Source organism: Actinophytocola xanthii, assembly GCF_001921205.1.
GTDB lineage: Bacteria > Actinomycetota > Actinomycetes > Mycobacteriales > Pseudonocardiaceae > Actinophytocola > Actinophytocola xanthii.
The window spans coordinates 113,450-169,715 of record NZ_MSIE01000011.1 but is presented as its reverse complement, the minus strand read 5'-3'; the positions used below and the strand labels follow the sequence as shown (position 1 = coordinate 169,715).

The 56,266-nt window shown below is 72.4% G+C and carries 55 protein-coding genes (1 of these 55 only partly in view); 31 read left to right on the top strand and 24 right to left on the bottom strand.

Annotated elements, in window-relative coordinates:
* Nucleotides 1-79 precede the first annotated feature (79 nt).
* Nucleotides 80-568 (top strand): hypothetical protein, encoded by a 489-nt coding sequence (locus BU204_RS08460; RefSeq protein WP_075125006.1) that lies wholly within the window; start codon nt 80-82, stop codon nt 566-568.
* On the top strand, nt 561-1,589 hold the full coding sequence (locus tag BU204_RS08455) for a hypothetical protein (RefSeq protein ID WP_143229366.1): 1,029 nt from the start codon (nt 561-563) through the stop codon (nt 1,587-1,589). Before BU204_RS08460 ends, BU204_RS08455 begins: the two co-directional genes overlap by 8 nt.
* A gap of 6 nt (nt 1,590-1,595) precedes the next feature.
* Here the strand turns inward: BU204_RS08455 and BU204_RS08450 are convergent, their stop codons facing one another.
* Together BU204_RS08450 and BU204_RS08445 are read right to left on the bottom strand one after the other, a co-directional pair.
* Complete coding sequence (locus BU204_RS08450) at nt 1,596-2,186, bottom strand: DinB family protein (protein ID WP_075125004.1); 591 nt, start codon at nt 2,184-2,186, stop codon at nt 1,596-1,598.
* 18 nt (nt 2,187-2,204) lie between these two features.
* Entirely contained in the window at nt 2,205-3,107 is a 903-nt protein-coding gene (locus BU204_RS08445; protein ID WP_075125003.1) for a pseudouridine synthase, read from the bottom strand.
* Nucleotides 3,108-3,229: 122 nt separating this feature from the next.
* Between BU204_RS08445 and BU204_RS38130 the strand changes: the two genes are divergently transcribed.
* A complete protein-coding gene (locus BU204_RS38130; RefSeq protein WP_083661117.1) occupies nt 3,230-4,690 on the top strand; it encodes a collagen-binding domain-containing protein in 1,461 nt (486 codons plus the stop codon).
* Here the strand turns inward: BU204_RS38130 and BU204_RS08430 are convergent.
* Complete coding sequence (locus BU204_RS08430) at nt 4,671-4,853, bottom strand: hypothetical protein (RefSeq protein ID WP_075125002.1); 183 nt, start codon at nt 4,851-4,853, stop codon at nt 4,671-4,673. The two genes, BU204_RS38130 and BU204_RS08430, sit on opposite strands and share 20 nt — an antisense overlap.
* 189 nt (nt 4,854-5,042) lie before the next feature.
* On the opposite strand from BU204_RS08430, the gene BU204_RS39940 reads away from it, so the two are divergent.
* Together BU204_RS39940 and BU204_RS39935 are read left to right on the top strand one after the other, a co-directional pair.
* The gene (locus tag BU204_RS39940) at nt 5,043-5,207 is read left to right on the top strand and encodes a hypothetical protein (protein ID WP_158073417.1); all 165 of its coding nucleotides are present in this window, start codon (nt 5,043-5,045) and stop codon (nt 5,205-5,207) included.
* Nucleotides 5,208-5,257: 50 nt separating this feature from the next.
* The gene (locus BU204_RS39935; RefSeq protein WP_158073416.1) at nt 5,258-5,425 is read left to right on the top strand and encodes a hypothetical protein; all 168 of its coding nucleotides are present in this window, start codon (nt 5,258-5,260) and stop codon (nt 5,423-5,425) included.
* A gap of 21 nt (nt 5,426-5,446) precedes the next feature.
* On the opposite strand, the gene BU204_RS08425 is transcribed toward BU204_RS39935, so the two are convergent.
* From BU204_RS08425 to BU204_RS08405, 5 genes are all read right to left on the bottom strand, one after another.
* Nucleotides 5,447-6,712 carry an NAD(P)/FAD-dependent oxidoreductase gene (locus tag BU204_RS08425; RefSeq protein WP_075125001.1) on the bottom strand — a complete coding sequence of 422 codons (1,266 nt, stop codon included), beginning with the start codon at nt 6,710-6,712 and terminating at the stop codon, nt 5,447-5,449.
* A 54-nt stretch (nt 6,713-6,766) separates the two neighbouring features.
* Entirely contained in the window at nt 6,767-7,693 is a 927-nt protein-coding gene (locus tag BU204_RS08420) for a carbohydrate ABC transporter permease (protein WP_198942806.1), read from the bottom strand.
* An 82-nt stretch (nt 7,694-7,775) separates the two neighbouring features.
* Nucleotides 7,776-8,771, bottom strand: coding sequence for a carbohydrate ABC transporter permease (locus BU204_RS08415; RefSeq protein ID WP_083661116.1), 996 nt, complete (start codon nt 8,769-8,771; stop codon nt 7,776-7,778).
* Nucleotides 8,772-8,801: 30 nt separating this feature from the next.
* Nucleotides 8,802-10,190: an ABC transporter substrate-binding protein gene (locus BU204_RS08410; protein ID WP_075124998.1), complete on the bottom strand. Its 1,389-nt coding sequence runs from the start codon at nt 10,188-10,190 to the stop codon at nt 8,802-8,804.
* Between the two features lie 382 nt (nt 10,191-10,572).
* Nucleotides 10,573-10,992, bottom strand: a complete 420-nt coding sequence (locus tag BU204_RS08405) for a CBS domain-containing protein (protein WP_075124997.1) — start codon at nt 10,990-10,992, stop codon at nt 10,573-10,575.
* A gap of 191 nt (nt 10,993-11,183) precedes the next feature.
* Here BU204_RS08405 and BU204_RS08400 point away from each other — a divergent pair, with 191 nt between their 5' ends.
* Nucleotides 11,184-11,672 (top strand): ATP-binding protein, encoded by a 489-nt coding sequence (locus BU204_RS08400; RefSeq protein ID WP_083661115.1) that lies wholly within the window; start codon nt 11,184-11,186, stop codon nt 11,670-11,672.
* 14 nt (nt 11,673-11,686) lie between these two features.
* Here BU204_RS08400 and BU204_RS08395 read toward each other — a convergent pair whose 3' ends face one another.
* From BU204_RS08395 to BU204_RS08385, 3 genes are read right to left on the bottom strand one after another with little or no spacing between them, the layout of a single operon-like run.
* On the bottom strand, nt 11,687-12,715 hold the full coding sequence (locus BU204_RS08395) for an SPFH domain-containing protein (RefSeq protein ID WP_075124995.1): 1,029 nt from the start codon (nt 12,713-12,715) through the stop codon (nt 11,687-11,689).
* 2 nt (nt 12,716-12,717) lie between these two features.
* Nucleotides 12,718-13,269, bottom strand: a complete 552-nt coding sequence (locus BU204_RS08390; RefSeq protein WP_233159776.1) for an NfeD family protein — start codon at nt 13,267-13,269, stop codon at nt 12,718-12,720.
* A gap of 33 nt (nt 13,270-13,302) precedes the next feature.
* The gene (locus tag BU204_RS08385) at nt 13,303-14,763 is read right to left on the bottom strand and encodes a peptide MFS transporter (RefSeq protein WP_075124993.1); all 1,461 of its coding nucleotides are present in this window, start codon (nt 14,761-14,763) and stop codon (nt 13,303-13,305) included.
* A 356-nt stretch (nt 14,764-15,119) separates the two neighbouring features.
* Between BU204_RS08385 and BU204_RS08380 the strand changes: the two genes are divergently transcribed.
* Nucleotides 15,120-17,072, top strand: coding sequence for a tachylectin-related carbohydrate-binding protein (locus BU204_RS08380; RefSeq protein ID WP_075124992.1), 1,953 nt, complete (start codon nt 15,120-15,122; stop codon nt 17,070-17,072).
* A gap of 136 nt (nt 17,073-17,208) precedes the next feature.
* Nucleotides 17,209-18,369, top strand: a complete 1,161-nt coding sequence (locus BU204_RS08375; RefSeq protein WP_075125035.1) for a lycopene cyclase family protein — start codon at nt 17,209-17,211, stop codon at nt 18,367-18,369.
* A gap of 9 nt (nt 18,370-18,378) precedes the next feature.
* Here BU204_RS08375 and BU204_RS08370 read toward each other — a convergent pair whose 3' ends face one another.
* On the bottom strand, nt 18,379-19,953 hold the full coding sequence (locus BU204_RS08370; protein ID WP_075124991.1) for a hydroxysqualene dehydroxylase: 1,575 nt from the start codon (nt 19,951-19,953) through the stop codon (nt 18,379-18,381).
* A 65-nt stretch (nt 19,954-20,018) separates the two neighbouring features.
* Here BU204_RS08370 and BU204_RS41140 point away from each other — a divergent pair, with 65 nt between their 5' ends.
* From BU204_RS41140 to BU204_RS08355, 3 genes are read left to right on the top strand one after another with little or no spacing between them, the layout of a single operon-like run.
* Nucleotides 20,019-20,864: a carotenoid biosynthesis protein gene (locus BU204_RS41140; protein WP_075124990.1), complete on the top strand. Its 846-nt coding sequence runs from the start codon at nt 20,019-20,021 to the stop codon at nt 20,862-20,864.
* Nucleotides 20,861-21,970: a glycosyltransferase gene (locus BU204_RS08360; protein WP_075125033.1), complete on the top strand. Its 1,110-nt coding sequence runs from the start codon at nt 20,861-20,863 to the stop codon at nt 21,968-21,970. The genes BU204_RS41140 and BU204_RS08360 overlap by 4 nt, the downstream gene beginning before the upstream one ends.
* The gene (locus BU204_RS08355) at nt 21,971-23,443 is read left to right on the top strand and encodes a phytoene desaturase family protein (RefSeq protein ID WP_075124989.1); all 1,473 of its coding nucleotides are present in this window, start codon (nt 21,971-21,973) and stop codon (nt 23,441-23,443) included.
* Here the strand turns inward: BU204_RS08355 and BU204_RS08350 are convergent.
* Nucleotides 23,405-24,145 carry a CDP-alcohol phosphatidyltransferase family protein gene (locus tag BU204_RS08350; RefSeq protein ID WP_233159775.1) on the bottom strand — a complete coding sequence of 247 codons (741 nt, stop codon included), beginning with the start codon at nt 24,143-24,145 and terminating at the stop codon, nt 23,405-23,407. The genes BU204_RS08355 and BU204_RS08350 overlap by 39 nt on opposite strands.
* Before the next feature lie 55 nt (nt 24,146-24,200).
* Here BU204_RS08350 and BU204_RS41135 point away from each other — a divergent pair, with 55 nt between their 5' ends.
* Both BU204_RS41135 and BU204_RS08340 read left to right on the top strand, forming a co-directional pair.
* On the top strand, nt 24,201-25,238 hold the full coding sequence (locus tag BU204_RS41135; RefSeq protein ID WP_143229363.1) for a YhjD/YihY/BrkB family envelope integrity protein: 1,038 nt from the start codon (nt 24,201-24,203) through the stop codon (nt 25,236-25,238).
* Nucleotides 25,153-26,070: a DUF5914 domain-containing protein gene (locus tag BU204_RS08340; protein WP_233159767.1), complete on the top strand. Its 918-nt coding sequence runs from the start codon at nt 25,153-25,155 to the stop codon at nt 26,068-26,070. The genes BU204_RS41135 and BU204_RS08340 overlap by 86 nt, the downstream gene beginning before the upstream one ends.
* On the opposite strand, the gene BU204_RS08335 is transcribed toward BU204_RS08340, so the two are convergent.
* The 4 genes from BU204_RS08335 to BU204_RS08320 form a co-directional block, all read right to left on the bottom strand.
* On the bottom strand, nt 26,031-26,783 hold the full coding sequence (locus tag BU204_RS08335; protein WP_075124986.1) for a class I SAM-dependent methyltransferase: 753 nt from the start codon (nt 26,781-26,783) through the stop codon (nt 26,031-26,033). The two genes, BU204_RS08340 and BU204_RS08335, sit on opposite strands and share 40 nt — an antisense overlap.
* A 142-nt stretch (nt 26,784-26,925) precedes the next feature.
* Complete coding sequence (locus BU204_RS08330) at nt 26,926-27,888, bottom strand: phytoene/squalene synthase family protein (protein ID WP_075124985.1); 963 nt, start codon at nt 27,886-27,888, stop codon at nt 26,926-26,928.
* Complete coding sequence (gene crtI / locus BU204_RS08325) at nt 27,885-29,405, bottom strand: phytoene desaturase family protein (RefSeq protein ID WP_075125032.1); 1,521 nt, start codon at nt 29,403-29,405, stop codon at nt 27,885-27,887. Before crtI ends, BU204_RS08330 begins: the two co-directional genes overlap by 4 nt.
* 20 nt (nt 29,406-29,425) lie before the next feature.
* Nucleotides 29,426-30,544 (bottom strand): polyprenyl synthetase family protein, encoded by a 1,119-nt coding sequence (locus BU204_RS08320; RefSeq protein WP_083661111.1) that lies wholly within the window; start codon nt 30,542-30,544, stop codon nt 29,426-29,428.
* Between the two features lie 173 nt (nt 30,545-30,717).
* On the opposite strand from BU204_RS08320, the gene BU204_RS08315 reads away from it, so the two are divergent.
* Entirely contained in the window at nt 30,718-31,551 is an 834-nt protein-coding gene (locus BU204_RS08315) for a MerR family transcriptional regulator (RefSeq protein WP_158073415.1), read from the top strand.
* A gap of 13 nt (nt 31,552-31,564) precedes the next feature.
* On the opposite strand, the gene BU204_RS08310 is transcribed toward BU204_RS08315, so the two are convergent.
* A complete protein-coding gene (locus BU204_RS08310; RefSeq protein WP_075124983.1) occupies nt 31,565-32,173 on the bottom strand; it encodes an SGNH/GDSL hydrolase family protein in 609 nt (202 codons plus the stop codon).
* Nucleotides 32,174-32,454: 281 nt separating this feature from the next.
* Between BU204_RS08310 and BU204_RS39930 the strand changes: the two genes are divergently transcribed.
* From BU204_RS39930 to BU204_RS08280, 7 genes are all read left to right on the top strand, one after another.
* Nucleotides 32,455-32,628: a hypothetical protein gene (locus tag BU204_RS39930; protein ID WP_158073414.1), complete on the top strand. Its 174-nt coding sequence runs from the start codon at nt 32,455-32,457 to the stop codon at nt 32,626-32,628.
* A 489-nt stretch (nt 32,629-33,117) separates the two neighbouring features.
* Nucleotides 33,118-33,924 carry a family 16 glycosylhydrolase gene (locus tag BU204_RS08305; protein WP_075124982.1) on the top strand — a complete coding sequence of 269 codons (807 nt, stop codon included), beginning with the start codon at nt 33,118-33,120 and terminating at the stop codon, nt 33,922-33,924.
* Nucleotides 33,925-33,941: 17 nt separating this feature from the next.
* On the top strand, nt 33,942-35,096 hold the full coding sequence (locus BU204_RS08300; RefSeq protein WP_143229361.1) for a hypothetical protein: 1,155 nt from the start codon (nt 33,942-33,944) through the stop codon (nt 35,094-35,096).
* Nucleotides 35,097-35,185: 89 nt separating this feature from the next.
* Nucleotides 35,186-36,013: an MEDS domain-containing protein gene (locus BU204_RS08295; protein ID WP_075124981.1), complete on the top strand. Its 828-nt coding sequence runs from the start codon at nt 35,186-35,188 to the stop codon at nt 36,011-36,013.
* Nucleotides 36,010-37,026 (top strand): sensor histidine kinase, encoded by a 1,017-nt coding sequence (locus BU204_RS08290; RefSeq protein ID WP_075124980.1) that lies wholly within the window; start codon nt 36,010-36,012, stop codon nt 37,024-37,026. Before BU204_RS08295 ends, BU204_RS08290 begins: the two co-directional genes overlap by 4 nt.
* 6 nt (nt 37,027-37,032) lie before the next feature.
* On the top strand, nt 37,033-37,416 hold the full coding sequence (locus BU204_RS08285) for a VOC family protein (protein WP_075124979.1): 384 nt from the start codon (nt 37,033-37,035) through the stop codon (nt 37,414-37,416).
* Between the two features lie 92 nt (nt 37,417-37,508).
* Nucleotides 37,509-38,744 (top strand): acetyl-CoA hydrolase/transferase family protein, encoded by a 1,236-nt coding sequence (locus tag BU204_RS08280; RefSeq protein ID WP_075124978.1) that lies wholly within the window; start codon nt 37,509-37,511, stop codon nt 38,742-38,744.
* A 7-nt stretch (nt 38,745-38,751) separates the two neighbouring features.
* Here BU204_RS08280 and BU204_RS08275 read toward each other — a convergent pair whose 3' ends face one another.
* On the bottom strand, nt 38,752-39,339 hold the full coding sequence (locus tag BU204_RS08275; RefSeq protein WP_233159765.1) for a TetR/AcrR family transcriptional regulator: 588 nt from the start codon (nt 39,337-39,339) through the stop codon (nt 38,752-38,754).
* A gap of 93 nt (nt 39,340-39,432) precedes the next feature.
* Here BU204_RS08275 and BU204_RS08270 point away from each other — a divergent pair, with 93 nt between their 5' ends.
* Nucleotides 39,433-40,284, top strand: coding sequence for an SDR family oxidoreductase (locus tag BU204_RS08270; RefSeq protein ID WP_075124976.1), 852 nt, complete (start codon nt 39,433-39,435; stop codon nt 40,282-40,284).
* Between the two features lie 52 nt (nt 40,285-40,336).
* On the opposite strand, the gene BU204_RS08265 is transcribed toward BU204_RS08270, so the two are convergent.
* Entirely contained in the window at nt 40,337-41,818 is a 1,482-nt protein-coding gene (locus tag BU204_RS08265) for a response regulator (RefSeq protein WP_075124975.1), read from the bottom strand.
* A 123-nt stretch (nt 41,819-41,941) separates the two neighbouring features.
* Between BU204_RS08265 and ppk2 the strand changes: the two genes are divergently transcribed.
* A complete protein-coding gene (gene ppk2, locus BU204_RS08260; protein ID WP_408607994.1) occupies nt 41,942-42,907 on the top strand; it encodes a polyphosphate kinase 2 in 966 nt (321 codons plus the stop codon).
* A gap of 9 nt (nt 42,908-42,916) precedes the next feature.
* On the opposite strand, the gene BU204_RS08255 is transcribed toward ppk2, so the two are convergent.
* The 3 genes from BU204_RS08255 to BU204_RS08250 form a co-directional block, all read right to left on the bottom strand.
* Nucleotides 42,917-43,726: a hypothetical protein gene (locus BU204_RS08255; protein WP_083661108.1), complete on the bottom strand. Its 810-nt coding sequence runs from the start codon at nt 43,724-43,726 to the stop codon at nt 42,917-42,919.
* Between the two features lie 20 nt (nt 43,727-43,746).
* Entirely contained in the window at nt 43,747-43,878 is a 132-nt protein-coding gene (locus BU204_RS41870) for a hypothetical protein (protein ID WP_269844633.1), read from the bottom strand.
* 124 nt (nt 43,879-44,002) lie between these two features.
* The gene (locus BU204_RS08250; RefSeq protein WP_075124974.1) at nt 44,003-45,037 is read right to left on the bottom strand and encodes a LacI family DNA-binding transcriptional regulator; all 1,035 of its coding nucleotides are present in this window, start codon (nt 45,035-45,037) and stop codon (nt 44,003-44,005) included.
* Between the two features lie 164 nt (nt 45,038-45,201).
* Between BU204_RS08250 and BU204_RS08245 the strand changes: the two genes are divergently transcribed.
* Nucleotides 45,202-46,146: a glycoside hydrolase family 6 protein gene (locus BU204_RS08245; RefSeq protein WP_083661107.1), complete on the top strand. Its 945-nt coding sequence runs from the start codon at nt 45,202-45,204 to the stop codon at nt 46,144-46,146.
* A gap of 330 nt (nt 46,147-46,476) precedes the next feature.
* Nucleotides 46,477-47,133, top strand: a complete 657-nt coding sequence (locus BU204_RS08240; protein ID WP_075124973.1) for a lytic polysaccharide monooxygenase auxiliary activity family 9 protein — start codon at nt 46,477-46,479, stop codon at nt 47,131-47,133.
* A gap of 67 nt (nt 47,134-47,200) precedes the next feature.
* Here the strand turns inward: BU204_RS08240 and BU204_RS08235 are convergent, their stop codons facing one another.
* Complete coding sequence (locus BU204_RS08235) at nt 47,201-47,878, bottom strand: lytic polysaccharide monooxygenase auxiliary activity family 9 protein (RefSeq protein ID WP_233159763.1); 678 nt, start codon at nt 47,876-47,878, stop codon at nt 47,201-47,203.
* A gap of 296 nt (nt 47,879-48,174) precedes the next feature.
* On the opposite strand from BU204_RS08235, the gene BU204_RS08230 reads away from it, so the two are divergent.
* The 6 genes from BU204_RS08230 to BU204_RS08205 all read left to right on the top strand — a co-directional run.
* Nucleotides 48,175-50,205 carry a glycoside hydrolase family 48 protein gene (locus BU204_RS08230; protein ID WP_083661105.1) on the top strand — a complete coding sequence of 677 codons (2,031 nt, stop codon included), beginning with the start codon at nt 48,175-48,177 and terminating at the stop codon, nt 50,203-50,205.
* Nucleotides 50,206-50,288: 83 nt separating this feature from the next.
* Nucleotides 50,289-52,205, top strand: coding sequence for a glycoside hydrolase family 9 protein (locus tag BU204_RS08225; protein ID WP_083661104.1), 1,917 nt, complete (start codon nt 50,289-50,291; stop codon nt 52,203-52,205).
* Nucleotides 52,206-52,474: 269 nt separating this feature from the next.
* Nucleotides 52,475-53,539, top strand: coding sequence for an endo-1,4-beta-xylanase (locus BU204_RS08220; RefSeq protein WP_075124971.1), 1,065 nt, complete (start codon nt 52,475-52,477; stop codon nt 53,537-53,539).
* Between the two features lie 32 nt (nt 53,540-53,571).
* Nucleotides 53,572-54,945 (top strand): glycoside hydrolase family 6 protein, encoded by a 1,374-nt coding sequence (locus tag BU204_RS08215; RefSeq protein ID WP_083661103.1) that lies wholly within the window; start codon nt 53,572-53,574, stop codon nt 54,943-54,945.
* A 168-nt stretch (nt 54,946-55,113) separates the two neighbouring features.
* The gene (locus tag BU204_RS08210) at nt 55,114-55,749 is read left to right on the top strand and encodes a M23 family metallopeptidase (protein ID WP_075124969.1); all 636 of its coding nucleotides are present in this window, start codon (nt 55,114-55,116) and stop codon (nt 55,747-55,749) included.
* Nucleotides 55,750-55,772: 23 nt separating this feature from the next.
* Nucleotides 55,773-56,266, top strand: partial view of a HipA family kinase gene (locus BU204_RS08205; RefSeq protein ID WP_198942804.1) — the 5' portion only. 298 nt of this gene lie beyond the right edge of the window; only the first 494 of its 792 coding nucleotides appear in the window; the start codon lies at nt 55,773-55,775; its stop codon lies off the right edge, out of view.

Here is a 56,266-nt window from a genome sequence, read left to right as displayed (position 1 = left end):
CGGATCCGTGCTATCTATCGACACGAGGGGTGCAACACCGCACGTGTCGAAACGGGCGCAATCAGAGAGGCTGACTGCCATGAACCTGACCATGGCAATCGTGTACGGCGCCATCGGCGGATCACTACGGGGACTGCTCGCGATGTACGGCCACATCGAGCGGTGGCTCGAGGTCCGCCGGGAACAGCACGGGCGCCGGCGCCGGCGGACGCCGGCGCGGTTCAGCAGGTCCGCGGACTGGCCGGCGGAGATCGTGGGCACTGCGGTACAGGTGCTCATGGCCGTGGTCACCGCGGTGATCCTGTACGGCACCGGCACGGTCACGACCGTCGTCGGGCTCATTCTCGGCGGCGCCGCCGCGCCCGCGATTCTCGCCCAGCTCGGTCAGCTGCGCGTGGTCAGCCAGGCGGTAATCGGTCCGGTCGTGACGACACAAATCCCGGTCGACGGCGATAATAGGGGCAGAGGCTCCGCGGCGGAGCCGTCGCGGAGCCTGGCTTCGGTTTCGGGGGGAATTCCCGAGGCGCGGAGCGGTGGCGAGTTCGACCAGGAGATGGGCGATGTCTGACAGTTCGGCACTGCGTCGCGCGGCGGTCGTGGTGACCGGTGCCCCGGATCGCCTCGCGGAGTCGGCGATCCACCGCAGCACCGCCGTCGCCAAGCGGTACGGGCTGGGCCGGCGGGTTCTCGCGTTGGTGCTCGGCGTGCGGCTTCCGCTGCCGCACGGTGCGGCGTCCTCGCCCCCCGCGCCCGCCCGACCGACGGCTTCCGACCCGGCAGGGGTGGGGAAGGACAAGCGGAAGGACACGCGTCCCGGCCGGGACGAGGAGGCAGCCCGGGCGTTCCAGCGCCTGCTCGACGTGCTGCGCGGGTACGTCCTGGCGGACCCGGCGGAGCGGCTGCGCCAGCGTCCCCAGGCGCTGGAGTACCTCAAGGACCTCAACGGGTTGGTGCGGATCACCAAGCTCGAGTCGAGGCTCGGCCATCGCCCCGAGCTCGTCGTCCGCTACCACGACCGGGTCGAGGGCGCGTGCCCCGCGGGGTCGCTGTCCTCGTTGCAGAAGTACCAGCCGTTCATGCTCGACATGCACCGGGACGCGCTGAACCACCTGTGCAACTCGCGCGGGAACCACCTGCGCCGCCGGGCGCACGGCCCGCGGCAGCTGCTGCGCAGGGTCCGCTCGAGCACCGGCGACCCGGCGGAGGTGCTCTACCGCCTCGGCACCCACACCGACGACCCGGACCAGCTGTTCTACGAGTGGCGCCGCCACCTGCCGGTCGAGCCCGAGCACCTCGACCCGTCCGACCGGGACGACCCGGCGGAGATCCTCGAGCGGGCGGGGGGCGACGACCGCGCCCCCGACCTGCCCAAGCTCGAGGACGTGCGCGACGCGCTCGCGCTGGCCAGCCATGACTTCACCGACGAGGACCTCAGCGGCGCCGACCTGACCGACGTACCCCTTCGCGGGGTGTACTGGAGCACCACGACGCAGTGGCCGGAGAGCTGGCAGGCGCAGATCGCCAAGGCTTCGGAGCGGGTGGACGCGACGACCCTGCGGGTGAGCGAGAACGCCGTTCGGGAGGACTGAACGGGGTCAGCGCCCGTCGACCTCGCGTGCCACCCGCTCGATCCCCTCCCGGTACTCCGCCCACCAGGCACGGTCGCCCTGCGCCATGTTGTCGTTGTCCGCCCGGTACCCGACGGCTCCGTCGATCAGCTCGCGAACGATGTCGGCGTGGCCGGCGTGCCGGTTGGTCTCGGCGGTCATCCGAACGAGGATGTGGTGGAGGGTGACCTCCCGGCGGTCCGCCGGCCAGTGCGGGACCAGGCCGGTGGCGTCCAGTGCCAGGGTGTCGACCGTGGTGTCGGAGTGCGCCCACACCCGGCGGTACAGGCCGACGATGTGCTCACGGGACTCCTCGGCGGTCGCCCACATGTCGGCGTTGTGCTCCGCCCCGGCGCAGAACCCGTCCGGCGCCTGGAGGAACGGGCGACCGAAGGTGTCCCCGAAGTACCCGATCTCGCAGGCGGTGAGGTGCTTGACGAGCCCGAGCAGGTTGGTCCCGGTCGGCGTCAGCGGACGGCGGACGTCGTACTCGGCGAGCCCGTCCAGCTTCCACAGCATCGCCTCCCGGGCGTCCTGCAGGTACCTCCGGAGGTCTGCCTTCGGCTCCGAGATGGGCATGGCGTGCGGTCTCCTCACTCAGAGGTCCAGCCGCAGGCGGCTGGTGAAGCGGCGGTGCTCCCCGGTCACCGGGTCGGTGAACTCGAGCACCCTGGCCAGCAGCTGGAGCGGGTCGGTGAAGTCGTCGAGGGGCTTCTCGGTGGCCACGGGGTAGAAGTCGTCGTTGCGGATGGGGATGCCCAGCGAGGCCAGGTGGAGGCGGAGTTGGTGGGTGCGGCCGGTCGCGGGGTGCAGGCGGTAGCGGGCCCAGCCGCCGCGGTGCTCGACCAGCTCGACCCGGGTCTCGGCGTTCACCGGGCCGGGGACCTCCTGCGCGGTCACCACGCCCTTGATCTTGACGATCCGGCTGCGCACCACCGTCGGCAGGTCGAGCGCCGGGGCGTGCCGGGCTATCGCCTCGTACTCCTTGCGCACCAGGCGGTCCCGGAACAGGGTCTGGTACCTCCCGCGCAGAGCGGGGTCGACGACGAACATCACCAGCCCGGCGGTGACCCGGTCCAGGCGGTGTGCGGGGCTCAGCGCGGGCAGGTCGAGGTCCCGGCGCAGGCGCACCAGCGCCGTCTCCAGGACGTGCCGGCCGCGGGGGATCGTGGCCAGGAAGTGCGGCTTGTCGACGACGAGGATCGCCTCGTCCCGGTGCACGACGCCGATCTCGAACGGCACCGGCACCTCGTCCGGCAGGTCTCGGTGGAACCAGACGAACCCGCCGGACACCGACAGCGCGTCCGGCGCCACCCGTCCGTCGAGGTCGTGGATCAGCCCCTCGGCGAGCATCGCGTCGATCCGCTCGGGCGGCACCCGGGGCAGGCGCTCGACGAGGTGGTCGCGCACGGACGCCGGGCGCCCCTCGGCGGGAACCCGCAGCCGGGCGGGGTCGAGGCCGTGGCGCTGGGGCAGCGGCGGCCGGAGCTTGCGCCTCATCGCCGCGGATCCTACGCGCCGCGCTCACCCGTGTAGGCGAACTTCCTCCCGTCGCCGGGCCCCACCGGCGCAATCACGCCAATAATCCGCTGAACCGGTTGGCCGACCACCACGGAACAGCGATGCGACCCACGTCCGCCCACCGCGGCGCGACGGCCTTGCTGGCCGCGGCCGCGCTGGTCGCCGTCTCCGCCGAGCCGCTGCCAGCCACCGGCCAGCCGACCGTGGTCAACCCCGTCCGCCCGGTCGCCCCGGACGACGTCATGGCCGACCCCAGCCACGGCTTCATCGTCCTGGTCGAACGGGGCGCCGGGCTTTTCGGCAACGAGACCGAGGGGCCGGTCGCGGTCGGCGGCGACCTCGCCTTCGGGGCCTACCAGGTCGGCTCGAACAACCCAGGTTCCTACGTGCTGCCCGGCGACACCCGGCCGACCGTGCTGGTGGTCGGCGGAGCGGTCGACTTCGTCGCGAGCCACGCCGGGGCCGAGCTCGCGGTGCTCGGGCCCGGCTACGCCAAGATCGGCGACCTGAGCGGGGCGAGCGTGCTGGCCGAGCCCGGCACGACCAGGATCATTCCGCTCGGCGGCGACCCCACCGCCCGCCCGGCGGTGTCCATCCAGAGCCCGCAGCCCGCCGCGTCGGTCGCGGGACCGAGCGGGTTCGACCTCGCCGCGCTGTTCACGACCTATCGCGCGCTGTCGACCGGGATCGCCGCCTGCGCCTCGACGGTGGGCCTGCGCAGTGCCAACGGGGACGCCCCGTGGAACGGCACCGACCCGGTCGCCACCCTCGGCCTCGAGCCCGGGCAGAACGTGCTGACGCTCAGCGCCGCCCAGCTGGACACCCTGGACGTGATCAACCCGCTCGCCGGCGGGCTACAGCCCGGCGCCGACGCCTGGTTGCTGGTGAACGTGGTCGCCGCGGGAGACCTCGTCTGGTCGCCGCCCCAGGTCAGCTGGCAGGGCAACGAGCCGTCCCGCCACGTCCTGTGGAACCTCACCACCGACGGAACGGTCACCCTGCCCCCCGCGGCGCCCACGGTCTGGGGCACGGTCTACGCCCCGCGCGCCCGGCTGGTCGACGTGAGCTCCGGCAACGTCGAGGGAGACCTCGTGGTGGCCGAACTGGACCACGGCGGACCAACCGGCAACGGCGGCGAGAACCACTACGCGCCGTTCGCCGACGAGGTCAGCACCTGCTCCTCCGAGCAACCGACGACCACGACCACGACCACAACGACGACCACCACAACGACCACCACCACCGGCGTCGAGACGACGACGACCACCACCTCGACCGGCGTCGAGACAACGACCACCACGACGACCGCCACCACGACGACCGCCACCACGACGACCGCCACCACGACGACCGCCACCACGACTACCGCAGCGGTCACGACGGGGACCACCCCGCCGACAACGCCGGGGGGCGGTGCCGGGGCACCCGGCAGCCCGCGGCAGCTCGCCACGACCAACGGCGTCCACCCCGGTCCCGCGGGTGCGGCCGTGCTCCTCCTCGTCGGGGGCGCGCTGCTGCTCGCCGCCGCGCACCGGCGCCGCGCTAGGCGAACACCTCGGTAAGGCCGCTGAAAACCTCGCGCAGGAAGGTGAGGATCGCCTCCAGGCCGTCGAGGATCCAGCCGAACAGGGCCTGCACCCCATCGGCGAGGGCACTGGGATGGACGAGCAGCGTATAGACCAGTACGGCTACGCCGACCAGCAGAAGGACCTTCTTGACGTCCATGTTCCCGTTCCGTCGGCGACTGGGTGACTGACCGCCATCGTCCCAGGGCCCGGGAGATGTCGACAAGCTCCCGGCACGAAGGCGAACCGACTGGCGCAACCGCGTCGCCCGGTCGGGGTTTGTCGGTCGCGCCCCGTGGTAGCCCGGCGAGAAGCGGAAGGCGTTGATCTTCGTAGCGAGGAGGGCCCCATGTCGCGGGACCGCGAGCTGGACGAGGTGGACCGGAAGATCGAGGAGGCCAAGGCGGCGGCGAGGGACGAGGAGCAGTCGGCGCCCGTCCCCGAGGAGGGCGACGAGCCGTTGCCGTCGGACCCGGTCTACCGCCACACCGACGAGGGCTTCTCCCCGACCTGAGCCTGGGTGAGGCCGGGGTTGGCGCCCGGATGCCCGGGTAGTACCCGGACATGGACATCGACGAGCGCAGCGGTTCCGACCGAGACGACCGAGACGACCGCGACCTGAGCACCGAGGACGCCGGCGGCGAGGCGAAGCCGGCCACCGAGCAGGAGGAGGGCCTCGGCCAGGAGGGCACCGACACCGACCAGGACTACGCCGGGGGCACGCCCCGCTGACGGCGGCGGACCAGCCCCGGCTCAGCGCGGGGGAGTGTCGCGGACGCCGAGGTCGCGCAGGACGGCGGTCGCGGCCCGGCGCCCGGAGACCAGCGCGCCCTGCGTCGAGCACGTGTCGCGGTGGTCGCCGCAGACGTAGCGGCCAGGCCCCACGCGTACGGGCAGGCGCAGGGGCCGTCCGGGGGAGATGACCGGGAGGGCGCGCGGGATCGCGTACCGTGCGAGCGTCGTCCAGTCGCTTGTCGAGCGGTCGTAGAGCTCCGCCAGTCGCACTCGCAGCCGTTGCTCGACGTCGCTGTCGGCCAGCCGGTCCGGCACCGAGGCGGCGACCAGCGCCGTGCCGGCCGGGGCGTACCCCGAGGCGACCTCGCTGAGCACGGCCGTGTTGGTGAGCAGCTCGTCGGCCCCGTCGAGCAGCAGGATGGGTTGGCTGACCGGCGCGGCCGGCGCGGCGAAGTACCAGGTCGTGACGCTGTGCCAGCCTGGCCCGGCGACCTCCGGCAGCAGTCGGGACGCGACCTCGCCGTCGGTGGCCACCACGACCGCCCTCGCCCGCAGGCTCTCGCCGCCGGCCAGGCGCACCCCGCTCGCGGTGACCTCGACGACCTCGGTGCCGGTGCGCACCGTCCCGGCCGGCAGAGCCGCGGCCAGCTGTTCGGGCAGGGCGCGCATCCCCGCGTCCGGCAGGGCCCCGCCGCCACGCAGGAAGCTCCGCCAGATCAGGTGGAACAGCGGGGCCGCGGTGGCCAGCCGCCGGTCGAGGAACACCCCCGCGAGGAACGGCCGCAGCACGGTGTCGACAGTGCGGGCGGACACCCCCCACCGGGCGAGATCGTCCTCGATCGAGGTGTCGGTCAGCCGTCGGTGCAGGAGCCCGTCGGGCAGTCCCACGTCCCGGGCCGACATGGCGGCCAGTACGGCGGTGTCCCTGGGCCGGCCGCCGGCGAACCGCGCCGCGCCGAGCACCGCCGAGAGACCGCGCCACGGGGGCGCCAGGTCGTAGCGGCCGTCCGGGGTGACCGCGACCGCGCCGCGGACGAACCGGCCCAGCCGCAGCGCGTCGAGGTCCACCACCCGCCGCAGCTCCGGGTAGGCCGGCAGCAGGACCTGGAAGCCCCGGTCGAGCTGGAACCCGTCGACGTCGTCGGTGCGTACCCGCCCGCCGACCGCGTCGCCGGCCTCGCACACCCGCACGCCCACGCCCGCCCGGTGCAGCCGCCCGGCCGCCGCGAGCCCGGCCAGACCGGCCCCGACAACGACCACGTCCACGTCAGCAGCCACGTTCATGCGCCCGGTTACCCCGTCCGGCGCCGATCATCCGCGGTAATGGCGCCGGACGGCTCAGCCCTTGTCGGCGCCGCTGGTGAGGCCCTCGGACAGCAGGCGTTCGGTGAAGAAGAAGAGCAGCACGATCGGCACGGTGATGACCACCGAGCCGGCCATCAGCACGGTCGTCGGCACCTCGATGCTGCCCGACAGCTGGGCCAGGCCGAGCGAGACCGTCCACCGGTCGCGCCGCTCGACCAGGAAGAGCAGGGCGAACAGAAACTCGTTCCAGGCCACCATGAACACGAACACCGCGGTCGCCATGATCGAGGGGACCGCGAGCGGGAGGCTGATCCGGCGGATCACCCCGAGCCGGTTCAGGCCGTCGACCAGGGCGGCCTCCTCGACGGCGACCGGGATGGTCTCGAAGTAGTTCCTGAGCATGTAGACGGCGACCGGCACGGTCTGGGCGATGTAGACCAGGACCAGGCCGATCAGCGAGCCGCGCAGCTGCATCTGGGTCAGCAGGACGAACAGCGGGATCGCGAGGACGATGCTCGGGAACAGGTAGACGAGCAGGAACAGCACGCTGACCTGACGCCGGCCGAAGAAGGACAGCCGGCTCACCGCGTACGCGCCGGGAATCGCGACCGCGAGGGCGATCACCACCGACAGCGACGCGACGACGGCGCTGTTGCCCAGGAACGTGAGGAACCCCTGGCCGGCGTCGGTCACCGGGCGCAGCGCCTCGGCGTAGGTGGAGAACGTCAGCTCGCTGAAGTCGACCAGCAGCGAGTCCGGCCGCAGCAGCAGGTCCTCGATCGGCCGGACCGAGAGCAACACCATGTAGTAGAACGGCAGCAGCGTCGCGAGCAGGAAGAACGCGATCGCCACCCAGCGCAGAACGCCGAAGATCAGCCGCTCCACCCGGTCCCTGGACCAGGGCCGCCTGGCGACAGCCGCGGGCGGCCGCCCGGCCGCCGGGGAGTCCACAGTGCTCACAGCTCCGCCTCCCCGGAATTTCTGCCGTCGGTCGCCTTGGGCAGCGGTCGTTCGGTCTGAGCGGGTGCGTGCGGAAGGCGTCTCACTGCGTTTCCTCCCCGCGGCGGCGCAGGAGCCACAGGTAGGCGCCGAGCAGGATGATCAGCACGGCTGCCATCAGCACCGACTGGGCGGCCGCCGCACCGACGTTGCGCTGCACCTGCAGCAGCTCGTACACCCGGATGCTCACCACCTCGGTGCCGGCGACCCCGCCGGTGAGCAGGAAGATGTCGTCGAACTCGTTGAACGTCCAGATCGTCCGCAGCACGACGAGCACCGCGATGATCGGCATCAGCTGCGGCAGCAGGATGTGCCGGAAGCGTTGCGAGGGCGTCGCGCCGTCGATGACGGCCGCCTCCTCCAGGGTGGCGGGCACCGCCTGCAGCCGGGCGAGGATGAACAGGAAGGCAAACGGGAAGTACCGCCAACCCTCGAAGGCGATCACGGTCAGCAGCGCCGTGGGGACCGGGATGTCCAGCCCGAACAGGGAGATCTCACCGCTCGCCTGGGTGAGGAAGGCCACCGGGTCGTCCCAGCCGAACAGTTGCCTGCCCCAGCTGTTGACGATGCCGAACTCGGGGTTCAGCAGGATCTTCCAGACGAACGTCACGGCGACGACCGGCGCGACGTAGGGGATGAGCATGGCCGCCCGGACGAAGGACCGGCCGAAGAAGGGCCGGCGCAGCGCGAGCGCGGCGACCAGTCCGAGGAAGATCGCCAGGAGCGTCGAGCCGGCCGTGTAGACCAGGGTCGTCAGCAGGCTGTCCCACAACGCGTCCGAGCCGAGCACGGTGGCGAAGTTCGCCAGCGTGAGGTTCTCGAACAGGCCCGTGCGGGCGACGTTGATCAGCCGGATCCGCTGGAAGGCGATCAGCACCGACCAGGCGAGCGGCACCAGCACGATCGCCAGGATGATGACGACGGTGGGGCTGATGAGCATCAGCCCGGTGCGGGCTTCCCGCTGCGCCATCGTGGGCTGGCGCCGGCCGGACGTCGTCGCGCCGGAGCGTCGCGTCGTCCCGGTGTCCGAGGTAGGCATGGTGTCTGTGATCCGTGGGGGTGCCGGCCGTCAGGAACCGAGCTCCTCGGCGATCGTGACGGCTTCCTCGTTGGCCGAGCTCGCCGCGTCCTCGGCGCTACCCGAGCCGTTCACCAGGTCGGCCAACGCCTTGGGGACGACGAGCTGACCGGTCACGGCGCCGGCGAGCTCGCCCTTGCCCTCGGCGAAGCCCCAGCGGTGGAAGGTCTGCGGGCTCTCCTCGACCACCTTCAGCGTCTCCGTGTCGTAGAACTGGGACAGCGGCGCCTTGGTGTCCACACCCGCCTCGAGCTCACGCCAGGCCGTGGCGAACTGCTCGGGGTCCTGCTCGGTGCCCGAGCGGACCGGGACCTTGCCCTCGGGGGCGAGCGCCAACCAGTCGGTGTAGCCGTCACCCATCAGCCATTCGACGAGCTGCTTGGCCTGGTCGGTGTCGGCCTCGTTCAGGATCGCGAACGACACGACCTCGCCGAACGACGTGGGCTCCGAACCGTCCGGCCCGGTGAGCCCGGCCACGACGCCGGTGTTCTTCGCGAGGAAGGCGGGGTCGGCCTTGCACTGCTGGCACGTCGGCAGGGCGTCGTTGCGCAGCCCGGCGAGCTCGTCGAGGAGGAACGAGGACCAGATCAGCATCGCGGACTTGCCGGAGAAGTACGTCGCCCGGGTCGTGTCGACGTCCTGGATGCCGGCGACCGAGTGGTCGCGGATCAGGTCGCCGTAGAACTTGAACGTCTCCACGCACTGCGGGCTGTCCAGCGCCGGCGCGTCGTCCTCGATCAGCTGGCAGCCGTTGGCCAGGGCGAGGTGTTCGAAGGTCTGGTGGGTGAACGGGTCGGCGGGCGTCGTGCTCGCGGCGATGCCGGTCACGTCACCCTGGTCCAGCTTGGTCGCCGCCGCCTGGATCGCGTCGAAGGTGGTCGGCGGTTCCAGCCCGGCCTTCTGGAACAGGTCCTTGCGGTAGAAGAGCAGCTGCGCCCACCCGTCGCTGGGCACGGTCAGCTGGGTGTCGCCGTCGCTGGTGAGCGTGAGCGCCTGCTCGGTGAAGGTGTCGGCGCCCAGCGCCTCGACGACCTGCGCGGCGGCCTCGGTGTCGAGGAGCTCGTCGGTGCGAAGCTGGTTCACGATCGGCAGCGGCAGCGCGCCGATGACGTCGGGGAGCTCCCCGGAGGACGAGGCCGAGGTGAGGACCGTGGTCACCTGGCTCTCCGCCACGGCGACCAGCTCGGTCTTGATCCCGGTCTCCTCGGTGAACCTGGCCAGGAGGTCCCGCTGTGCCTGCACCCGGTCCTCGACGTCCTCGATGGTCCAGAAGAGCAGGGTGCCGTCGCCGCCGCCGGAGCCGCCGTCGTCCCCACAGGCCGACAACGCCAACGCGGCCGACGCCACGACGGCGAGTACTCGAACGCCCCGACGGACCATCGGCGATTCTCCCTTGAACAACCACGTACCCGGTGGTCCATGGTGCTGATTCCCGGCGGACACTGAAACATCTCCGGGACCCGGTGGCAAGTCCCGATCACCGCCGTTCGACGGGGTCACGAGCGACGGTCACCGACAGCGGTCACAAGATCACTCGGCGAGGTGGGCGCCCGCCCTTCACCCCTCGCGGGAACCGCGACGCGCGGTGCTCCGACGGTTCATCACCGACGACGAAGACCCAGCCGTACCGATGCGCCGATACTTGCTCCGCGACTCCCAGCCCGGCGGCCGGCGCTGCCCGGTCTGACCGGGGTCGGCCGGGACGCACATCCTGGGTGCGTCCCGGCCGAGGGGTCGTCGCCGACGGTGGGCGTGCCAGCGGTCAGGTGTTCGCCCGGGCCGCGCTGACGTCCGCCAGCGCGGAGGTCGAGTCCATCTCGATCGCGGCGTTGCCGAGGGAGAACACGCCCACGGGGCGCCCGTTCTCCACGACGGGGATCCGGCGGACGGCCTTCTCCCGCATCCGGCTGATCGCGGCGTCGGCGTCCTCGTCCGGGCTCGCCGTCACCAGCTGGTCGCTGCACACGTCACGCAGGTAGCAGGCGGACAGGTCGTCCCGGTCGGCGAGACCCCGCACGACGATGTCGCGGTCGGTGACGATGCCGCGTACCTGGTCTCCCTCGACGACCAGCACGTCGCCGACGTCCTTCTCCCGCATCGCCCGTGCCGCCTCGCGGACGGGGGTGTCCGGTGCCAGGGCCACGGGGTTGGTCGTCATGAGATCGCGCACCTGCTGGGGCATGGGGTCTTCTCCCTCTCACTCGTGAGCTCCTGTCGTCCTTCGCGACGGGGTTACCCAGGCGTAGGCGGGACATTCCGGCTCGAGTCGCGCTGGAAACCACGTGTTCGCGGGGTGTGGGCGGTCCCTAGACTGGGTAGCCGCGTGCACCATCGGCTTCAGCAGCGAGGCCGGGAGATCGCGGGGGATGCGGTATGGGTGAAGATGCCGCCGGGAGCAAACCGGCAGCGATGTGGGAACTGGACCTGGTGAACAGCTCGCCGGGAGCGCTGGTCGAGGTCCGGCGCTGGGCGGCGGCCGAGCTGGCCGACCTCGGTGACGCGCACCTCAACGACGTCATGATGGTGGCGGTGGAACTGGTCACCAACGCCTACGACCACGGCGACGGCCCCCGGGTGATCCGCATGGTCCACCACCGCACACCGTGTTGGATCGAGATCGAGGTGGACGACTTCAACGTCCAGGCGCCGGCACTGGGCCGGTCCCGGTTCGGGCCGGAGGCCCACCGGGGCCGCGGCCTGGTCCTGGTCGACCGCCTCTCGTCGGCCTGGGGAACACGCGAGCACGGCGACGGCAACGGCAAGACGGTCTGGGCCCGCATCTCCTGTCAGGAGAGCCCGTGCGACTGCGACCCGGACGGGTCCGCGCGGACGCGGGACGCGGCCCTCGATCCGGTGGGCTGAGCGCGCCCGGCGCCTCACCCGCCTCGGCGCCTGGAGCCCGGTACGGGCGCGTCCGCGGCCTCGGCGACGGCCTCCGCCGCCGCCTCGGCGGCCTGCGCCGCGTCGTCCACGGCCGGCGTGCTCAGCTCGTCGGCCGGCGGCCGCTCACGCGTGGCCGGCGACTTGGGCAGGTGGTCGGTGAAGGCCCGGGAGACGCTGCCCAGCGCGGCGGTCAGCTCGCTGGGCACGACGAAGAACGTGTTGTTCGGGCCCTGGGCCAGCTGCGGAAGGGTCTGCAGGTACTGGTAGGCGAGCAGCTTCGGGTCCGGGTCGTTGCGGTGCACGGCCTGGAACACCTGGTCGATGGCCTTTGCCTCACCCTCGGCACGCAGCATCTGCGCGCTCCGGTCACCCTCCGCGCGGAGCACCGCCGCCTGCTTGTCGCCCTCGGCGGTGAGGATCTGGGACTGGCGCTGTCCTTCGGCGGCGAGGATCGCCGCGCGCTTGTCCCGCTCGGCGCGCATCTGCTTCTCCATCGCGTCCTTGATGGTCTTCGGCGGGTCGATCGCCTTGATCTCGACGCGGTTGACCCGGATGCCCCACTTGCCGGTCGCCTCGTCCAGCACGCCCCGCAGCTGGCTGTTGATCGTGTCCCGCGAGGTGAGCGTGCGCTCGAGGTCCATCGAACCCACGACGTTGCGCAACGTCGTCACGGTGAGCTGCTCCACCGCCTGGAGGTAGCTGGCGATCTCGTAGGCGGCCGCCCGCGGGTCGGTGACCTGGAAGTACAGCACCGTGTCGATCTCCACGACCAGGTTGTCCTCGGTGATGACCGGCTGGGGCCGGAACGACACCACCTGCTCGCGCAGGTCGAGCGCCGGGTACACCCGGTCGATGAACGGGATCACGAAGTTGAGGCCGGGCGTCAGTGTCCGGCTGTAGCGCCCGAGCCGCTCCACGTTGCGGGCACGTGCCTGCGGCACGATCCGGACCGTGCGCACGACCGTGAGGACGACGAGCAGCACCACCAGGATGCTCACGACGAGCAGTGGCGAGATCTCCATTTTCACTCCCGGGGGTAGACGAAGGCGGTGGTGCCGCTGATGCGCATGACGTCGACCGTCGAGCCGACCGGGATGACCGCCGACTCGTCGTAGGAGCGGGCCGTCCAGTCCTCGCCGTCGATGCGCACCAGGCCGTCCCGGTCGCTCACCTCACGCAGGACGTAGGCCCGCTTGCCGACCAGCGCGTCGACCCCGAACCGCTCGAGCTGGGGGCGGTTCATGTGGCGCAGGGCCACCGGTCGCACCAGGACCACCCCGGCGGTGGCCGCGGCGGCGAACACCACGAGCTGGGCCGGCAGCGGCGCACCGAGGGCGGCGAGCAGTGCTGGTGCCAGGGCGGAGAGACCGAGCACGCCGAGGGCCGCGGTGAGGGTGACGGTCTCCACGACACCGCACACCACCGCGATCACCAGCCACACCAGCCACATCTCCATGGTCAGGCCGACCGCGGGGTGGGCGAGGGGTGGTGGCTGCGGCGTAGCTGGCGCACGGTCGTCTCCCTCGGCAGGCTGAACTCTGTTGCCGACCAGGCTTCCCGGCGCACCGATCTCCACGGTAGCACCGCGTTCCGCCGCCGTCCGGCCTTTTCACGCAACCCCGCTCATCAACCTCCGGATGGCGGGTCCGGCGGCGAGCAGCGCCAGCCCGAGGACCACGGCCGCGCCGCCGACCAGGGCGAAGTACGGCGCCTCACGGTCGACGTCGTAGTACTTCGCGAGTGAGCCCGCGGTGGCGGTGCCCAGTGCCACCGAGAGGAAGTTGAGCGCGACCATCTGCGTTCGGAACGCCTCCGGCGCGAGCTTGGTGGACAGCGAGAGGCCGACCGGGGAGAGCATCAGCTCGGCGATCGTGAACAACAGCAGGATCCCGGCGAGCGCGAGCAGCGGGGTGGTGTTGCCCGCGCCGCCGGCCCAGGGCAGGAACGCCAGGAAGGCGAGGCCCATGACCACCGTGCCCAGGCCGAACTTGGTCGGGCTGCCCGGCTGCCGCCGCCCCAGCGAGGTCCACATGGCGGCGAACGCGCCGGCCAGCAGGATGATGAAGACCGGGTTGATCGAGTTGACCCACGACACCGGCATCTCCCAGCCGCCGAGGGTGCGGTCCAGCCGCTGGTCGGAGTAGATCGTCACCACCGTGAACTGCTGTTGGAACAACGCGAAGAACACGAAACTGGCGAGGAACATGGGGATGAAGCCGAGCACCCTCCTGCGTTCCACGGCCGAGATCCGACGGCTGGACAGGATCACCGCGAAGTAGCCGGCGGACGCGGCGACGATGACCGCGACCGTGACTGTCGCGAGGTTCGCCGCGTCGACGAGCCCGGTGAGCACCACGACGAGGACGACGGCGACCGCGCCGAGTGCCGCGAGGGCGGCGAACTTCCGCCCGCGGGCGGGCAGCGGGTTGGGCACCTCGTTGGCGTCGGGGCTGAGGTTGCGGCGGCCCAGGGCGTACTGGACCAGTCCCGCGGCCATCCCGACCGCGGCGAGGCCGAAGCCGTAGTGGAAGCCCAGCCGCTGCTGGGCGAGACCGGTGAGCAGCGGGCCCACGAAGGCCCCGAGGTTGATGCCCAGGTAGAAGATAGAGAAACCGGCGTCCCGGCGCTCGTCGCCTTCGGCGTAGAGCCGGCCGACCAGCGAGGTGGCGTTGGCCTTGAGCCCGCCGCTGCCGAGTGCGACCAGGCCGAGGCCCACCCCGACGCCGAGGAACCCGGGTAACACGGCGAGCGACACGTGCCCGGCCATGATCATGACGGCACTGCCGAACAGGACCCGTTCGGACCCCACCACCCGGTCGGCCAACCAGGCTCCGAGGACCGTCGACAGGTAGACCAGGCCGCCGTAGGCGCCGACGATGCTGGTCGCCGTCGCCTCCGAAAGGCCGAGGCCACCGCTCGCCGCGGAGTAGTACAGGTAGATCGTGAGAATGCCCTGCATCCCGTAGAAGGAAAACCGCTCCCACATCTCGAGGCCGAACAGGTTGCCCAGGGCGCGGGGGTGGCCGAAGAACCCTTTGCGTTCCACCGTGGGCGCGGCAGCGTCAGTCACGTTGACCCTCCTTGGTCCGTGGTCCGTCGCGGGGGCCCGCACCCGTCCGGGTTCCCGTTCTCACCGGCCTCGCAACATGGTGCGGCGTGGCGGGTTCCGCGGCCCGTCCTCGCCGAAATGGGGGTCACGCGGTGGGATGAGCGCTTCGGATCGGTGGAAATATGCACGACTGGGGGGCGAGTGCATGCTTGACACGCAACGAACGCGCAGGTGGAACCGCAAATGCAATTTATGTCGGTCACTCGGTTGTGTAATCTCGGCGTTCCCAAATTGACGCCCCAGAACCGTCAAACAAGACTGGCCCGCGGTGAACTGGCGAGTTTGCCCCTCACCCACACATTGGAGGAATTTCGGGAATGATGCCGAACAACCGCGGCTGGGGCCGCCGCTGGATCGCGGCCGCCTGCTGCACGGTGCTGTGGTCTTCCCTGGTAGCGACGACAACCGCCACCGCCGTCGCCCAGGCGCCACCGGAACTGGACTGCGAGGAGAGCGCGGCAGTCCTCCGGGTGCCCACGAACGGCGACATGCTGCTCTACCAACACCTCGAACCGGAGACCGGAGCGGCCGTCTGGCAGCCGAGACCCCCGGTCATCGGCCGCGGCTGGCAGAACAGCCGCCCGGTCGCGGCACCCGGTGGGGTGGTCTACGCCGCCCAGCAGAACGGGGCGCTGCGCCGGTACCGCTGGACCGGCTCCGCCTGGCAGACCTTCGCCGGCGGCGCCCAGCACGAGGTGATCTCCGGCGCCGGCTGGGAGCGGTACGTCACCGCCGCGTACCGCAACCGGCTGACCGTCGACTCCGAGGGCCACATCTACACGGTGGAGCCGGACGGCTGGCTCCACTGGCGGGCCTACGACACGAGGACGAGGACCTGGACCCACCGCCAGATCACCCCGGGCTGGGAAGGGTTCACGATGATCGTCGCCGCCGGGCCGGGTGTGATCTACGCCCGCAGGGGGGACGGCGCGCTGTTCCGCGTCCAGTACCACGCCGAGTCGCAGCGCTGGCTCGGCCCGGGCGAGCAGGTCGACGACGGCTGGCAGAACTACGACCGGGTGATCTCCCCGGGCGCCGACATCCTCTACGGCATCCGGCCCAACGGCGAGATGTACTGGCACCGGTTCGACCCGATGGAGGGCGAGTGGACCGCGGAGGCCGGCAGGCTGATCGGCCGGGCCTGGATCGACCACGCCACCACGGCAGCGCCGAGCTCCTGCACGCTGGACGGCGGGTACCCGATCCCGACGCGTCCGGTCGTCCCGGCCCAGCCCATGGCGCCCGCCGCCCTGCTCTACACCGAGGCCGGGCAGGTCGTCTACAGCTACGTCGACCGTGAGGGGCGGGCCGTGCAGGCCTCGCTGCCCGAGGTGAGCGGCGCGGCGCGGCTGGCGTTCTCCGCGGTTCCGCGGTTCTCCCCGGTGACCGGGACACCCAGCCTGGTCGAGCAGGACAACGGAACCGTGCACCTGGTGGCGCTCGGGACCGACGCCGACGTCCGGGGCAGCGCCCAGGCCACGCCGAACGGCGCCTGGAGCACGGCCGCGCGGCTCGGCGGTTTCCTGCCGCACTCGCCGGTGACCGCGCGCCTGGCCGGCGGTCGGGTGTTCATCGCCGGGCTCGACGAGAGCAACCGGCTCTGGGTCCGTACCCAGGCCGGGCCGCTCCAGCCGTTCGTCCCCTGGACCGAGGTCGACCACACGCCGCTCGCCGGCGGGCGGCTCACGGTCGTCCCGACCGAGGCCGGTGGCGCACGCCTGCTCGGCATGGGTCCCGGCGGCACGTTCCACGTCGCGACCTTCGAGGACGACGAGCTGGGCCCGTGGACCAGCCTCGGCGGCACCGGGTTCGCCGGCCGGGTCTCCGCTGTCGCGATGCCGGACGGCACGCTGCAGGTGTTCGCCAACCTCAACGGCGTGGTGCACACCCAGCGCGAGACGGCCAACGGCTTCACCGGTACGTGGACGCCGATGGACATGGACACGGCCGACCCGGACGTGTCGGTCGCGGTGGCCGGCACGCCCTCGGCGGTCGAGGCGCCCAGCGGCGCCATCATGGTCGTCGTCCGCGGCGCCGACGGGTTCCTCTACTACTCGGGCCAGGTGACCCCGGGAGCCGAGGAGTTCACGCCGTGGCGTGACCTGACCGCGGGCGAGGAGCGGACGGGCACCGACCCGACGGCGCTGGCCGTGCCGGACGAGAACACCTGGGTCGTCGCGTACCGCACCGAGCGTGACCTGCCGAGGCTGCGCCGGCACGCCCCGGTCGGCGCGTTCCCCTCGATCCCGCTCGCGCTGCCGCGCCGGTAGGGACGACCGCTCCGGACCTGACGGACGCGGAGCGGAGGTGAGCAACACCCATCGCGGAGAGGCCGAACGGCCTCTCCGCGATGGCGTGTCCGGACCCGTCGGGCCTCGTGGCGCCGCGGTGCACCAGACTCGGGTGGTGCCCGCGACGCTCTCGGCCGAGGTGGTCGTCCTCGGCGCCGGACCGGCCGGCTGGGCGGCCGCCGCCGCGTGTGCCGAGCGCGGGCTCGACACGCTGCTGGTCGCGCCGCGGCCGGACGCGGTCTGGCGCTCGACCTACGGACTGTGGACCGACCAGCGCGAGGCGTTGCCGCCCGGGACCGACGCCGTGACCGCGACCGGCGTCTGGGCGGGCGAGCGGCGACTCGCCCGGGGGTACGCCGTGCTGGACAACGCCTCGGTCCTCGGCGCGTACCGGTCCACCGAGGTCCGCGCGCTGCCGGGAACCGCCGTCGCGGCGGATCGGGACGCGCGGGGCATGGTCGTCGCGCTGCGCTCCGGGCAGCGGGTGGACGGCCGGGTGGTGGTGGACGCGACGGGGCAGCGGCGGGTGCTCTCCGGCGGCCCGCCGGTGGGGGAGCGCGCCGAGCAGACCGCCTACGGCGTGGTCGTGCCGGCGGCGGTCGCCGAGCCGCTGGTCCCGGCGGGCGACGCCGTGTTCATGCGGTGGGCCCCGAGCACCGGTGGCTGGCCGACGTTCCTGTACGCGGTGCCACTGCCGGGCGGGCGCACCCTGCTCGAGGAGACCTCGCTGGCCCGGCGGCCGGGACTGCCGATTCCCGAGCTGGCCGACCGGCTCGCCCGCCGGCTCGCCGCGGCCGGGGTGTCCCCCGGCGGTGCGGCGCAGACCGAGCGGGTGCGCTTCGCCGTCGACCTGCCGGTGCCGAGGCGTCGACCGGGCGTGGTGGCCTTCGGCGTCGCCGGGGGCATGATGCACCCGGCCACCGGCTACAGCGTCGGCGACGCGGTGACGACCGCCGCGGCCGTCGCGGAGGCCATCGCCGCGGAGCTGCCGGCCGGTGGGGTCGCCGCCGCCCGGGCAGCCCACGCGGTGCTGTGGCCGCCGGCCGCGCGCGGCGTGCGCGGGCTGCGGGACTGGGGGCTACGCACGCTGCTCGCCCTCCCGCCGCGGTACGTGCCCCAGTTCTTCGACGTGTTCTTCACGCTGCCACCCGAGCTACAGCGCGCCTACCTGAGCGGCCGGGCCGACCTGACCGGCACCGCCGCCGCCATGACCGGCGTGTTCCGCGGCGCGCCCTGGCGGTTGCGCGGGGTGCTCGCCACGGGCTGGGCCCGCTGAGCCAGCGGGTCAGGAAGCGGTCCGGCCGCGCCGGGCGGCCAGGCGCAGCACCGCCGAGCGGCCCTGGTTGCTCACCGACCACACGTCGTGCCCCCGCACGCCCCAGTGGGCGAGCAGGGCGTTCGCCGCGCAGAAGCCGGTCGTGGCCGCCCGTTCCATCAGCGCGACCGGCAGGTCGACCCGCACCACGTCGCCCGCCAGGACCAGGGTGGGGTCGGCGGTGCCCACCGACGGGCGGGAGGCGAAGCCGCCCGGCGCGAACAGCGGGCAGTCCGCCGCCAGGACGTGCTCCTCGTGCCGCACCCGCGCCGCCGCCAGCTCCGGGTACACCTGCCGCAGCTCGTCGACGAGCTCGGCCACGACGCGGTCCTGGTCGACGTCCTCGGGCAGGGCATAGGCATGCAGCTCGACGACCGATCCGCCGGTCCGGGAGCGCCACCGCGCCGCCTCGTCCTCGAACAGGTCGAGCACGCTCACGTTGTCGAGCAGGGGGAACCCGCTCGTGCCGAGGAACGGCGCGCGGTCCGGGGCGGCCGGTCGGTCCAGCCACAGCCGGCTGACCAGGAACGGCGGGGCGGTCCGCAGCGCCGCCACGCGCGCCCGCCACTCGGGCGTGCCCAGCTCCGGCGACGCCGCGACCAGGCCGCGCAGTCCCGGCACATCCAGCGCGAGCACCACGGCGTCGGACTCGACGACCCGGCCCCCGGCGGCGTGGACGCGGTAGATCCCGTCGACCCGCTCGACGCGGGCCGCCGCGGTGCCGGTCCGGACCTCGGCGCCCAACCCCGCCAGGTAGCGGCGCAGCGGCCGCCACAGGGTCTTCGGGAACGAGTCGCGCGGGACGTCGAACAGCAGGCCCTCGCTCGAGCCGAGGAAGTAGATGTGGAACATCGTCACCAGCTCCGCCGCCGACAGGCTGCGCGGGTCGGCGAAGAAGCTGCGTGAGAACACCTCGAAGGCGAGGTGCCGCGCCGCCGCGGGGAAGCCGATGTCGGTCAGGAAGCTCGCCGCGTCGACCGAGTCCAGGTCGGCGTAGGTGCGGGGGACCGAGACGTCGAACAGCGGCGTGGCCGCCGCCGTGTTCATCCGGCGCAGGTCGCGCAGCGTGAAGCTCTTGCTGCGCAGGACGAAGCCGGCCACGTTCCACGGCGGGGTGCGGGGGATGCCGGCGAAGCTCTCGGTCGTGCCGCGCCGGTGCAGCAGCGGGTAGTCGGCCACCGGGCGGAGCAGGCGCAGGTCGGGATCGACCCGGCGCAGCAGGGCCCGCAGGTTGTAGTACTGACGGAAGAACGCGTGGAAGCCCCGGGTCATCGTGCCGGCCGTGTCGCCGGCGCCGGTCGGCCAGCCGCGCAACCGGCCACCCAGGTCGTCCTCCCGCTCGAGCAGCGTCACGGTCGCGCCGCGCTCGGCGAGGCCGACCGAGGCCGCCACGCCGGCGATTCCACCGCCGAGGACGGCCACCCGGGGACGTCGCTCGAGGTCGTCGACGGAGGGGTGGCCGGGAGGAGCGGGGTGGACCACGGCGTTGCGGTCCCGTCCGGGTCGGGTCGGACGGGCGGGAGCCGCCTGGCGGATCGGGAACATGGCACTGATGCTCGCAGGCGTGCGGCGGCCGTGCCGGATGGATGAGCAACGGATAGTGTGCGGCCATGGCACCGACGTACCTGGCCGGGGACCGTGCCGTCACCGGCGGGGCACGCGTGGTGACCGCGGTGGCCTGGCTGTGCGGGCTGGTCGTGGTACTCGCCCAGATCCTGTACTCGGTCACCGAGCCGCAGGCCCGGCTGCCCATGACGCTCGGGGCGGTGCTGGCCTTCGCCGTCGCGTCGGTGTGCGACGCCGCGTCCCGCTTCGGTGCCGCGGCGGCGGGGCGGCTGGTGCTCGTGGCCGGCGGCGGCGGGCTGGCCGCCGAGACCGCGGGCGTGCACACGGGGTTTCCGTTCGGCACCTACCGCTACACCGGCACGCTCGGTCCGGAGCTGCTCGGCGTACCCGTCGTGGTGCCGCTGGCCTGGGTCATGATGTGCTGGCCGGCGCTGCTCGTCGGGCGGGCCCTGGCCGCGCGGGTCCGGGCGGACCGGCCGGCGTGGCTGGTCGTCCTGCTCGGTGCCTGGGCGCTGGCCAGCTGGGACGTGTTCCTCGACCCGCAGATGGTCGACGCCGGGCACTGGGTCTGGGCCGACCCGACACCGGCCCTTCCGGGGGTCGCCGGCATCCCGCTGACGAACTTCGCCGGATGGCTCCTGGTCGCCGCGCTGATGATCGCCGTGATGCACCGTGGCGACCACCGGCGAGACACCAGCGGGGCACGCCCCGACCGACAGCTCGACCTGCGCTGGGGGCCGGCCCCCGTGCTGTACCTGTGGACCTACCTGTCCTCGGTCTGGGCGCATGCGGCGTTCTTCGGGCGTCCGTGGGTCTCGCTCGTGGGCGGGGTGCTCATGGGCGTGGTGGCGCTGCCGTTCGCGGCGCGGCTGTGGCAGGCCCACCGGTGAGGCGGCTGGCGGTGCGGGGAGCGGCGGCCGTCTCGGTCGTCTCCGCCCTGCACGCCCTGCTCAACGCCCGGCTGGTGCGCAGGCCCCCGCCCGACCCGCCGGAGTGCCGGGAGCGGGTGTCGGTCCTGCTGCCGGCCCGCGACGAGGCGCACCGCATCGCCCCGACCGTGCGGTCGCTGCTCGACCAGCAACGCGTGCCGGACCTGGAGGTCGTGGTACTGGACGACGGCTCGACCGACGGCACGGCCGACGTGGTCCGCGCGGTGGCCGGTGGTGACCCCCGCCTGCGGGTGGTGACCGGTGCCCCGCCGCCGCCGGGGCTGCCCGGCAAGCCGCACGCCTGTGCCCGGCTCGCCCGGGAGGCCCGCGGCGAGGTGTTGGTGTTCGTCGACGCGGATGTCGTCCTCGCCCCGCACGCGGTGGCCGCCGCGGTCGCCCTGCTGCGCGAGCACGGTCTGGACGCGGTGTCCCCGTTTCCCCGCCAGCTCGCCGACGACCTCCCCACCCGGCTGGTCCAGCCGCTGCTGCAGTGGTCGTGGCTGGTGTTCCTGCCGCTGCGGCTGGCCGAGCGCTCGCCCCGGCCGTCGCTGACCGCCGCCAACGGGCAGTTTCTCGTGGTGACCGCGACCGCGCTGGCCAGGGCCGGCGGGTTCGCCGCGGTCGCCTCGGCGGTGCTCGACGACATCGCCCTGATGCGGGCGGTCAAACGCTCCGGTGGCCGCGGCGTCGTCGCGGACGGCAGCGCGGTGGCCGCGTGCCGCATGTACCAGGGGTGGGGGGAGGTCCGGCGCGGCTACGAAAAGTCGCTGTGGTCGGCCACCGGCAGCCCGGCGGCGGCGGTGGCGCTCTCGGCCGGCCTGGCCTGGCTGTTCCTGCTGCCGCCGCTGGCCGCGTTGGCCGGCTCCCGGGCGGGAGCGGTCGGCTACGCCGCCGGGGTGGTCGGCCGGGCCGTCGCGGCACGCCACACCGGCGGGCGGGTCTGGCCCGACTCGCTGGCCCACCCGGTCTCGGTCGTGTTCCTGCTCTCGTTGGTCGCCAGGTCCTGGCGCGCGCGCCGGGCGGGGCGGCTGGAGTGGAAGGGCCGGACGCTGGCGGGGAGTGCCTGAGTGGCCAGGGTGGCGGTGATCGGCGCCGGCATGGGCGGGCTGGCGGCTGCGGCGCGCCTGGCCGCGACCGGGCACCGGGTGACCGTGTTCGAGCAGGCGTCCACCCACGGCGGGAAGCTGGGCACCCTGCACCGCGAGGGCTTCACGTTCGACACCGGTCCGTCGCTGCTGACCCTGCCCCAGGTCTACCGCGAGCTGTTCGCCGCCACCGGCACCCCGCTCGAGGAGCACGTCGAGCTCGTGCCGGTCGACCCCACCTGCCACTACCGCTTCCCGGACGGCTCGGAGCTGGACCTGCCGCACGCCGAGCGCGAGGTCGACGCCGCACTCGCGGCGGCCTTCGGGGACCGGGCCGCCGCGCAGTGGCGCGGGCTGATGTCGGGGGCCGAGCGGCTCTGGGACCTGGTCGGCGAGCCGGTGCTGCAGAACCCGCTGAGCGGGGTTCGCGACCTGGTCCGCCGCTCGACGAGCGTGCGCGACCTGCTGGCCGTGGCACCCTGGCGGACCCTCCGGTCCCTGGGCACGCGCCGGCTCACCGACCCGCGGCTGCGCATGCTGTTGGACCGCTACGCCACCTACAGCGGCTCCGACCCCCGTCGCACCCCGGCGCTGATGAGCGTCGTCCCGTTCGTCGAGCAGCGGTACGGCGGCTGGTACGTGCGGGGCGGGCTGCGCCGGCTCGGCGACGCCCTGGCCGGGCGGTGCGCGGAGCTGGGCGTTCGGTTCCGCTTCGACAGCCGGGTCGACGCGGTGTACAGCGACGCGCGGGGGGTGACCGGGGTCGGCCTCGCCGCTGGCGAGCGCGTCCCGGCCGACGTGGTGGTCTCCGACGCCGACGCCGAGCACCTGTACCGCGAGCTGGTGCCGGACCGGCGCGCGGACCGGACCCGGCGGGCGCTGGACCGGGCGCAGCCCTCGCTGTCGGGGTTCGTCGTGCTGCTCGCGCTGCGCGGGCGTACCCCGGACCCCCGCCACCACCGGGTGCTGTTCCCCGCGGACTACGACGCCGAGTTCGACGCGCTGTTCGGCCGCCGTCCGGCGCCGGTCGCCGACCCGACCGTCTACGTCTGCTCACCCGCCGACCCCGCGGTCGCACCCGAGGGCGAGGAGGCCTGGTTCGTCCTGGTGAACGCGCCGCGGCAGGGACCGGTGGACTGGACGGTGCCCGGGCTCGCCGAGGACTACGCCGACCGCGTGCTGGCGGTGCTCGCCGAGCGGGGCCTGGACGTGCGTGAGCGGGTGCGCTGGCGGGAGGTCCGCACCCCCGCCGACTGGGAACGGGACACCGGCGCCGTCGGCGGCTCGATCTACGGCACCTCGTCCAACGGGCCCCGGGCGGCGCTGCTGCGGCCGGCCAACCGCGGACCCGTGCCCGGGCTGTTCCTCGTCGGCGGCTCGGCCCACCCCGGCGGCGGGCTGCCGCTCGTGGCGATGTCAGCCGCGATCGTCGCCCGCCTGGTCGGCCCGGCCTGAGCCGCCCGTGTCCGCCCACGGCCGGCCGGCGAGCTCACGACGGATCCCGATCGCGAGCTGCGCGAGCCCGACGACCGCGCAGCCCGCCCAGACCAGCCCGGACACCTCCGCCCAGTTCCAGGCGGTGCCCGGCGTGCCCCCCGGTGCCACACCCGCCCCCGCGCAGGCGATCGCCACCACGACCAGCCTGGTCGGCCGCTCCGCGACGGTGACCCCGCCCGCGGAGGTCATGCCGACGCCCTGGGCGCGCGCTCGGGCGTACTCGTGCAGCAGCAGCGCGGCGCCGAGCCCGGCACACAGCCACCCCGGTGCGCCGAGCACCAACAGGACCAGCACCAGGCACAGGTCAGCCAGCCGGTCGGCGACCGCGTCCACCACCGCGCCGAGCGGCCGGGCCCGGCCGGTGCGCAGCGCGACGGCCCCGTCCAGCCCGTCCAGGACGCCGTTGCCGACCACGAGCGGCACGGCCAGCAGCGCCCACGGCCCGCCCGCCGCCGCGGCCGCGACAGCTCCCGCGGCCACCGCGACCCCGACGACCGAGAGCACGTCGGGGTGCACCCGGTCGACCCGGCGGGCCAGCGCGTGCACCAGGCCCAGCCAGCCGACGACGAGCCGGTTGCCGGAGACGTCCTCCCCGTGTAGGCGCGACCAGCCGGCGACCGGGTCCTCCGGCTCCGGCCGGTTCCGCTGCCCGTCGGTCACGCGGGTCACGGTAGGGGTGCGGGTGAGACCGGTCCGGTTCGGGTACCTCCTGGTCATGACGTCCGCCTGGGCACGTGCCCGCTCCGTCCTGGCCGAGGTCCTCGCCGACGTCCGGCGTGCGCTGCGCGGGCGCGACCTCGTGCTGTGGGCGGCGGGGCTGACGTTCTTCGGCGTGCTCGCCGTCGTACCGATGTGCCTGCTCGCGCTGCGTGGCGCGGGCCTGCTGTTCGGCGCGGACCTGGTGGTGGACGGGGCGCGCCGGGTGGGGGAGTCGCTGCCCGCCGCGCACGACACCACCCCAGCGCTGACCGGCCTGGCCCGGGCGGCGGTGGAGGCGTCCTGGCTCGTCCTGGTCACGGCCGTGCTCCCGGCGAGCCTCTACGGCGAAGGGCTGCGCCGCGGGCTCAAGGCGGTCCTGGGTTCTCCGGTGACCGGGCTGACCGGCTGGGTCGGCCGGCTGGGCTTCCTGCCGGTCCTGGTCGCGGCGCCGTTGCTGATGGCGCTGCCGCTGGCGTTCGCGCCGGTGGTGGGGCCGCTGTACCGGGACGGCGGCTGGTCGACCGTACTGGGCGTCGTGCTGTCCTTCCACGTCGACCTGGTGCCGGTGTGCGTGGCGGTCTGGCTCGTGCTCGCGGTGACCGGCCCCTCGGTCCTGCCGCCGCGGGCGGCCGCGCTGGCCGCGTTCGTACTGGGCGCCGTGCTCACCGGCTTCCTGCACGGGTTCGTGCTGTTCCTGGCGATCCCGATCGACTGGAGCGTCCCGTTCGGCGGCCTGCCCACAGTGGGCGCCGTCGTGGCGCTCGCGCTGTGGCTGTTCGGCCTGCACCTCGTGCTGCTGCTCGGATACCGGGTCGCGCTCAGCGCGCACACCGTCCATGAGAGAGGAACGAGCGATGTCGCTGTTCGACCGGATCCTGGAGCGCTGGCCGGCGGACGTGCCGGTGCGCCCGATGGACCCGCCGGGGTGGACCGTCCAGGAGCCGACGTTCGCCGCGGCGAAGCCGGCGGTGATCGAGGCAGCGGCGAAGCGGGCGGCGGCCCGCCCCTCGGGGAACTGGTTCGTCCTGGCCGCGAGCCGGGAGATCCGGTCTGACCGTCCCTTCGGGACCGCGGTTGGCCCGCGGGAGCTCGTCGCCTGGCGCGACGCCTCCGGCGCGCTCGTGGTGGGCTCGGGGATCTGCCCGCACCTCGGGGCGCCGCTGGCCGCGGGCCGGGTGGACTGCGGCACCCTGCGCTGCCGTTGGCACGGGCTGGCGCTGGACGCGAACGGCGGCCCCGGCTGGCGTCCGCTGCCCGCACACGACGACGGTGTGCTGGCCTGGGTCCGGCTCGACGACCTCGGTGGCGAGCCGCCGCTGCCCGCGCCGGTGCTCGCGCGCCGCCCCGCCCCGGACGCCAGCGTGGACGCGGTGGCCACGCTGACCGGTGTCTGCGAGCCGGACGACGTCGTCGCCAACCGGCTCGATCCCTGGCACGGGGCCTGGTTCCATCCGTACTCGTTCACCCGGCTGACGGTCGTGTCGGCTCCGGAGGCGAGCACCGACCTGCCCGACGAGCAGGACCGCTTCGTCGTCGACGTGACCTTCCGGGTCGGACCCCGGCTCGGCGTGCCGGTGCGGGCGGAGTTCTTCTGCCCCGAGCCGCGCACGGTCGTCATGCGGATCACCGACGGCGAGGGACGGGAGAGCGTCGTGGAGACCCACGCCACGCCGCGCGCCCCCGGCGTCGACGGGCGGGCGCGGACGGCGGTGGTCGAGGCGACCATCGCCACCTCCGACCGCCCCGGCTTCGCCAGCGCCCGGCGCCTCGCCCCGCTGCTGCGGCCGATGATGCGGCGGACCGCAGCGCGGCTGTGGCGCGACGACCTCGCCTACGCCGAACGGCGCTACGCGCTGCGTGCCTCCGGCTGGCCGTCCTCGGGCTGACCCGCCTCGGACCGGGTGGCGAGGAACGTGTACTCGATCCCGCGCTGCCAGCCGGGCATCGTCTCCGAGCGGATGTCGGCGAACCCCGCGTCGCGCAGCCGCCGCTCGAACCGCGGCGCGTCGTCGAACTCGGCGACGCTGCGCCAGAGGTGGCGGTAGAGCCCGGCCCCGCCCCGGTGGCGCAGGGCCAGCGGGATGACGATGCCCCAGCAGACGACGTGCCAGGTGATCCGCCCTCGCCGGTCCTGGCCGGCGACGTAGTCGTGCACGGCGAGGGTGCCGCCGGGTCGGAGCAGGCCTCGCAGGGCACGCAGCTGGCCGTCCGGGTCGGTGAGGTTGCGCACCAGGTACGCGGCGAAGATCGCGTCGAACGGTCCGTGCACGCCGGCCTCGGCGAGGTCCTCGACCCGGCTGTGGGCGAACCGCACGGTGTCCGGCCACGACTTGGCCCTCGCCCGCTCCAGCATCTCCCCGGCCGCGTCGACGGCGACGATCTCCGCCCGCGGCGCGACCGACAGCAGCGCCGCCGTCGACGCGCCCGTGCCGCACCCGGCGTCCAGCAACCGCAGCCCGGCGCCGTCGCCGGGCAGGCCCAGCCGGCGCGCGGAGAGCCGCAGGTGGGTGTGGTAGCCGGGGTTGCGGTCGACGAGCGTGTCGTAGACCGGCGCCCCCGCGTCGAACGCCGCCGCCAACTCCTCGTCCCGAAGCCTCACAGGCCCGCCTCCCCGGAATCAACCCTGTTGGTCGTGTTGGGCAGTGAGTGTTCGGGTCGGCCACGTACTTGTGGTCGGGTTGCGTCACGTTCCCCTGAGGTGACGGTTGCGGAGGTGGCCAGGTCCGCCGTCAAGAGATCGGTCATCGCTGGTGTCCTTCCTCGACTGGGTGGTGGGTCCGGTGGCGGGCCCACACGGCGCGTACCAGGGCCGGGGCGGCGACCCGCGCCTTACGCGCGGTGCCGACCCTCGCACGGCCGGCGAACACGTCGTGGTCCATCGCCTCGATCCGGTCCAGGATGCCCGAGTAGAGCGCGAGCGCGGTGCTGATGCACGGCCGCGCCTCCGGCCGGAGCATCGCCACCCCCGGCACGGCCTGCCGGTAGATCGCCCGGGTGGTCGCGACCTGGTCGGCGACCGCCCGCCGCACCGCCGTGTCGGCGCGGCCGCGCTCGCGGCACCAGAACAGCCGGTCGCGGTCGACGCCGAACGCGACCAGCTCGTCCACCGGCAGGTAGACCCGGTCGCGGTCGAGGTCCTCGGCGACGTCGCGCAGGAAGTTCGTTAGCTGGAACGCCTCGCCCAGCGCCGCCGCCGGGGGAGCGGCCTCCGTGCGGTCCACCACCGTGCCGAGCACGGGCAGCATCTGCAGCCCGATCACCCGCGCCGAGCCGTAGGTGTACTGCTCCAGGTCGGCCCGGGTCGGGTACTCCCGCACGTCGAGGTCCATCCGCATCGACCGGAGGAACGCGGAGAACAGTGCCGGGTCGATCTCGTACCGGTCGACCGTGTGCACCAGCGCCGCCACCACCGGGTAGTCGCTGCGGCCGGTGGTCATGCCCTCGGCGAGCTGTCGCTCGGCCTCGTCGATGCGTCCGCCGACGGCCTCGGCGGTGGCCTCCGGCCCCGGCTCGTCCACCAGGTCGTCGACGTAGCGGGCGAACCCGTACAGGGCGTGCACGGCCGGACGTCGGGCGCGGGCGAGCAGGCGCGTGGCGAGGAAGTAGGTCCGCCCGTGCCGAGCGTTGAGCTCACGGCAGGTGGTGTAGGCCCGGCAGAGCGCGGGATCGGTGATCCCCGCGGCCTGGAGCTCGCGGCGGCTCACCCGGCCCTCCCCGAGCGAGTTCCGGAGGTCGCCCCCGCGGGAACCGCGGCGCCGGTGACCCGTTCGGCCGCGAGCCGCCCGGAGATCAGGGCCGTCGGCACGCCGACGCCGGGCACGGTGCCCGACCCGGCCAGCACCGCGTTGTCGGCCAGCCGCGGGAAGTTCCCCGGGCGGAACGGGCCGGTCTGGGCCAGCGAGTGGGCGTAGCTGAACGGCGTGCCTGCGGTCAGCCCGGCCCGCGCCCAGTCGGCCGGCGTGATCGTGTGCAGGACCTCGGCCGAGTTGGTGAGGCCGGGCAGCAACCGGTCCTCGACCACCTCGAGAACGGTCCTGGCGTAGTCCTCGCCGCGGCGGTCCCAGTCGATCGGTCCGCGGTCGAGGTTCGGCACCGGCGCGAGGACCGACAGCAGGTCACGGCCGGCCGGTGCGAGTGCGGGGTCGCTCGCCGTCGGTCGGGTGACCAGCAGGGAGGGGTCGGTCATGGTCCGGCCGTGGTCGATGAGCTCGGCGAAGGTCTCCCGCCATGCGGCGCCAAAACTGATCACGTGGTGGCCGGTGTCCCACTCCGCCGGCGTGCCCAGGTGCACGACGAGCGCCGAGGGCGCCGCCCGCAGCGCCACCGGCCGCCGCGGTGCCCCGCCGAGCAGCCGGTAGGACAGGGCGGGCTCGGTGGTCAGCACGACCGCGTCGCAGGGGAAGCGGTCGCCGCCCGCGGTGAGCACCGCGCTCACCCGGGACCCGCGCCGCTCCAGCGCGGTCACGGTCGCGCCGTACTCGAACCGGACCCCGGCGTCGGCGGCGGCCGAGGCGAGCGCGTCGGGCAGGGCGCGCACCCCACCACGCGGGAAGAACACGCCGGCGACCGTGTCCATGTAGGAGATGACCCCGTACACGGCCAGCGCGCGCTGTGGTGCGACGCCCGCGTAGAGGGACTGGAAGCTGAACACCCGCCGCAGGCGCTCGTCCCGCAGGTAGCGCCCGACCCGCCGGTCGAGCGTGCCGAAGGCGCCGAGCGCCACCAGCCGCGCGAGCTGCGGCGTGAGCAGCCCCAGCGGCGAGTCGACGTTGGCGGCGATGAAGCTGTCGTACTCGGCGCGGTAGAGCCGGCCGAGCCAGTCCCGCAGCCGCAGGTACCCCCGCGCCTCCTCGGGGCCGGCGAACGCGCGGACCTCCTCGGCCATCGCCTCGGCGTCGCTGTGCACGGCCAGCCGCGACCCGTCGGCGAAGTGCGCCTGGTAGACCGGCGACAGGCGGACGAGGTCGAGCCGCTCGGCGACCGAGGACCCCACGGCGGCCAGCGTCTCCTCGACAATGTCGCGCATCGTCAGCACGGTGGGCCCGGTGTCCAGCCGGTACCCGCCCACGTCCAGCCGCCCCGCCCGACCGCCCGGAACGGCCTCCCGTTCGAGCACGACGACCTCCCGGCCCCGCCCGGCGAGGTGTGCCGCCGCGGCGAGCCCGGACAGGCCGGCACCGACGACGACGATCCGGTCGGTCCGTCCACCTACGGTGCGCACCATGGGCACCCGTCCTCTCACTACTGGTTCCGGTCGCAACAGAGCCGGGCTAGGTGGGCGAGCCGGGCGCGCGCTCGCGCGGGCAGGTTGGCCTCGTCGAGCGCGGCCAGGCCCTCGCCGAGCCGCTGGTCGATGAGCCGCTCGGCCCGTTCCCGGGCCCCCGAGCCGTCGACGATCGCGAGGTAGCGCTCCACGTCGGACGGCTCGAGCCGCTCCAGGACATCCATCCTGGCCAGCTCGCGCCGCGAGCGCACGCCGGCCAGCTCCCTGGCCAGGACCATCACGCTGGTCGCCTTGCGCGCCAGGAGGTCCTCGCCGACCGGCTTGCCGGTCACCTCCGGCTTCCCGAACAACCCGAGCAGGTCGTCACGCAGCTGGAAGGCCTCGCCGATGGCATCCCCGTAGCGCCCGAGGGTGGCCAGCAGCGCCGGCGGGGCCCCGGCCAGCTCGGCGCCGAGCTCCACCGGCCCGCGCACCGTGTAGTCCCCGGTCTTGGCCCTGGCGACCTCCCGCACGTCGTCGAGGGACGGCTGGCGGCGCGCGTCGTTCACCAGGTCCCGGAACTGACCGACGGCCAGCTCGCTGCGCATGCGGTCGTAGCGGGGCAGGACGCGGGCGAGCGCCGCGGCGTCCACGCCGCTCTCCCGGAGCATCTGCTCGGCCCACACCAGGCACAGGTCACCGGCCAGGACGGCGGCCGACTCGCCGAACCGCTCGGCCGACCCGGACAGGGCGCGCCGCCGGTGCCACCGGGCGAACAGGACGTGCGCTGTCGGTCGCCCCCGGCGCAGGTCCGAGCCGTCCATCACGTCGTCCTGGAGCAACGCGAAGCAGTGCAGCAGCTCGACGCTGCCCGCCGCGCGGACCGCGGCCGGGGTGCTCTCCGCGACGCACCCCCACCCGGCCAGCAGGAACGCCGACCGGACGTACTTGCCGCCGGCGACGAAGTCGGTCAGGACCTGGCCGAGCACGTCGACGTCCGGTCCCCGGCCGAGATGCTCGCGTCGCCGCCGTTCGACGAACTCCGCGACGGCCGCCTCGACCTCGTCGCGGACCTGTTCACGCCATCGTGTGAGGGGGTCGGCGACCGCGGCGAGCGCGCCGCCGTCCGCCGTGTCCACCCGTGTTGCCGCACACACCGTCGATCCTCCGCTGGTCGTCGGGATCAGGAGCGCCGCGGCCCCCGGCAGTCATCCTGACATCCTTCACCCGAACGTGCATCGTTTGTGCATCGCTTTTCGGACGTACCCCTCCCTCGGGTGAAAGCTGGCGGTGTTGGATGTGGCGGCGTGGGCTGGAAGGGCGGTGGCGGGTGACCGGTGTACGGACCCGGACGGCGGGCCAGGTGGCGCGGCTGCTCGGGGTCGCGGAGTCCACCCTGCGGTCCTGGCACCGCCGGTACGGGATCGGCCCCAGGGCCGCGCGGCCCGGCGGCTACCGGCGCTACACCGAGGACGACGTCGAGCTGTTGCGACGCATGCACGAGCTCGTCCGGAACGGGATGCTGCCCTCCGACGCGGCCCGGGCGGTGGGTGCCACCTCGCCCAGCCCGCCGGACCAGCTGCTCCCGGAGCTGCTGGCGGCCACGCACGACCTGGACAGCGGCCGCTGCCTCGGGCTGCTCGAGCGCGGGCTGGCCGAGCGGGGAGTCGTGGAGTTCTGGGAGCGGGTGTGCCGTCCCGCGCTGGCCGAGATCGACGCCACGCAGCGCTCCGAGCGACCGGGCGAGGACGAGCGCGTCGACCGCGAGCACGTGCTGTCCTGGGCGATCGCCGCGGCACTGCACCGGTTTCCTCCCGGTGGCGGGCGAACCAGGCCGTCGGTGCTGCTGGCCTGTGTGGACGGCGAACACCACACGCTCCCGCTGGAGGCGCTGGCCGCGGCGCTGGGCGAGCGCGGGGTGGCCGTCCGGATGCTGGGTGCCGCGGTGCCCGTGGACAGCCTCGCGCACGCGGTCCGCGTCGCGGGTCCGGACGCCGTGCTCCTGTGGGCCCATCGCGCCCAGACCGCCCAACCGCCGGCGCTGGCGGTGCTGCGCCGGCTCGGCACGCGGCCGGTGGCGGCGGGACCGGGTTGGTCGGGGCGCGACCTCGACGGCGTGGAGCACGTGGGCTCGCTGTCCGACGCCCTCGCCGTGCTCGGCTGAGCCGCCGGCCTCCTCAGCCGGCCCGCTCGGTCACCTCCGCCCGCAGGGCCGGCGCGACGGCCTCGGCGATGAGCGCGTAGCCGGCGGGGGAGGGGTGGAACCGGTCGGCCGAGAACAGGTCGAGGTCGGCGGCGAACCGCTGGAGGAGCCCGGGGTCGATCTCCGCCACGGTGCCGCCGGCCCGGCGCACGGCGTCGGTCTGGGCCAGGGCGTAGGCGTGGCTGGCCTGCGAGACGAACTGGCGGAAGGCGGGCGGCACGTGCGACACCAGTCCGAGGTCGGGGGCGGGGATCACGAACACGCGGCCGCCGGCCGCACGCAGGTCGGTGACGGCCTCGCCGAGCAGCCTCGCGCCGACGGCCGGCGGGGTGAACGAGGTGAGGTCGTTGGCGCCGATGACGACCAGCGCCAGGTCGACGCCGGCGCGGAGGGCCGCGCGGACCTGGGGGGCGAGGTCGGTCGAGCGGGCGCCGGGGACGGCGTGGACACTCAGCTGGACCTGGTGCCCGGCGGCGCGGAGGGTTTCGGTCAGCAGGTAGCCCAGGCTCTGCTCCGCGCGAACGCAGCCGACACCCGCGGCGAGCGAGTCGCCGAGCACTCGGAACCGGAGGAAGTTGCTCATCAGGAGTTTCAACGCCCGGCGCCCGGCGGCTGCTCCTGACGGCGGACGTGGTGACCGTCACGTCGGCTCGGGAACACGACCGGGGCGGACGCCGTTGAACCGAGCGGTCGGTGCGGTCCGTGTCCCCCGGGCCTCACCCAACGCCGTCACGGAATACCGTTTGGCTGGAGCCGTGTTCGTGCCACTCGCCGAGAGGCGACCGCCGCGCCGACCCTTGATCTCGCGGCCTACCGCAGGCCGTGTCGGGTTTGGACGCCTGCCGGGTGGGGAATGGCGAGACCATGACCACCACTCCGTTCGAACCCAACTCCCAGTCCGGTGACGAGGGTGTGCCGGCCGCTGACCCGGGCCAGGGCGCGCCGAACCCGGCTCCCGGCTTCGGCGTCGAGGGCGAGGAGCCGGCCCAGCCCGAGTTCCCGCATCCCGACGACCAGCCGATGGAGCCCTCGGACTGAGCACCCGGCGGAAGCCGCAGCGGCGCTGACAGCGCTGACAACCTTTCCCCGCGCGGGTCGGTCGCCGCTGCCGCCGGCCGGCCGCCAGCCGGCCCCCACCGGTGGCATCGCCGGACGCCTGTAGCCTCAGCAAGATTCTTTCGTCAGTACTCGGTCGCTGCCAAGATCGGCTCTCCTCGGCATAGCAGCACCTGGGAGCGCTCACAGCGTTCCGGGGTTCCGGTCGGTGGAGATCATCCCGCCTGGTCCAGCCTCCGGCGCACCGTTGACGCCGCTCTCGACCCAGCCTTACCGTTGTCAGGAAAACGCTTTCCTGCGATCCCTCCGCGGGTCTCGGGTGAAGAGGGTGGCAACGGTGCCTCGATCCTCACCTTCCCGGCTCCTGGTTCGCCGCACCGCGCCTCGTCAGCACTGGTCGCGCTCCCAGTCCTCGGGAGCTGTGGATGGCGAGCGTCCGCGGACGCTCCGGGAGGGGAAGAGGTTCTCGCGATGTCCTACACCAGAAGGAAGTTCCTGGCCGCCGGCGGTGTCGGCCTGGCCGGTGCCGCGCTGGGCGGACCGCCCATGGCCTCCGCGGCTGCCTGGGAGACCGTCATCAGCGGCTCGTTCGTGAGCTACGCGACGCTGGAGGCGGCGTGGAACTACCGCTACCCCTGGGGTTCGGACCACAACGGCAGCGCCAGGATGTACGCCAGCGCCTCGGACCACAACCACGTCCTCCTCGAGAGCTCCGGCGTCCTCGCCATCAGGGCGACCCGCATCACCTGGGACGAGGGCACCAGCACGAGCGACCCGCACCTGCCGATCCGCTACCACTCCGGCGCCGTGCATGCGCGGCAGCACGTGGTCGTCAACGACGAGTTCCCGAACTGGGAGGTGAAGGGCGAGTTCCAGGCACCGTCGGCACGCGGTACCTGGCCCGCGTTCTGGCTGACCGGCGTCAACTCCTGGCCCCCGGAGAGCGACATCCTCGAGTTCAAGGGGGACAGCCGGAACTGGTTCAACACCTACCGCAACACCAGCGGCGGGTGGTCGAACACCATCGTCACCGTGTCGAACCCCGGGGCCTGGCACGGCTACCGCGCCTGGATAACCAAGGCCGGCTCCACCGACGTCGACATCCACTACTACCTCGACGGCAACTGGGTGGGGCAGCACCGCGGTGCGAACTTCGCGAACCGTCCCATGTGGATCATCTGCAACCTCCAGATGGAGGGGTCCTCGGGTTCGCCGGGTCCTTCCGCGGAGACTCTCTACCGCATCCGCAACGTCTACGTAGGACGGTCCCGAGCATGAGAGCCAGAGGAGTCCCCATGGGTACCAGACTATTCCGCACCGCGATCACGACCCTGGCCGCGCTCGTCGCCGGGGTGCTGCTCGCACCGGGCCACGCCGCCGCCGACTCCGGCCGGGCCGACTGCGGCAGCGGCACCTTCCACGCCGAGGCCTACGCCGAGGGCGGGACGTGGACGGCGCGACGAGGCAGTACGACCGTCTACACCGGATCCGACATGCGGGCCGCCGTGCAGGCCGCGATCGGCAGCCTCACCGCGGGCCGAAACTGGAAGGAACGAGTCGTGGTCTGGCAGGGCGGCACGATCAGCGCCGGGTCCCGGATCTCCCTGCCGAGCTACACCGTGCTCGACGCCTGCGGCACGATCAACGTCACCGGCTCGGGCTCGGGCGACCAGGCCCCGGTCTACTCCCGGGGCACGACCGACGTGGAGGTGCAGCACCTGTACCTCACCGGTGCGCCGCTGTACGGCATCTTCATGCGCAGCGTGTCCAACGTGATCCTCGGCCAGATCGACATGCGGCTCTCGGGCGGGCTCGGCATCCGCGTCGACAACCACGGCGACACCAGCGTGCGCGCCCGCAACATCCGCATCGACAACGTCTACGTCTCGGGGACCAGTACCCACGGCGTGGAGACCTACGGCCTCGACGGCCTCACGGTGGGCACGGTCACCGCGCGCAACACCGGCCATTCCGGCCTGCTGCTCAACGACACGATCAACGCCACGGTGACCAGGGTGGACGGTCAGGGCACCGGCACCGGCACGGGGTACGCCGCGTTCCGGATGGCGAACCGGAACGGACGGGTCGGCAGCTCCTACCCCACCAACATCCGGGTCGGCCAGGTGATCGCCCGCGGCGGCGGCCGCGGGATCTTCTGCGTCTCGGAGAGCGGGGGAGCGGTCATCGACCGGGTCGACATCGCCCAGACCGGCGGCAACTCCATCCTCATCGAGAACTGCCACAACGTGAACATCGCCGCGCAGGGCGGCAGTGTCACCGGCCCGGGCGACATCCGCCTCGCCGCGCGGAGCGAGTTCGCCAACACCTCCGACATCACCATCCAGAACCTCACGGTCACCAACTCGGCCATCACCGAGAACCCATGCGGGGTGAACACGACCTTCCGCAACAACTCGCTCGTGAACTCCACCCAGAACATCTGCTCCTGAAATTCCCGGTGGGCGGGGTCCCTGCTCCCCGCCCACCCCCGGGCTCGAGCCCGGCCGGAGCGGCACCCGAACGTGTTACGGTTCTGGGGATGCGAATGTCCGGTGTGGTTGACGACGTGCGCCGGCTCGGCCGGTTCGACCACGTCTGCTGGGCGTTCGACGACGCCGACACGTTCCGTGCCCAGGCGGTCACGTTCCTCGCCCAGGGGCTGGCCGACGGGCAGCGGGTCTGGTTCGTCGGCGATCCCGACCCGAGGGTGGTGGACGCGCTGCCGGCCGCTTCCGAGGGCGCGTTCGAGGTGGTGACGACCTCGTCGACCTACTCCTCCGGCGTCGAGGTGGACGCGGACAGCCAGGTCCGGACCTACGCCCGGTCGACCGAGCAGGCGCTCGCCGACGGCTTCACCGGTCTGCGCGTGGCCACCGACGCGACCCCCCTCGTCCGGACCCGCGGCCAGCTGGAGGCGTTCACCCGCTACGAGCACCAGGTCGACCGGTACATGGCGGGAAGCCCGTTCTCGGCGATGTGCGGCTACGACCGCGGGGTGCTCGGCGGGGACGCGGTCGCGGAGCTGGCCTGTATGCACCCGAACGCCAACGACGACGCCACGCCGTTCCGGTTGCACGCCGCCACCCTGCCGGGGTGTGCCGCCGCGATCGGCGGGGAGTTGGACATACTCACCGAAGACCTGCTGGTCAAAGCACTGCGCCGGGCCGACCTGCGTCCCGACCCTCAGGGAGAGCTGGTGCTCGACGCGACCGCGCTGACGTTCCTCGACCACAACCGGCTGCTCCAGCTGGTCGGGCACGCCGAAGGGCTCGGTGCCCGCCTCGTCCTGCGCACCGACCAGCCGATCCCGCGCCGGCTGGTGCAGCTGATGGACCTGCCCGCGGTCCGGATCGAGGCCGCGAGATGAGAACGGGGGCGGCCGCCGGGCACACCGGGTACTTCCACGAGGCGCTCTACTACGCCGACGAGGAGGAGCTGCTCGCCGTGGTCGTGCCGTTCCTGCGCGGCGGCGTCGCCGAGGGCGAGCCGACCGTGTTGGCCTTCGGGGACGAGCACGCAACGCTCGTGCGGTCGGCGCTGCCGGCGGCCGACGCCGGCCGGGTCCTGTTCCACCCCGGCGGCGACATGTACGCCCGTCCGGCGAGCGCCATCCGGTCCTACCGGAAGATGCTGGCCGAGTACACGGCGGCCGGCGCCGGCCAGATCCGCATCATCGGGGAGCTGCCGCCGATCGCGCTCGGCGCGACCTGGGACTGGTGGGCCCGCTACGAGTCGGCGATCAACACCGCCTACGACGAGTTTCCGCTGTGGAGCATGTGCGCCTACGACACCACGACCACCCCGCCGGCGGTGCTCGAGGACGTCGCCCGCACCCACCCCCGCAGCGCCGCCCCGGGGGAGCTCCACCTCCCGAGCACGCCCTACCTCGAGCCACCCGTGTTCCTCTCCCGGCAGCGGCCGGGGGACCCCGACCCGCTCCAGCTCACCGAGCCGATCCTGAGCCAGGTCGACCCCGACCCCGCCGCGGTCCGGGCGGCGCTGACCAACCTCAACCGAGCACCGGCCGGTCCGGTCCTGGACGAGGTGGGCCTGGCTGACCTGCTGATGGCGGCGACCGAGGTGCTGGTCAACGCGCAGCTGCACGGCGTGTCCCCGGTGCGGCTGCACTGCTGGGTGGGCGAGGACCGGATCGTGGTCGTGGTCACCGACCAGGGCAAGGGCCCGACCGACCCGTTCGCGGGTCTCCAGCCCGCCGCGCACGCCCCGGTCGGCGGCCTCGGCCTGTGGCTGGCCCACCAGACCTGCGACCACGTCGCGCTCTACCGCGACGATGGGCAGTTCACCGTCCGACTGATCAGCGGGAACCCGCACCACCGGGTCGCCGAGCAGAACCGGATCAGCGCCGCCGAACCCGCCTGAGGAGCCATGAGCTGCCGGATCACCGAACTGGTCCTCGACTGTGTCGACGTGGAGCGGCAGGCCCGATTCTGGGCGGCCGTGCTGGGGTATGTCGAGATCGGACGTGAGGACGACGGCTCGATCGAGATCGGACCGCCGCAAGCCGGCTTCGGCGGCCTCCAGCCGACGCTCGTGCTGAGTCCCGGCGGTGCGCCCGACCGCGGCAAGCTGCCGCTGCACCTCGACGTCAACGCCACCGACCGCGACCAGGACGCCGAGCTGGAGCGGCTGCTCGCCCTCGGGGCCACCCCCGCCGACGTCGGCCAGACCGGCGAGGAGAGCTGGCACGTCCTCGCCGACCCGGAGGGCAACGAGTTCTGCCTGCTGCGCTCGCGCGTCGCACCGGCCTGACACCCCCAGCGGGTGCGCGCACCCGGCGTCGCGGGTAGAAACGGCGGGGAGAAGCAGCCGACGGGCGTGTTTCCGGGCGAAGGCGGGTGCGGATGAGGTCGGTGTCGGAGTCGCAGCTGGCCGCCGTGCTGTCGGGGGTGGCCGCCGACATCCCGCGCGTGGTGGTGAGCGGGAACTTCGCCACCCCGCACGTGGCGCTGGCGGTGCTCGACGGAGCCCTGGCCGAGTACCGGCTGTTCGCGCTGAACGCCCAGCCTGGGATGCCGGACCGGGAGGGCGTGGTGCTCGAGACGCCCTTCGTCGGCGCGGGCATGCGCGGCCGGGCCGGGCTGCGCTACTTCCCCTCCCGGCTCTCGCTGGTGCCGCACCTGCTCAAGCAGACCCTTCCGCCGGACATCGTGCTCGTGCACACCTCGGCGCCGGTCGGCGGCACCGTGTCGTTGGGCACCGAGGTGAACATCCTCCCGGCGGCGATCGAGGCCGTCCGCGCCCGTGGCGGGCTGGTGGTGGCGCAGGTCAACCGCCGGATGCCGTTCACCTTCGGCGACGCCGTGCTCGCCGACGACGAGGTGGACTTCGCGATCGAGGTCGACGAGCCGCTCCCGTCACCGCAACCCCGGGCGATCAGCGAGGTCTCACGGGCCATCGGGGCGCGGGTGACCGACCTGATCGGCGACGGGGCCACCCTGCAGCTCGGCATCGGGGCGGTGCCCGACGCGGTGCTGGACGCGGTGACCGCACGGCGGGGCCTCGCCATCTGGTCGGAGATGTTCAGCGACGGCGTGCTCGCCCTGGAGAAGGCCGGCAGCCTCGACCCGGTCGTCCCGGTGACCGCCTCGTTCGTCTTCGGTTCCGAGGAGCTCTACCGGTGGTTGGACCGCAACCGGCGGGTCCAGCTGCTGCGCACGGAGAAGACCAACGACCCCGGCGTGATCGCCCGCCAGCGGTCGCTGGTGTCGGTCAACGGCGCGCTGCAGGTGGACCTGTACGCGCAGGCCAACGCCAGTCGGGTGCACGGCGTCATCTACTCGGGCTTCGGCGGCCAGACCGACTTCGTCGTCGGCGCGCTGCACTCGCCCGGTGGCCGCGCGGTCATCGCGCTGCCGTCCTGGCACCCCAAGGCAGACGTGTCCACCGTCGTGCCGCGGCTGGCAGGCCCGGTGACGAGCTTCCAGCACAGCTTCATCGTCAGCGAGCAGGGCGTGGCCACCGTCTGGGGCCGCGACGCCGACGACCAGGCCCGCCTGGTCATCGACAACGTGGCGCATCCCGCCGCCCGCGACGAGCTGCGCGAGGCGGGCCGGCGACTCGGCTTCGCCCTGCCGTGACCCCTGCCTAGCCGGAGCTGGCGGTGACGGGTGGCCGCACGAGTGCGGCCACCGCCGCCGTCACCGCCGTCCTGCGCCGGGTGAAGGAGTCGTGACCGGTCTCTGACGCCAGCGCCTTCAGCGACCAGGAGGCGGTGTCCCAGCTGATCACCAGGGCGATGACCATGGCCATCAGCTCGGTGGCCGGGATGTCGTCGCGAACCTCGCCCGCCTGCTGTGCGGCACCGATCGCCGCGACGTTCTTCCGGTACTCCTCGACCTCGACGTCGATCGGCTGCTGTCGCTCCAATCCCGCCCACAGGTACAGCCGGCGCACGTGCGGCCGCTGCTCCAGGCGGTCGAACAGCTCGCCGGCGTACCCGGGCAGCTGGCGGGCGTCGACGACGACCGCCTCCGCCAGCTCCACCATGCTGTCGGCGACGACCCGGTCGAACAGCTCCTCCTTGGTCCCGAAGTGCATGTAGATCGACCGCTTGTTGGCCGCGGCGGTCTCGGCGATGCGGTCGACCCGGGCGCCGGCCAGGCCGTACCTGGCGAACTCCTCGACCGCCGCCGTGAGAAGTCGCCGCTTGGTCTCGGTGGCGTCAGGTGGCACGCGCTCAGCGTACATAACCATCCAGATGTTTACATCCACCGACCGCGGAGGTATGAATGTATCTAGTTAGTTACATCAATTGAGGAGCAGGACATGCCCCGCACCTGGTTCATCACCGGAACGTCCTCGGGCTTCGGCCGGCACCTGACCGAGCAGCTGCTCGCCCGAGGGGACCGCGTCGCCGCCACTGCACGGCGCCCCGAGACCCTGGAGGACCTGGCCGTGCGCCACGGCGAGCGGCTCTGGCGGGCCCGTCTGGACGTCACCGACACCGCGGCGCTGCGCGAGGTGGTCGACCGCGCGTTCACCCAGCTCGGCCGGATTGACGTCGTCGTGTCCAACGCCGGCTACGGCCTGTTCGGGGCGCCCGAGGAGCTCTCCGACGAGCAGCTCGACCGGCAGATCGCGACCAACCTCACCGCCTCGATCCAGCTCGCCCGCGCCGCCACCCCGCACCTGCGCCGCCAGGGCGGTGGGCGGTACATCCAGATCGCCAGCGTCGGCGGCCAGATCGCCTTCCCGGCCATGAGCCTCTACCACGCCACCAAGTGGGGCATCGAGGGCTTCTGGGAGTCCTCCGCCGCCGAGCTCGCGCCGTTCGGCATCGGTGTCACGATCGTCGAGCCCGGGATGGCCCGCACCGACTTCGGCGGCGGCAACGCCGTTCTCGGCGAAGCGCTGCCCGAGTACGCCGACGGCCCCTCCGGGCAGCTGCGCCGGGTGTTCGCCGGCGAGCTGCCGCCGCTGCCGGCGCCGGGCGACCCCGCGAAGATCGCGGCGGCGATCATCGCCTCCGCCGACCAGGCCAAGGCACCGCTGCGGCTGACGCTGGGTTCGGACGCATACCTCCTCGCCACCGCGGCCCTGCGCCAACGCCTCGAGGCCCTGGAAGCGGGGCGCGCCCTCGCGTACTCCACCGACGCCACTGACGCCACCGCCTCCTGAGAAGGAGCTCCGGCGCGTGTTCGCCACCAACCGCACCGGCGCGGTGCCGCGCTCAGGCCGCGGCGTCGATCTCGGCGGTGATGGCCGCGGCGGTGCGGCGGCAGGTCAGGCGGAGCTGGGGTATGCGCTCGTGCGCGGTGCGCAGGTCGCCTACCGCGGCGGCGTCGGCGATGGTTCGGCACAGATCGGCCAGGCGGTGCGCGCCGACGACGGCGCTGTGGGAGCCGAGGGCCTCCGCGGCCTGCTCGATGTCGACCGGGCAGGCGGCACGGACGGCGTGTTGCAGGCGCAGTCGTCGTCCGGGGAGCTCGGTGAGGAAGACGTGGGCGAGCTCGGCGACCATGTCGGGCGCGCCGAGGCGGCTGGCGAGCCTGCGCAGCGCGCCCGGTTCCACCACGTCCTCCTCCGGCCGCTCGGCGGGCGGGGCGAGGATCTGGTCGAGCGCCGCGCGCAGTGCCTCGAGGTCGAGTGGCTTGGTGAGAAACCTGTCCATGCCGGCGGCCAGGCACTCCTCGCGGTTGCGGGACGTCGCGTCGGCGGTGACGGCGAAGATCGGGGTACGACCGCGTCCCGCGGCGGCCTCCGCGCCGCGGATGCGGCGAGCGGCGCAGACCCCGTCCAGGTCGGGCAGGTGGCGGTCCATGAGGATCACGTCGAAGTCACCGGCCAGGGCGGCGGCGACACCGTGCTCGCCGCCGGTGGTGGTGTGCGGCTCGTGGCCGAGGGCCCGCAGTTGGCGCTGGGCCAGCGCCAGATTGACCATGTTGTCCTCGACGACGAGCACCGCGAGCGGCCGGCCGGTGGCCAGGGCCCGCCCGACCGGTTCGCCGAGGTGGCCGTCCTCCCAGGTCAGTGCCAGGGTGAGGTCGGCGCATACGCGCGACTGGGACCGGGGCGGCCGCTCGACGCTGATATCGCCGCCGAGCCCGGCGACGATGTGCTTGACGAGGTACAGGCCGAACCCGGCCGGGGGACGCGCGGAGACCCCGGCCCGGAGGAACGCGAGCTGCCGGTCCGGTAGGCCCGGGCCGTCGTCCGCCACGCTGAACCGCAGCGGCACCGTCCCGTCGCGTACCGGCCCGGTCGTCTCGACGCCCAGGGTGACCCGGCCGGGGGTGTGCGCACACGCGTTCTCGAGCAGCTCCTCGAGCAGCTGGCGGATGCTGGTGGCGTCTCCGCTGAGGGTGGCGGGGACGTCGCGGTCGAGCACGACATGGACGTCGCTGAGCACGCTCGCGGTCGCGTGCCCGAGCAGCTCGGCGGTGTTGAAGGGCTGGTCGCGGGCCTGTCGTTCCCCGGCCAGGAGCTGGCAGAGCAGGAGCAGGCGATCGGCGGTCCTGACCAGCGCCTCCGTGTCGCGCATGACGAAGTCGAAGGTGTCCCGCTGGGCCGGGCTGAGCCCGCTCATCCCGAGCAGCTCGAGGAAGCCCTGCACGGAGTGCAGCGGGGTACGCAGGTCGCTGCTGACGGCCCCGGCGAGCACGCTCAGGCCGTTGCCGTCCGCGGACGCGGCGGACGACGGCGCTGCGGTCATGTCGGGTCTCCTTGTCCGGAGCTCGAGGGGCGAGCCACACCTGTCGTCGGCAGGCCCGGTGCGGACCTGAGGGTCAGGCCGACGTGGGTTTGCGGACCCGCTTCTCGGGTACCAACGGGCGTGATCCAAGAACCGGCGGCGGCGTCCGAGGTCTTCCGCGAGCTCACCGAGGGCCTGCGGGCGGAGTTCACCGACGAGGACGAGCCGGTGCTGCTGCGCGCCGACGGGTCCGAGGTGGACACCTGGCGGGAGAACTACCCCTTCCAGGAGCGGATGACCCGTCCGGAGTACGAGCGGGTGAAGCGGCTGCTCCAGATCGAGCTCCTGAAGCTCCAGTACTGGGTGGCCGGCACCGGTCAGCGGATGGTGATCCTGTTCGAGGGACGGGACGCCGCGGGCAAGGGCGGCACGATCAAGCGGTTCACCGAGCACCTCGACCCGCGCGGGGCACGCACGGTGGCCCTGGGCAGGCCGAGCGAGCGGGAGCAGGGGGAGTGGTACTTCCAGCGCTACGTGCGCCACCTGCCCACCGCCGGAGAGATCGTGCTGTTCGACCGGTCCTGGTACAACCGGGCCGGCGTGGAGCGGGTGATGGACTACTGCACCGACGAGCAGTACGAGCGGTTCATGCGCCAGGTCCCGACCTTCGAGCAGATGCTCGTCGACGACGGAATCCTGCTGGTCAAGTTATGGTTCTCGGTCTCGCGCAAGGAGCAGCGGACCCGGTTCGTCATCCGCCAGCTCGACCCGGTCCGGCAGTGGAAGCTCAGCCCCAACGACATCAGGTCGCTCGACCGCTGGGACGCCTACACCCAGGCGAAGGTGACCATGTTCCGCGAGACCGACACCGAGGTCGCCCCCTGGACCGTGGTCAAGAGCAACGACAAGAAGCGGGCCAGGGTCGAGGCCATGCGCAGCGTCCTGGCCCGGTTCGACTACGAGGACAAGGACCCCGAGGTGGTCGGCGAGCCCGACCCGCGGATCGTCGGGGCCGCGGCCACCCTGCTGGAGGAGGGCGAGGACGAGACGACTCTCAGCCCCACCCCGCTCGCCCCGGCCGACGAACTGGGGCCGGGGCTGCACCCCTGAGGCGAGGCCTCACACCTTGAGGTACTCCCGGCCGGTGTCGTCGGTGGGGTGGCCGTAGGAGGTGAGGAAGTAGTTGGGTCCACGCCGTTGCACCTCGTCCGGCCGCGGGAAGTGCACGGCCAGATCGGAGCGCACGAAGAACGCGTTGGCCCCGGCCAGCTCGCAGTGCACCAGCCGGTAACCCTTCTCCTCACCGAGCGCGACGAGCGCCCCGAGCGAGGCGCCGAAGAACGCGGTCCCCAACCAGGTGGCGGCCTCCGGCGGCTGGACGAGCCGCTCGTGTGGGGGCAGCGCGGAGTTGTACTCGACCACCACCACCCGCGGCCGGTAGCCGCGCAGCGCCCGCCAGACCCAGTAGTCGCCGCCGTCGATGTCGATCGACACCACGTCGGGCTCCTCGGGGACACCGCCGGCGGCGAACAGCTCGTTCACGCGTTCGGGCGTCACGGTCGCGTGCAGCGTCGTGACCCCGGCGTTCCACTGGTACTTCTGGTGCAGCAGGTGGTTGTGCGAGCCGTCGGACTCCATGAACAGGCCGTGCCAGCCGGCGACGTCCGCGAGCGCGACGCAGGTGCCCTCGCGTCCGGACTCGACACCGAACTCGACGAACCACCGGCCGGGGGCGCCGACCCGACGCAGGATCTCGGCCAGCACCCCGTCCTCGCCGTTCTGGGAGAGCAGCTGGAACTCGTAACCGGTCAGCGGGAGGTCCTCGGGTGGTTCACCCGGCTCGGGGCCGACCAACCGGACGCGCCGCGTGTACTCCGGCAGCGCCCGGTAGACGGCAGCGGCACGGCGCAGGTCGGACTCGAGGAACACCGCCGCACCCTAGCGCCGCCTCACCCCGCCGCGCGGCGCGCCCCAACTCGGTAGGACACGGTGCTGACCGCCGAGGTGTCGGCCGAGGCACTGCCCGGCCCGGTCGAGGGGGCGAACGAGAGGGAGCACAGTGCGGCGCGAGCCGCGATCACGACGTCAGGGTCTTCTTCATTTCGCTCCTTCTTGGCTCGACACGTCGTTGTGGCGATTTGGGAGCGCTCCCAGAAACCCACCATAACGCTCGGGGCGTCTGGCGGGAAGACCTGGAGCCGGCTGTCAGGCCGACTCGCGGCAGACCAGCTCGGTCGGCAGGATCACCGGCGCCAGCTTTGCCTCCGGCTCACGCAGCTGCGCGATCAGCAGCTCGGCGAGCTTGCGGCCCATCAGTTGGGTCGGCTGGCTGACGCTGGTGAGCAGCGGGTTTGTGTTGCGGGCCAGATCGGAGTCGTCGAAGCCGATCACGGCCACGTCGTCGGGCACCCGCCGCCCGGCGGCCCGCAGGGCACGCAGGGCGCCGGCCGCCATCGGGTCGCTCGCCGCGAACACCGCGTCCAGCTCCGGGTCCTTGCCCAACAGCTCCCGCATCGCCGCCTCACCGCTGGCCTGCCCGAAGTCGCCCTGGGCGACCAGGCGGGTGACCCCGCGCTTGCCGCGCAGCGCCGCGCGGTAGCCGCTGAGGCGGTCCAGGCCCGCCGCCATGTCCCTCGGTCCGGTGATCGTCGCGATGCGGCGCCTGCCCTGCCGGTAGAGGTACTCGGTCGCGGCTCGCGCGCCCGCCTCGTTGTCGGCGTCGACGTAGGGCACCGTGGTGGCGTCGGGCACCGGCGGCCGGCCGATGAGCGCCACCGGGGCGCCCGCGGCGACCAGGTTCTGCGGCAGGGGGTCGTCGCCGTGCAGCGAGATCAGCATGACCCCGTCGACGTGCCCGTTGCGCACCAGCTGCTCGACCCGGTCGTGCTGGCGTCCGGTGCTCGCCATCACCAGGTTGAGCTGCAGCGGAGTGTTGGACAGCTCCTGGCTCAGCCCGCGCACGATGCTCGCGAAGAACGGCTCGCTGAACACCCGGTCCTCGGACTCGGAGACCACGAGCAGTACCGTGTCGCTACGGCGAGTGACGAGACTGCGTGCCGCGTGGTTGGGTACGTAGCCCAGCTTCCGGATCGCGTCCCGGACGGCCTTGAGGGCGTACGGACTGACCTCCAGCGACCCGTTCACCACCCTGGAGGCCGTCCCCCGGGACACGTTGGCCTCCACGGCGACCTGCTCCAGCGTGGGGCGCCCGCTCGCTCGGGACCGACCCTTGCCCGCCATTCCACAACTCCCGCCCTCCACGTGCCCCGACGCCGTGCCAATAATAGTGGGAGCCCGTCCGCAGCTGCCGCCGCCTTGACCCGCAGTGATGAATCGAGCACACTGGGCGCGCGATTTGGGAACGCTCCCATCCAACCCCTCGCCATCGTCAACCGGAGGAATGGATGGAGCTCAAGAAGTGGTTCGGCGCCGCGGGTGCGCTGGTGTGCGCCTGTGCGGCGGCCGTGTCGGTACCCGTGGCCGCCGCGGCGGACTCGGTCTTCTACGTGGACCCCGAGACCAGCTCGGCCCGCTGGGTGGCGGCCAACCCGAACGACTCGCGCACCCCGGTCATCCGCGACCGGATCGCGAGCGTGCCCCAGGCCCGCTGGTTCACCACCACCAACACCGGCACGGTCCGCTCGCAGGTGGACTCGCTGGTCGGCGCGGCAGCGGCGGCGGGGAAGATCCCGATCCTCGTCGTCTACAACATCCCCAACCGCGACTGCGGCGGAGCCAGCAGCGGGGGCGCCCCGTCGCACGAGGCCTACCGCGCCTGGGTCGACGAGGTCGCCGCCGGCCTCGGCGGGCGGCCGGCCTACATCGTGCTCGAGCCGGACGTGCTCCCGCTGATGACCAGCTGCCAGACCCCGGAGGAGCAGGCCAGGACCTCGAGCTCGATGGCCTATGCCGGCCAGCGGCTCAAGGCCGGCTCGTCGCGGGCGCTGGTGTTCTTCGACATCGGTCACTCCGCGTGGCTCTCACCCGCCGAGGCTGCCCAGCGGCTCCGGGCCGCACAGGTCTCGGCGAGTGCCGACGGGATCTCGACCAACGTGTCGAACTACCGCACCACCTCCGACGAGGTCGCCTTCGCCAAGGCCGTGCTGGCCAACCTCGGTGACGGCCGGCTCCGCGCGGTGGTCGACACCAGCCGGAACGGGAACGGCCCGGCCGGCAGCGAGTGGTGCGACCCGCCCGGGCGCGCCATCGGCACCCCCAGCACGACCGAGACCGGCGACCCCCAGATCGCCGCGTTCCTGTGGGTGAAGCTGCCCGGGGAGGCGGACGGCTGCATCGCCCCCGCCGGGCAGTTCGTGCCGCAGCGGGCCTACGAGTTGGCAACGTCCTAGGACGTGCCCAGGGAGCGTTCCTGGCGCTGTCGGTAGCGCCGTCCTGGTGCGACGGTGCGAAGTTCGCACTCCTGGCCTAACGGCCGGGACCGGACCGCGGTCCGGTCCCGGCCGATCCCGGGCAGTGGTGATCGGTCGGCGCTGAACGAGTCCTGAACGGTGTAGCCCGTCGGTCCCGGGCCGCCGGTCGGTCTCACCATCCGTGACCGTCGGCGGTTCGGGCCGCGGGGAGCGGATTTTCCCAAGCGCTTCCACGCGGTTACCGTCCCGATTTGGGAGCGTTCCCAAGACCGTTCCGAATCCTCGTGACAACGAAGTCAGGAGACACACGTGTCCGTTCGAACTCGTTTGCTGGCGGCGGCGCTGTCCGCGCTGTCCGCCGCGGCACTGCTCACGGTCGCACTGCCGGGCACCGCCGGCGCGCACGGCAGCACGACCGACCCGCCGTCGCGCAACTACGGCTGCTGGCAGCGGTGGGGGAGCGACTTCCAGAACCCGAACATGGCCACCCAGGACCCGATGTGCTGGCAGGCCTGGCAGGCCGACACCAACGCGATGTGGAACTGGAACGGTCTCTACCGGGAGAACGTGGGGGGTAACCACCAGGCGGCGGTCCCCGACGGGCAGCTGTGCAGCGCCGGACGGACCCAGGGCGGCCGCTACGCCGCGATGGACGCCGTCGGCAACTGGCGTGCGGTGAACAAGCCGAGGAACTTCACCGTCAACGTCCATGACCAGGCCCTGCACGGCGCGGACTACTACCGGGTCTACATCACCAGGCAGGGCTTCAACCCGACGACCCAGGCCCTGCGCTGGTCGGACCTGCAGCTGGTGAAGGAGGTCGGGCGCACCCCGCCGACCAGCAACACCCAGATCCCGGTGGACGCGGGCTCGCGGACGGGGCGCCACATCGTCTACACGATCTGGCAGGCCAGCCACCTGGACCAGTCGTACTACTTCTGCAGTGACGTCAACTTCACCGGATGACTACGACGGCCGGTCGCGGGGCGAGGCCCCGCGGCCGGCCGTCGCCCGGCCGTGGCCGGGTGCGGGTTCACCGGGTGAACACCACGTCCGAGCAGTTGAAGAACCCCTCGGGGCTGTCCGAACGCTCCCAGACCGAGTAGATGATGTGGCGCCCGGTCTTGTTGGGCATGGTCGCCGACCAGGTGTACTCCGGGCCGTGCGGACCGTTGCCGTTCACCGGCGGGTTCGTCACCTGGTGCCAGGCCTCGAGGTCGCTCCAGCTGAGCGGGCGGCTGGGGTCCCACCCGTCCTTGGTGACGAACTGGTACCAGGTGCCGGGGTGCCTCGCCCACGCGTTGTAGCGCATGGTGACCTGGGCACCGGCCCGCACCTCCGTCGTCGGCCAGTCGGTCCTGGCCGCCCGGTAGGCCGCGTACTTGTCCGAGGGCCCGCACAGGCTCCCCGCGGGCAGGGACGACCACTGCTTGCCGATGTTCGGCAGCAGGTTGCCGAACCAGTCCCAGAGCGGCTGCTTGCCACCCTGGGCGACGGCGGCCGCGCAGGCGGGGTTGGTGGGGTTGAGGTCGCCGCCGTTGCCGCCCTCGAGACCGTTGACGTAGCAGGCGTAGGTCCTCGTCGCCGGGTAGGTCATGGCGCCGTGCGCCGTGGCCGACGGGGCGGCGGGCAGCACCGTGAGCGCGGCTGCCGCCAAGCCAACCACCCCGGCCAGGACCGTGGCCCTGGATGCGGTCCTGCGTTTCTTCACATCGCCCTCCTTGGTGGAGTTCAATGTGGGAGCGCTCCCAATATTCGAGGGTACCTTCAGCTGTCAATACCGCCCGCTGGCGACACGTTCGAAATGGATCACCGCGAAGGCCACGATAGAGCAGCCGATCCCATCCGAAGCGTTGACACCGCATGTGATCAGCTGCTAACAATTTGTTTACCCATTGTGGGAGCGCTCCCAGAACTCCCCGTGGTAGTCACTCCCGGCCCGGAACCCTCGGGCGCCGCGCACGACGTCCTGACTGCCCACTGAGAAGATCGCGGTTGGAGCAACTGATGAGACGAAGAAAACTGTTCTTGGGAGCGCTCCCAATAGCGGCCGCGCTCGGATCGCTCACCCTCGCCGCACCCGTGGTCGCCGTGCCGCTCGAGTACACCTCCGGCGCCCCGGTGGCCCTGCGATCCGTGCCCGGGATGGACGCGAAGTCCGTGGACCGGTTCCTCGAGCTGTACGAGAAGATCAAGGATCCGGCCAACGGATACTTCAGCGACCACGACCCGCCGGTTCCGTACCACTCGGTGGAGACCCTGATCGTCGAGGCGCCCGACTACGGCCACGTGACGACCTCGGAGGCGTTCAGCTACTGGATCTGGCTGGAGGCGCAGTACGGCCGGGTGACCGGTGAGTGGGGCCCGTTCAACGAGGCCTGGGAGTCGATGGAGGAGCACATCATCCCCTCCGCGGCCGAGCAGCCGGGCAACGCCCGGTACAACCCGGCCGATCCCGCCACCTACGCCGACGAGCACGACACCCCGCAGGGTTACCCGAGCGAGCTGGAGTTCGACGTGCCGGTCGGCCAGGACCCGATCGCCAACGAGTTGCGCAGCACCTACGGCAACTCCGACGTCTACGGCATGCACTGGCTGCTGGACGTGGACAACCGCTACGGCTTCGGGAACTGCGGCGACGGCACGAGCAGCCCCGCGTACATCAACACCTTCCAGCGCGGCCCGGAGGAGTCGACCTGGGAGACCATTCCGCACCCGTCCTGTGACACCTTCGAGCACGGCGGTCCCAACGGATACGTCGACTTGTTCGTCGGCGACCAGCAGTACGCCCGGCAGTGGCGCTACACCAACGCGCCGGACGCCGACGCCCGTGCCGTCCAGGCCGCCTACTGGGCGCACACCTGGGCGACCGAGCAGGGCAACCAGTCGCAGATCTCCGCGACCCTCGCGAAGGCGGCGAAGATGGGTGACTGGCTGCGCTACGCCATGTACGACAAGTACTTCAAGCGCGTCGGCAACTGCGTCGGCCCGAGCACCTGCCCCGCCGGCAGCGGCAAGAACAGCGCGCACTACCTGATGTCCTGGTACTACGCGTGGGGCGGCGGCACGGACGGCGCGTGGGCCTGGCGCATCGGCTCCAGCCACAACCACTTCGGCTACCAGAACCCGATGGCCGCCTGGGTCTTGTCCAACGTGGACGCTCTGGAGCCGAGGTCGGCGACGGCGGTGGCCGACTGGGACACCAGCTTCGACCGGCAGCTCGAGTTCTACCGGTGGCTGCAGTCCGCCGAGGGCGGCATCGCCGGTGGTGCGACCAACAGCTGGCAGGGCCGCTACGCCCAGCCGCCGGCGGGTGCGTCGACCTTCTACGGCATGTACTACGACTGGCAGCCGGTGTACCACGACCCGCCGAGCAACCGGTGGTTCGGCATGCAGACCTGGTCGATGCAGCGGATCGCCGAGCTCTACTACGCGACCGGCAACGCGCAGGCCGGACAGCTGCTGGACAAGTGGGTCGACTGGGCGATGGCCAACACCACCGTCGACGCCGCCAACGGCACCTGGCAGGTCCCGGCCGAGCTCGGCTGGTCCGGGCAGCCGGACACCTGGAACGCGGGCAGTCCCGGTGCGAACAACGGGCTGCACGTCACCGTCACCAGCCGCAACCAGGACCTGGGCGTGACCGCGGCCCTGGCCAGGACGCTCATGTACTACGCGGCGGAGTCCGGCGACACGGCCGCTCGGGACATGGCCGGCAACCTGCTCGACGCCATGTGGGCGCCGAACAACCAGGACGACCTGGGCATCTCGGTCGAGGAGTCGCGGGCGGACTACAACCGCTTCGACGACCGGGTCTACGTCCCGTCCGGTTGGACCGGGACCATGCCCAACGGTGACCGGATCGACAGCAACTCGACCTTCACCTCCATCCGCTCCTGGTACACCTCCGACCCGGACTACCCCCAGGTCGAGCGGTACCTGGAGGGCGGTCCCGCGCCGACGTTCCGGTACCACCGGTTCTGGGCACAGGCCGACATCGCGATGGCGATGGCCGACTTCGGGCTGCTCTTCCCCTGATACCTCGGGCGGGGCCGGGATTGTTCCTCGCCGCCGGCCCCGCCCGAGTTCCACACCTGAGGTGTGGAGGAAAGGACCAGGAAATGCGCGTCAGAACGCTCGCCGCCGCGCTCTCGCTCGCCGCGGCAGCCGTGGTGGCCGCCCCGGGGACCGCACCCGCGCAGGCGGCGGCGTTCGCGTACGGCGAGGCGCTGCAGAAGTCCATCTGGTTCTACGAGGCCCAGCAGTCCGGTCGGCTGCCCGCCTGGAACCGGGTCGACTGGCGTGGGGACTCCGGGCTCGCCGACGGGGCCGACGTCGGGCTCGACCTGACCGGGGGCTGGTACGACGCCGGTGACCACGTGAAGTTCGGCTTCCCGATGGCCGCCTCCGCGACGATGCTCGCCTGGGGAGCGGTGGAGTACCGGGACGCCTACGCCAGGGCCGGTCAGCTCGACGAGCTGCTGAACAACCTGCGGTGGGTGAACGACTACTTCGTCAAGGCCCACCCCTCGCCCAACGTTCTCTACGGGCAGGTGGGCAACGGCGGGACCGACCACGCCTGGTGGGGCCCGGCCGAGGTCATGCCGATGGCCAGGCCCGCCTACCGCATCGACGCCACCTGCGGCGGGTCCGATCTCGCCGGTGAGACCGCGGCGGCCATGGCGGCCGCGTCAATGGTCTTCCGCCCCACCGACCCGGCATACGCGGACCGGCTGCTGACCCACGCGCGGCAGCTCTACACGTTCGCCGACACGGTGCGCGGCAAGTACTCCGACTGCATCCGCGACGCGGCCAACTACTACAACTCCTGGAGCGGCTACCAGGACGAGCTCGTGTGGGGCGCGGTCTGGCTGCACCGCGCGACCGGCGACCAGACCTACCTCGCCAAGGCCGAGACCGAGTACGACAGGCTGGCCACCGAGCAGGGGACCGGCTTCCGCCCGTACAAGTGGACGATCGCGTGGGACGACAAGTCCTACGGGGCCTATGTCCTGCTCGCCAGGCTCACCGGCGACGAGAAGTACGTGACCGACGCCAACCGCTGGCTCGACTACTGGACTGTCGGGGTCAACAACCAGCGCGTGCCCTACTCCCCGGGCGGGCAGGCGGTGCTGGACCGGTGGGGGTCGCTGCGCTACGCCGCGAACACAGCCTTCGCCGCCCTCGTCTACAGCGACTGGACGACCGACGAGACCCGGGCGCGGCGCTACCACGACTTCGCGACCGGCCAGATCGACTACGCGCTCGGCGACAACCCGCGCGGCGCGTCCTTCATGGTGGGGTTCGGGAACAACCCCCCGCGGGACCCGCACCACCGCACCGGGCACGGCTCGTGGTCCAACAGCATCCAGTCCCCTGAGGACAACCGGCACGTCCTCTACGGAGCGCTGGTCGGCGGCCCGCCGCAGGCGGACGACAACTACGTCGACGACCGCGGCGACTACGTCATGAACGAGGTCGCGACCGACTACAACGCCGGCCTCACCGGCGCGCTGGCGAGGATGTACCTCGAGTTCGGCGGGGAGCCGGCGCCGGGCTTCCCGACCGCCGAGGAACCGGACGGCCCGGAGATCTACCTCCAGGCCGCGGTCAACTCGACCGGTGCGAAGTACACCGAGATCAAGACCTATGTGGTGAACCGCTCGGCCTGGCCCGCCCGCACCCTCGACGACGGGTCCTTCCGCTACTACTTCACCCTCGACGGCACGACGACACCCGACCAGCTCACGCTGACCTCGCACTACAACCAGTGCGCCCAGCCGACCGGGCCGACCCAGCACGCCGGCTCCGTCTACTACGTCACGATCGACTGCTCTGGGACGGGGATCGCCCCGGCGGGGCAGTCCGAGCACCGCCGTGAGGTCCAGTTCCGGATCACCAGCTCCGGCAGCTGGGACCCCACCAACGACTGGTCCTACCAGGGTGTCGCGCAGACGCCCGGCGCCACCCCGGTGACCGTGTCGAACATGACCCTCTATGCCGGTGGTACGGCGGTCTGGGGGACCGAACCGGAGTAGTTGGCGCCAGGCAGGCAACCGATCCCACAAGGAAGTGGTCGATCATGAGGTCCGACTCTCGTTCGCACTGGCCGTCCTGGCGGTCGTCGGTGCGGTACTCGTGGTTCCCCGCCCCGGTACCGCACCGGCGGCGACCGGTGCCGCGACCCCGGGTGTGGCCCTCACCGCGCCCCCTGCGTCCACACACCGGGTGCGTCTGGCGCCGTCGGCCGCGGGGTTGTTCGACGCAGACCGAGAACTGACAACCTCTCGTAGACAGGAGTAGGCAGATGCGCGGGAAATCCTTGCGCCACGGCCTGACCGCACTGCTGACGGCGGCGATGGCCACGACGTCCGTCGCAACAGGACTCGTTCAGGCGACGGCGGACACCGACGGGAGCTCCAGGTCCCAGCCGCTGCGCGCCCACGCCACGGCACGCAACTTCCTCATCGGTACGGCCGTGGCGACCGGGCCGCTGTCGAACGAGCAGGCCTACCGCGACACGCTCAACCGTGAGTTCAACACGGTGACCGCCGAGAACGCCATGAAGTGGGATGCCACCGAACCGAACCAGGGGCAGTTCAACTTCTCCGGGGCGGACCAGATCATGGCCTCGGCACAGGCCAACGGCCAGACGGTGCACGGGCACACGCTGGTCTGGCACAACCAGACCCCGGGCTGGGTGCAGAACCTGGACGCCAACGCGATGCGTACGGCCATCCGCAACCACATCAACACCGTCGTCGGCCGCTACGCCGGCCGCATCGCGTCCTGGGACGTGGTGAACGAGGTGTTCGACGACAACGGCGGCATGCGCAACTCGTTCTGGTACCAGCGGCTCGGCGAGAGCTACATCGCCGACGCCTTCCGCTACGCCAGGGCCGCCGACCCCAACGCGAAGCTCTGCATCAACGACTACAACGTCGAGGGCATCAACAACAAGAGCACCGCGATGTACAACCTGGTCAGCAGGCTGCGCGGCCAGGGCGTCCCGATCGACTGCGTCGGCATCCAGGGACACCTCTCGATCCAGTACGGGTTCCCCAACGACCTGCGGCAGAACATGGAGCGGTTCGCCGCGCTCGGGGTGGACGTGAAGATCACCGAGCTGGACGTCCGGATGCGGATGCCGGCCGACTCCAACAAGCTCGCCACCCAGGCCACCTACTACCGCAACGTCATCGACGCCTGCCTGGCCGTCCCCCGGTGCAACCAGCTCACCGTCTGGGGCTTCACCGACAAGTACTCCTGGGTTCCCGACACCTTCCAGGGGGAGGGGGCGGCGCTGCCCTACACCGAGAACTACGCGGCCAAGCCGGCCTACCAGTCCCTGCACGACGCGCTCGCTCGCTGAGCGCCCAGAACGCCCACCAATGAGGAGGAAAGATGAAACTGAAGGGTGACAGAGGCCGAACACGGTCCGGCCCACGGTCCGTGGCGGTCGCGGCGGCGACGGCCGCTCTGGCCGCCGGTCTGCTGACCGTCGGTTCCCCGGCCGGTGCCGAGGATGTCACACCGCGACGCGTCGACAACCCCTACGCCGGCGCGCAGGTCTACGTGAACCCGGACTGGGCCGCCAAGGCCAGCGCCGGTGGCGGCTCGGCGATCGCCGACGAGCCGACGTTCGTCTGGATGGACCGCATCGCCGCGATCAACGGCACCAGCGGCGCCATGGGCCTGCGGGCGCACCTCGACGAGGCGCTCGACCAGGGCGCGGACGTGTTCCAGGTGGTCATCTACAACCTGCCCGGCCGTGACTGCTCGGCGCTGGCGTCCAACGGCGAGCTGCCGGCCGACGCCATCGGGCGGTACCAGACCGAGTACATCGACCCGATCGCGGAGATCCTCGGCGACTCGGCCTACGCCAACCTGCGGATCGTCGCGGTGGTCGAGATCGACTCGTTGCCGAACATCCTCACCAACGTCGACCCGCGGCCGACCGCGACGGCCAACTGCAACACGATGAAGGCCAACGGGAACTACCAGAAGGGCGTCGGCTACGCGCTCGGCAAGCTCGGCGCGCTGCCCAACGTCTACAACTACATCGACATCGGGCACCACGGCTGGCTCGGCTGGGACGACAACTTCCGTCCCTTCGCCGACCTGTTCATGAGCCAGGTCATCGGCAACAACGGTGCCGGCGCCGAGGACGTGCACGGGTTCATCTCCAACGTGGCGAACTACGGCGTGCTCCACGAGGAGCACTTCAACGCCAACACGGTCATCGGCGGTCGGCCGGTCCGTGAGGCCGCGAAGTGGATCGACTGGAACCGCTATGTCGACGAGGTCTCCTACGCCAAGGCGTACGGCGAGCTCTTCACGCAGCGGCTCGGCCACCGGGTCAGCATGCTGATCGACACCTCCCGCAACGGGTGGGGCGGCCCGAACAGGCCGGACGGTCCCAGTTCCTCGACCGACCCGAACACCTTCGTCGAGGAGTCCCGCATCGACCGTCGGATCCACCTCGGCAACTGGTGCAACCAGTCCGGTGCCGGTATCGGTGAGCGGCCGACCGCCGCGCCCGAGTCCGGGATCGACGCCTACGTCTGGGTGAAGCCGCCGGGTGAGTCCGACGGCGCCAGCGAGGAGATCCCGAACGACGAGGGCAAGGGCGCCGACGAGATGTGCGACCCCGCCTACCAGGGCAACCCGCGCAACGGGAACAACCCTTCGGGCGCGCTGCCGAACTCGCCGCTGTCGGGTCACTGGTTCCAGGCGCAGTTCACCGAGCTGCTCCGCAACGCCTACCCGCCGCTGTGAACCACGGGTAGGAGTTGAGCTGGACAGAACGCCACGACGCGCCCCCTGCCGGTCTCCGGCAGGGGGCGCGTCGCGTCGGCACGGCCGGATTCGGCGGATCTCCTCAGGTCGGCCCGCGAGCGGGCGATCCAGCGGGTATCGAGTCGACCGAACACGGGGAGCCGGCACGTGCCGATCAGTGATGTGCAGTTCCGCATTACGCAGATCCAGTCGTTCATGACCGCCGCGGTCTCGGCGCCCACGCAGACGGCGCGGACCGCTCCCGCCACCGGCGGCACGTCCGGGACCACCGGGACCTCCGCCGCCCAGTTCGCCGCCGTACTCGACCAGACCCTCGCCACCGGCGCCACCGGCGTTACCGCCGGGACCACCTCCGCGGCCATGGGCGTCCCCACGGGAGCCCAGTCCGCCGTCCAGCCCGGCGGGTGGACGCTGCCGGCGCAGGGGCGGGTCAGCAGCGAGTACGGGCCGCGATGGGGAACCCAGCACCGGGGTGTGGACATCGCCGCGGTGACCGGCACGCCGGTGGGAGCCGCGTCCGCCGGCGTCGTCCGCGACGCCTCCTGGCGCGGCGGGTACGGCAAGGCCGTGGTCATCGACCACGGCAACGGCGTCTCGACCCTCTACGGTCACAACTCCGAGCTCCTCGTGCGGCCGGGCGACCGCGTCCAGGCGGGGCAGACCGTGGCCAAGGTGGGCAGTACCGGCGACTCCACCGGCCCTCACCTGCACTTCGAGGTCATGGTCGACGGGAAGAAGGTCGACCCGCGGCCCTGGCTGGAGCAGCGTGGCGTGAAGTTCTGATCCCGGTCGGGCATGATGCGGCCGTGGATCACAACGCGGCCCTGCGGCGGGTGGCGGCCACCCGCTACGTGACGCCCTTCCGCGAGGGCGGTTCCCTGCCGGGGCTGGTCGAGGCCGACGACCTCGGCATGTACGTGCTCAAGTTCCGCGGCGCCGGTCAGGGCCTCAAGGCCCTGGTGGCCGAGGTGGTCGTCGGCGAGCTGGCGCGACGACTGGGCTTCCGCGTGCCGGAGGTCGTGTTCGTCGACCTCGACCCCACCCTGTCCAAGGCCGAGCCGGACGAGGAGATCCAGGACCTGCTCAACGCGAGTGGGGGAGTGAACCTCGGGTTCGACTACCTTCCCGGCTCGTTCGACTTCACCCCGCGCGTGCGGGACCCCGGCGCCGAGCTCGCCGCGCGTCTACTGTGGCTGGACGCCCTGGTGCTCAATGTGGACCGGAGCTGGCGCAACCCGAACATGCTGCTCTGGCACCGGGAGGTCTGGCTGATCGACCACGGCGCGTCGCTGTACTTCCA

Excerpts from the sequence above, each read along its gene's own strand:
- BU204_RS08460 (WP_075125006.1), top strand. The coding sequence starts at position 80 with ATGAACCTGACCATGGCAATCGTGTACGGCGCCATCGGCGGATCACTA.
- BU204_RS08455 (WP_143229366.1), top strand. The coding sequence starts at position 561 with ATGTCTGACAGTTCGGCACTGCGTCGCGCGGCGGTCGTGGTGACCGGT.
- BU204_RS08450 (WP_075125004.1), bottom strand. The coding sequence starts at position 2,186 with ATGCCCATCTCGGAGCCGAAGGCAGACCTCCGGAGGTACCTGCAGGAC.
- BU204_RS08445 (WP_075125003.1), bottom strand. The coding sequence starts at position 3,107 with ATGAGGCGCAAGCTCCGGCCGCCGCTGCCCCAGCGCCACGGCCTCGAC.
- BU204_RS38130 (WP_083661117.1), top strand. The coding sequence starts at position 3,230 with ATGCGACCCACGTCCGCCCACCGCGGCGCGACGGCCTTGCTGGCCGCG.
- BU204_RS08430 (WP_075125002.1), bottom strand. The coding sequence starts at position 4,853 with ATGGACGTCAAGAAGGTCCTTCTGCTGGTCGGCGTAGCCGTACTGGTC.
- BU204_RS39940 (WP_158073417.1), top strand. The coding sequence starts at position 5,043 with ATGTCGCGGGACCGCGAGCTGGACGAGGTGGACCGGAAGATCGAGGAG.
- BU204_RS39935 (WP_158073416.1), top strand. The coding sequence starts at position 5,258 with ATGGACATCGACGAGCGCAGCGGTTCCGACCGAGACGACCGAGACGAC.
- BU204_RS08425 (WP_075125001.1), bottom strand. The coding sequence starts at position 6,712 with ATGAACGTGGCTGCTGACGTGGACGTGGTCGTTGTCGGGGCCGGTCTG.
- BU204_RS08415 (WP_083661116.1), bottom strand. The coding sequence starts at position 8,771 with ATGCCTACCTCGGACACCGGGACGACGCGACGCTCCGGCGCGACGACG.
- BU204_RS08410 (WP_075124998.1), bottom strand. The coding sequence starts at position 10,190 with ATGGTCCGTCGGGGCGTTCGAGTACTCGCCGTCGTGGCGTCGGCCGCG.
- BU204_RS08405 (WP_075124997.1), bottom strand. The coding sequence starts at position 10,992 with ATGCCCCAGCAGGTGCGCGATCTCATGACGACCAACCCCGTGGCCCTG.
- BU204_RS08400 (WP_083661115.1), top strand. The coding sequence starts at position 11,184 with ATGGGTGAAGATGCCGCCGGGAGCAAACCGGCAGCGATGTGGGAACTG.
- BU204_RS08395 (WP_075124995.1), bottom strand. The coding sequence starts at position 12,715 with ATGGAGATCTCGCCACTGCTCGTCGTGAGCATCCTGGTGGTGCTGCTC.
- BU204_RS08380 (WP_075124992.1), top strand. The coding sequence starts at position 15,120 with ATGATGCCGAACAACCGCGGCTGGGGCCGCCGCTGGATCGCGGCCGCC.
- BU204_RS08370 (WP_075124991.1), bottom strand. The coding sequence starts at position 19,953 with ATGTTCCCGATCCGCCAGGCGGCTCCCGCCCGTCCGACCCGACCCGGA.
- BU204_RS41140 (WP_075124990.1), top strand. The coding sequence starts at position 20,019 with ATGGCACCGACGTACCTGGCCGGGGACCGTGCCGTCACCGGCGGGGCA.
- BU204_RS41135 (WP_143229363.1), top strand. The coding sequence starts at position 24,201 with ATGACGTCCGCCTGGGCACGTGCCCGCTCCGTCCTGGCCGAGGTCCTC.
- BU204_RS08310 (WP_075124983.1), bottom strand. The coding sequence starts at position 32,173 with ATGAGCAACTTCCTCCGGTTCCGAGTGCTCGGCGACTCGCTCGCCGCG.
- BU204_RS39930 (WP_158073414.1), top strand. The coding sequence starts at position 32,455 with ATGACCACCACTCCGTTCGAACCCAACTCCCAGTCCGGTGACGAGGGT.
- BU204_RS08305 (WP_075124982.1), top strand. The coding sequence starts at position 33,118 with ATGTCCTACACCAGAAGGAAGTTCCTGGCCGCCGGCGGTGTCGGCCTG.
- BU204_RS08300 (WP_143229361.1), top strand. The coding sequence starts at position 33,942 with ATGGGTACCAGACTATTCCGCACCGCGATCACGACCCTGGCCGCGCTC.
- BU204_RS08295 (WP_075124981.1), top strand. The coding sequence starts at position 35,186 with ATGCGAATGTCCGGTGTGGTTGACGACGTGCGCCGGCTCGGCCGGTTC.
- BU204_RS08290 (WP_075124980.1), top strand. The coding sequence starts at position 36,010 with ATGAGAACGGGGGCGGCCGCCGGGCACACCGGGTACTTCCACGAGGCG.
- BU204_RS08285 (WP_075124979.1), top strand. The coding sequence starts at position 37,033 with ATGAGCTGCCGGATCACCGAACTGGTCCTCGACTGTGTCGACGTGGAG.
- BU204_RS08280 (WP_075124978.1), top strand. The coding sequence starts at position 37,509 with ATGAGGTCGGTGTCGGAGTCGCAGCTGGCCGCCGTGCTGTCGGGGGTG.
- BU204_RS08270 (WP_075124976.1), top strand. The coding sequence starts at position 39,433 with ATGCCCCGCACCTGGTTCATCACCGGAACGTCCTCGGGCTTCGGCCGG.
- BU204_RS08265 (WP_075124975.1), bottom strand. The coding sequence starts at position 41,818 with ATGACCGCAGCGCCGTCGTCCGCCGCGTCCGCGGACGGCAACGGCCTG.
- BU204_RS08250 (WP_075124974.1), bottom strand. The coding sequence starts at position 45,037 with ATGGCGGGCAAGGGTCGGTCCCGAGCGAGCGGGCGCCCCACGCTGGAG.
- BU204_RS08245 (WP_083661107.1), top strand. The coding sequence starts at position 45,202 with ATGGAGCTCAAGAAGTGGTTCGGCGCCGCGGGTGCGCTGGTGTGCGCC.
- BU204_RS08230 (WP_083661105.1), top strand. The coding sequence starts at position 48,175 with ATGAGACGAAGAAAACTGTTCTTGGGAGCGCTCCCAATAGCGGCCGCG.
- BU204_RS08225 (WP_083661104.1), top strand. The coding sequence starts at position 50,289 with ATGCGCGTCAGAACGCTCGCCGCCGCGCTCTCGCTCGCCGCGGCAGCC.
- BU204_RS08220 (WP_075124971.1), top strand. The coding sequence starts at position 52,475 with ATGCGCGGGAAATCCTTGCGCCACGGCCTGACCGCACTGCTGACGGCG.
- BU204_RS08215 (WP_083661103.1), top strand. The coding sequence starts at position 53,572 with ATGAAACTGAAGGGTGACAGAGGCCGAACACGGTCCGGCCCACGGTCC.